The organism is Lactobacillus leichmannii (genome assembly GCF_024701915.1).
GTDB classification, from domain to species: Bacteria; Bacillota; Bacilli; order Lactobacillales; family Lactobacillaceae; genus Lactobacillus; species Lactobacillus delbrueckii.
The window spans coordinates 1-47,752 of sequence record NZ_QOCY01000020.1 but is presented as its reverse complement, the minus strand read 5'-3'; the positions used below and the strand labels follow the sequence as shown (position 1 = coordinate 47,752).

Genomic DNA, 47,752 nt, shown 5'->3' with positions numbered 1-47,752 from the left:
GTTGGTGGGAAACTGCCTGCGAGGATAGGAAGCTGCCGCGCGAAGCAAGAGTCAGACGGAAGTCTGGCTCTTTTTGTTTACTATAATAAAATAGGTAAGAGGCTAGAGAATAAGAAAGATATAAAGACATGGACAGAATCGACAGAGAAAACAATCTGATCAGAATTAACGCTTTCGATGATCCCAGACTAAAGCTGTTTACTGATTACAATGAAGCTCAGCTCTTTCATTACTATGAGCCAGAAGCCGGTATTTTCATCGCTGAAAGTCCGAAAGTAATCGAGCGGGCAATTAGGGCCGGCTATGAGCCAATCGCCATGCTGGTGGAGGAAAAGGCCTTAGAACGTGATTTAGCGGACTTTGAACGGGAGCTGGCTGCTAACCACGATCACTTGCTTGATTTTCCGATCTTTGTCGCTCAGTCTGACCTTTTGCGCAAGCTGCCAGGCTATAATCTGCTTCGGGGCGCCATTTGTGCCTTTCGAAGAAAAAAGCGGCCAAGTCTGCGTGAATTTGCGGCTGCCTTGCCCAAGCATGCCAGAGTCGGGGTCTTAGAGAGCGTCGTCAATCCAACCAATGTTGGCGCTATTTTCCGCTCAGCCGCGGCCTTAGGCATGGACGGGGTCTTGATTACAACCGACTCCAGTGATCCCTTATACCGGAGAAGCGGCCGGGTCAGCATGGGGACGGTTTTCCAGGTGCCTTGGACTTATCTGGATCAAAAACTTTGGCGGGAAAAAGGCGTAGCCAGCCTGCAGGAATTGGGCTTTAAGACCGCGGCCATGGCTTTAAGGGACAACACGGTTGACATCGACGACCCGGTCTTAAAAGAAGCAGACCGTCTGGCTGTCATTTTAGGTTCTGAAGGACCAGGCCTGTTGCCGCAAACGATCGCGGAGAGCGACTATACGATCAAGATACCGATGGCTGAAAGAGTGGACTCCTTGAATGTTGCCGCCGCTAGCTCTTTAGCCTTTTGGGAAGTCAAAAAAGGACTGGATTAAGTTCCGGTCCTTTTAATTTTGTATTTTCTTTTTTACTTATTCACCGCTAGCCCCGTAGTTGCTCAATACCCGGGCACTTGGGTCGGTGACGCTTCCCAGGCTCTTCCAGCTTCTGTTTGGCATCCAGTAGTCCTTGATCCAGTCAGCCTTGCCAGGGTAGAATTCTTCAAAAATATCCCGGTAAAGAAGTGATTCCTTGGTAAATGGCGTCCGGTATGGGTACTTTTCGCCTGCTTTAGCCAGGTCTTCATCGCTGTACTTGCTTTCAGCGTATTCCTTAAGGTCATCAACCATGGAGTGGCCCACGGCGTCGCTGAAGGCTGCTTTTTCCCGCATAAGGATGTCGCGGGGCAGCCAGTCGCCTTCTTCAAAGGCCTTCCGGAGCAAGTACTTGCCCTTGTGGTAGTGGTTCATCTTCAAGTCCGGATCCACGCTCATGACGTAGTCGACGAATTCCCGGTCAGCGAAAGGCACTCTGCCTTCCAAAGAGTTGGCGGAAATGCAGCGGTCTGCCCGCAAGACGTCGTACATGTAGAGCTCTCTGAGCCGCTTGGCTGCTTCTTTTTGGAATTCTTCCGGGCTTGGAGCGAAGTCGGTGTATTTGTAGCCAAATAGCTCATCAGAGCATTCACCAGTCAAGATGACCTTCAAGTCAGTTGTTTCATGGATCTTCTTGCAGAGAATGTACATCCCGATTGAAGCCCGGATAGTCGTGATGTCCCAGGTTTCCAAAGTATAGATGACTTCTCTTAAAACGCCCAGCACGTCTTCTCTGGTCATGATGAACTCGGTGTGGTCAGTTCCCAGGTAGTCAGCCACTTCCCGGGCATATTTAAGGTCGATCGGGTTTTGGTCCATCCCAATGGCAAAAGTTCTGATCTTCGTATCTGGCTGCAGGCGGGCGGCGATCGAGCAGACCAGGGAAGAGTCAAGGCCGCCTGAAAGGAGGTAGCCGACCGGGGCGTCTGAGGCCAGGCGCTGGTCAACTGATTCAACCAGAAGGTCATGAATCTTGTGAGTCGCAGTCTCAAAATCGTCAGTACTCATCTTGGGGGTGAGGTCTGGTTCATGGTAGGCCACGATCTTTTCCCCGTCATAGTAGTGGCCAGGCAGGAAGGGGTGGATTTCGCGGCAGAGGTCAAGCAGGTTCTTGCCAGTTGAGGCAAAAGCAATCTTGCCGTCTTTTTTAGTAAAGCCGTAGAACATTGGCCGGATACCGATGATGTCTCTAGCCGCGTAAATCGTCTTTGAGAGGTGATCATAGAGGACAAAGGAAAATTCCCCATCCAGCATCTTAACCATCGTCTCAATCCCGTATTTGCGGTAAAGGGGGATCAGAACTTCACAGTCACTGCTGGAAGTAAATTCGTAGTCGGTTTCCAGGTTCTTTTTCAGTTCCGGGTAGTTGTAGATTTCCCCGTTGCAGACCAGGGTGCAGTCCAGGGTTTCAAAGGGCTGCATCCCGCTGTCCGTCAAGTCCATGATGGCCAAGCGGTTGAAGCCAAAAGTAACTCCCCGCTCGTCAAAGACCCTGGTCATGTCCGGTCCCCGATCCTGGCATTTGGCCAGGGCTTCGTCAAAGGTCTTCAAGTCAAATTCGTTGGAGTCGATCGCTAAAAATCCGCACATATACGCTGCCTCTTTCTTTTTTAAGCAAAAAATAATTTAAGTGAGTAAAAATCGCTATTTAATGAAAAAAGGGTCGCCAAGCAAAGAAAAAGCCCTTCGCTCCCCGGTAAGGGACGAAAGGCTTTGTTCCGCGGTACCACCCAAATTGCTCTGATAATAGAGCCTGCTTCTTGAGCACAAATATGCTCATCCGGTGGTAACGGACCAGAACCGGCCAAGCCTACTGGAGCTAAGTCTTTCGGTTGGCAGCTGAAAAAGTGTTTTTCAAGGGGGGCAGAGCCTGCTGAATTTCCACTCTCATCAGCTCACTGGAGGTTGCCCGCCTTTACTCGTCTTTTTATGGCTTACTTTTTTAATTAAGAACTATTGTAATCCAAATGAGAAATAAATCAAGGCTAAATTAAAATGAATTTAAAAAAGCAGAGAAGGCTTGCCAATAAAGTTTTTGATTTTTTCGCTGAAAAGTGTTGACATTTTCCCTAAACCCTGTAGAATACTAGTTGTTGCGTCGCCGAGGCGCGGCAGAAAACAGTAGTTAAGCTTCTTAACGCCGAAAGTAGTTGGTGGGAAACTGCCTGCGAGGATAGGAAGCTGCCGCGCTCAATCAGCCAGACTGTCTAGCCTGGCTTTTATCATGCGGAAGTAGTTCAGTGGTAGAACATCACCTTGCCATGGTGGGGGTCGCGGGTTCGAATCCCGTCTTCCGCTTAGCATCAAGCGATGCTTAATTGAACAGATGCACCCATAGCGCAACTGGATAGAGTGTCTGACTACGAATCAGAAGGTTGTAGGTTCAAGTCCTACTGGGTGCATTGGAGGATTAGCTCAGCTGGGAGAGCATCTGCCTTACAAGCAGAGGGTCACAGGTTCGAGCCCTGTATCCTCCATCTGGCCCGTTGGTCAAGTGGTTAAGACACCGCCCTTTCACGGCGGTAACATGGGTTCAAATCCCGTACGGGTCATTGCCGGAAGGCAAAACAGAATATTTGGTCCATTGGAGCAGTGGTCTATCTCGCCTCCCTGTCACGGAGGAGATCGCGGGTTCAAATCCCGCATGGACCGTCACTGAGAAGCAGGTATCCACCTGCTTCTTTTTTTGTCTTTGCATTTATTTTCTCTTTCTGTCTTATTCTTTTCTTTCTAAATTTTCTTGACTGCTTATTTTACTTTAGAAACAATCTGTTTTCTTTTTGCTAATTACTTGCCAATTTGTCTTTGGTGTACTAGAATAAATAGTACAGTAGAGACAGCTAGAAAGGAGCGAGCTAGTGGACTTTATTGACTATTTGGACAGCCGGCCGATTTACCAGCAGATCGCGGACAGGTACAAGCAGCTGATTCTGACCGGAGTCATGCTGCCAGATGAGCAGCTGCCGTCTGTGCGGAAGTTGGCCATGGAATTGTCGACTAACCCTAATACAGTGCAGAAGGCATACGCCGCGCTGGAACGGGAGGGATACGTTTACAGCGTCAAGGGCCGGGGGAATTTCGTCCGGGCCAATGAAACGCTGAAGAGCAAGCAAAAAGAAGAGCTGAAAGGGAAAATGATTGATTTAATTAAGGAGATTCAAGCAGTAGGCCTGGATCCACAGGAATTATTTGCTGAGGTCATGGAGGAGGCGGTAGAAGATGATCGAGATTGATGCACTAAGCAAGGATTATGGGCAGACAGAGGCCATTAAGAACCTTAACCTGACCATTGAAGAAGACCGGGTCTTTGGCTTGATCGGGACCAACGGGGCCGGCAAGAGCACCCTCTTGCGGATGATCGCTGGCATCCTGCGGCCGACTTCTGGGCATATCACTATTGATGGCTTGCCAGTTTATGACAATCCAGCCGCAAAGAAAAAGTTTTGCTTCATTCCAGATGACCCCTACTTCTTCCCAAATGCCACAGCGGAGTCTATGGCCAGGGATTACGCGGCGGTTTACCAGGACTTTGACCAAGAACGTTTTGCCAGACTGCTGGCGGACTTTCGCTTAGAGCCAAAGCGCCGCATACACGACTATTCTAAGGGCATGAAGCGGCAATTGGCGATCCTGCTAGGATTATGTACTAACACCAAGTACCTGCTCTTAGACGAAGTTTTTGACGGCTTAGACCCGGTTATGCGGCAGAGCATGAAGAGCCTTTTTGCCGAAGACATGGACCGGCGGCAATTGACTCCAATCATTGCCTCTCACAACTTGCGGGAATTGGAAGATATTTGTGACCACATCGGTTTCCTGCACAGCGGCGGTCTGCTTTTATCAGAAGACTTGGTCGACATGAAACTGGAAATCCAGAAGCTGCAGTGCGTCTTTAAGGACGACCGGGACATGGAGGAAGTCCTGGGCAAGCTGAAGCTGGTTGACCACAGCAGACGGGGCCGCCTGCACACTTTGGTCGTGCGGGGGAACCGGAGCGAAGTCGAGGCGGTCTTTGACCATGTGCCGATGACCTTCTTCGAAATCCTGCCGTTGACCTTGGAAGAAATCTTTATTGCAGAAGCGGAGGCAGTTGGCTATGACACGCGCAAACTTATCCTTAAATAAACACGGTCTGCCGCAAAAAGAAATCCTGCGGCACCGGAAAGTACCTGTAGTCTTGGCGATCTTGGTCATGGCCATGTTCTATATCGTTGGGCCGATTCTGGTTTTGATCAGCAACAAAGATGTTGAGACGGCTTCCTTGCTGCATGACGCCCGGACATATTATATTTTTCAAAATACGAGCATGTCGGCTGCGATGGCCGGGATCTTCGGCATCTACCTGGCCTTTGAAGGCTTCCGCTTCTTGCACGTGCCGCGGCAAGTGGACTATTACGAGAGCCAGCCGGTCAGCCGCAAGACCCGCTTCATCGGAATTACGGTCAACAGCTTGCTTATTTATAGCTTGCTTTACTTGCTCTTTTTCCTGGCCGGAATGCTGATCTTGGCTGCAGGTGGGGCTAACTTCCTGGCTGACGGTGAGATCTGGCGGGGCTTTCTGGCCGACCTCTTTGCCTTTTCAGCCTGGTACGCTATCGCCTCTTTGAGCATGATGATCACAGGTAATACCTTTGTGGCTGGCTTAGCCACGATCTTTTTCTCCTGCTTTGAATTTGGCTTGATTTTTCTGAATTCAATCTTCTATTCCACCTTGGCAACTACGGCTGGCTATGACAATCATGATTGGCTGGCATACACCAATCCTTCGACTCAGGTATATAACTCAAATCACTGGCTGGGGATCGGGATTAACCTGCTTTGGACCGTCCTTTACCTCGCCTTAGCCTACTGGGCTTACCAGAAGCGGGCTAATGAAAAGGCGGGCGGAGCTGTGGCTTTTGCCTGGCTTGAACAGGTGGTTAAGATCATCTTGGTTGTCTATTTCGCGGCAATTGGCGGGATTTTTGGCTACATGATGGTCAACTTAAACTTTGCTTGCGGCATTATTGGTGCCCTGATCATTGGTTTAATAACTGCCAGCTTGATGGAAATCATCTACAAGTTTGACCTGGCTGCCTGGAAGCATAATTTTGTCCAGAGCTTGCTGTTAACCGTGGCGGGTTTAGCAATTTTGGCCGGCATGGTTTGGGGAGCCAAGCGCTATGATGATTGGCTACCTGCAAGCAAGCAAGTAGCCAGTGTGGCAATTTCGCGGGATGACGGCATCTATACCAACTATTACATGGGTAAAAAATCAGCTAAAGGTGACGCCAGCGATTATGCCGCGAAATACATGTATTTGCCGGTAAACAGTGACCTCACAAATCTGGGTAAAGCCGGCAGCAAATTTACTCAGAACCGGTCCCATGAACGGGAAGATTCAGTCCAGATGCGCTTTGTCTTCAGAATGAAGAATGGCCGCGTCAAGACCAGGGTCTATGATGTGGATAGAAAGACGCTGAAGAAATACTTTGAACCAATCAGCAAGACCAAGGCTTACAAGCAGGCTTACTTCCAGATCTACCACGACCAGATGATTATGGACAATCTGGATAGCGTGTCCTTTACCTACACAAATGGCAAGGAAACGATCAAGCGCCAGGACAGCCAGCTTTACAAGGACTTCCGGGCAGCCTACAAGCAAGACTTAGCCAAGTGGGACTACCAGCAGGCCAGCCTGCAGAAGCCGATTGGCCAAGTCGCGGTTTCCTGGACGCGGGCAAATGGCAAGCGGGCTAAGATCTACTATCCGGTTTACAGCAACTACAGTCAGACAATTGCTTTCTTAAAGAAAAACAAATTGTATTCCGCAAAGAAAGCTAAATTGGAGTATCAACAGCCCTTAGATTTTTATCTTGAAGATCAATTCGGTTAAAGGGTGAAAATCAGCCTAATTTGCTTAATAACTTTACTTTTCCGGCTATTTTCTCTATTATTAAAATAATTATAGATCAATGTTGCTTTAATTATTTAGGAGGACAGATGGCGAAAAGACACGAAAACGCGGACGGAACGCTCCGGTCCTTATCGAACCGGCATGTCCAGATGATTGCCATCGGGGGCACGATCGGGACTGGTCTCTTCTTAGGGGCCGGCAGCACGATCTCGGCCACCGGACCGTCAGTCATTTTGATTTATGCATTCATGGGGGTCTTTTTCTTCTTCATGCTGCGGGCATTGGGAGAAATGTTTTACTCAGACCCCAACCACCATACCTTCGTCTCATTTATTACTAAATACCTGGGGCCAGCAGCTGGCAACTTCGCCGGCTGGTCCTACTGGATCGGCCTGCTCTTTGCCTGTATGGCTGAACTTACAGCGGTCGGGACCTACTTCCAGTACTGGTTCCCGCACGCGCCTCTTTGGCTGGTTGAGCTGATCTTCCTAGGAGCCTTGACCCTGCTGAACTTGACGGCAGCCCGCCTCTTTGGGGAAACGGAATTCTGGTTTGCCATGATCAAGATCATCGCTATTATCTCCATGATCTTGACCGGGGTCTTCCTGGTGGCAACCCATGCTAAAACCCCGGTTGGCTATGCTTCTTTAGCCAGCCTGACCAAGAACTTCAAGCTGGCGCCAAATGGCACTTACGCCTTCTTTACCGCCTTCCCGATGGTCTTCTTCTCCTTTGCCGGGATTGAATTCGTGACTATCACGATCGGGGAAGCTGAAGATCCCCACCAGGTGATCAAAAAGGCGGTCAACGAGACCTTGTTGAGAATCTTGATCTTCTACATCGGGACTTTGACCGTGATCATGTGCGTGGTTCCCTGGCGGTCAGTGTCTGCCTCAAGCAGTCCTTTCGTCCAGGTCTTCCAGTTAGCCGGCTTCACTACCGCGGCTTCAGTTCTGAACTTCGTGGTTTTGACCAGCGCGGCTTCAGCCTTGAACTCAACCATCTTCTCAGCTGGCCGGCACTTCTTCCAATTAGCGCAAGAAGCTAAAAAGGGCAGCTGGCTGAAAGAAAAATTTGCCAAGATTGCGCCAAACGGGGTACCGGCAAGAGGGATCGCGATCTCAGTTTTATTCGCCCTGATCGCGCCAATTCTCAGCTTCTCTAACACGGCAATTGAGGCTTTCAGCATGGTCGCCGGGGCCACCAGTGACATCTTCATCCTGGTTTACGTCCTGGCCCTGCTGGCTCACCGGAAGTACCGCAAGTCCAGTGACTTTATGGAAGATGGCTTCAAGATGCCTTTTTACCAGGTAACCAGTCCATTGACGATTGCCTTCTTCCTGGTCATCTTCTTCAGCCTCTTCTTCGTCAAGGCGGATATCTTTGGGGCCAGCCTGGCCACGGCCTGGGCCGTCTTCTTTGGGAGTTTCTGTTACTTCCACCAGCGTAAAAGTAAATAAATCATACAGTCATGACCGAGTCATGGCTGTTTTTTATGCGTAATGTTAGGATTTTTTCAAAAATACTGGGAAAAATAAGGGAGAAAAGCTATACGTTTTTGTAAAAGTCGAACATTTTCCTTGGCTTTGCCTAGTAAAGAGAGTATCTTATCTCTGTTTTTTCTCTTCTTTTTGCCAAAAAACAGCTAAAAAACAGAGAGTAAGTGAAAAGGTTACTGAACTGCTAAAAGGCCTTTTACCGTGTCTTTTTTAGTGAAAAACGGAGAATACAGGCAAGCAAATCTGTTTTTTATCGGCGAAAAAGCTGGAAAAATCACCTTTTAACTTTTGTGACAGAAATCGCTATCTTTTGTAAAAGTGGAAAAGATATATAAAATAATTTATTCACAATAACAAAAGGCGGTTATCGCTTACATCGCTAATAAGGCAAAACATAAGGGAAAAGCAGCTTCTTGTGTCATTAAGAAAGGGGGATTTTACCCTCTTTTCTTTTTTCTAAATGTTGTTATAGTAGTAATTGAGAAATTTATCACAAGAAATAAGCAAGAAGCAGGAGACGAGAGAATGCCTAAGCAAAGCACCACAGAAGTGGAAAAGTCAGTTCGAACTGAAGACGAAATCTACCACAATATCGATATTTTGGTTAATAAATCACATGAAGCCTTAGCCCAGATGGACGACTTCAGCCAGGAAGACGTGGACAAGCTTTGTCAAGTCATTGAAAAAGTCGGTGAAGACAATGCTCGCTACTTGGCCCAAATGGCAGTTGACGAAACTGGCCGGGGCAAGGTCGAAGACAAGGTGACCAAGAACACCTATGCTGCCCAGACTATCTGGGAAAGCATGAAGGATATGAAGACGGTCGGGGTGATCGAAGAAGACAAGCAGGAAGGCTTGATGAAGATTGCTGAACCGATCGGGGTCATCGCCGGGGTAACGCCAGTCACCAACCCGACTTCCACGGTTATCTTCAAGGCTATGATCGCCATGAAGAGTAAGAACACCATCATCTTCGGCTTCCACCCGCAAGCCCAAAAATGCTGCGTGGAAACAGCCAAGCTGATCAAGGAAGCCACGGCTGCCGCCGGGGCACCGGAAAACTGGATCCAATGGATCGAACACCCAAGCCTCACGGCCACGACGGCTTTGATGAACAACCCAAAGGTGCAGATGGTCCTGGCCACTGGCGGCCCAGGCATGGTCAAGGCCGCCTACTCAACTGGCAAGCCGGCTCTGGGCGTGGGCCCAGGCAACGGCCCGTCCTACATCGAAAAGACAGCGGACATTGAACAGTCAGTTAACGACATCGTCTTGTCCAAGACTTTTGACAACGGGATGATCTGTGCCTCAGAAAACTCCGTCGTCGTTGACAAGGAGGTCTATGACCAAGTCAAGGAAGCCTTCTTAAAGCGCCACTGCTACTTCTTAAAGGCTGACGAAATCAAGCTCTTTGAAGAACACTTCATCGACCCCCGCCGGGGGACAGTCGCTGGCCCGATGGCCGGCAAGAGCGCGGTCAAGATCGCTGAAATGTGCGGGGTGACCGTGCCTGCCGACACACAAGTCATCGTGGCTGAATACAGCGGGGTTGGCCCGAAGTACCCATTGTCAGCTGAAAAGCTGTCCCCGGTCTTCACCCTCTACAAAGCAGAAAACAGTGCCCAGGCCTTCAAGATCTGCACCGACCTCTTGAACTACGGCGGCCGGGGCCACACTGCCGGCATCCACACCCAAAACAGCAAGGTTATCCGCAAGTTTGCCTTCGCCATGTCTGCCTGCCGTATCCTGGTCAACAGCCCGGCTGCCCTTGGCGGGATCGGCGGGGTCTACAACAACATGATGCCATCCTTGACCCTGGGAACCGGCTCATACGGGGCTAACTCAGTTTCTCACAACATCACCGCCAAGGACCTCTTGAACATCAAGACCGTGGCCATGAGAAGAAAGCCAATCTTATAAAAAATACCGTCATTAAAAATCAAGAATCCATGTCTTAAATTATCTAAGCTGAGGCCATCGCCTTGGCTTTTTATTTCTTCTTTTTTGTAAGAAAAAAACCTAAAAAAATACTGAAAAAGTGCTAAAATAGAAAGCAAAGTTACAAGCTGGAGGGAAATCACATGCAAAAATCATGGTCAGTCAAAAGAGCCGCCGTCGTCGCCGTTTTGATGGCGATGAACGTTGCCTTGTCTTCATTCAGTATCCCTGTCCCAGGCGGCCACCTCTACTTCAACGACGTGGTCATCGTCGCCGCGGCCTTGTTGCTGTACCCATCAGAGGCCTTCGTGGTCGGCGGGGTAGGGGCCTTCTTGGGCGACTTCCTTTTCTACCCGGCGCCCATGTTCGTCAGCCTCTTCTCCCACGGCTTTGAAGCCTTGATCATCTCTTACTTTGCCCACAAGTTTGCCGGCGAGCAAAAGAAGGTCATCTTGGGCATCTTTATCGGCGCCGCCGTGATGGTAACTGGCTACACTTTAGGCCGGGCCTTCATTTACGCGACCCCGGCTATCTCCCTGGTCAAGTTTCCTTTTGAATGCCTGCAGGCAGCCGTTGGGGCGTGCTTAGGCTACAACCTGGTCTACCACGCCGGCATCGAAAAGCAGTTCCAACACCGCTTGCGGTAAACAGGGAGAAAAAAGAAATACAGAAAGCACTACAAGCAAAAATCCACCCAGATGGGTGGATTTTTTAATGCTCATTCAGTTAAATAGAATGCTAATTATAGCGCGAAGGCCCGCCGCTGATCTGGTTGCGGCCATTGTCCTTGCTCTGGTAGAGCATGCGGTCGGCTTCCCGGATCATTTCGTAGACCTCGTCTGGGGTCTGGGCCTGGCCATAGACATAGCCGGCAGAAATATGGATGTCAAACTTCAAGTCCAGAATCTTGACCTGTTTCAAGTATTCCCGGACCTTTTGGTCATTCCTGCGCAGCCGGTCCAGGAGCGGAAGGCTCTGTTGCAGTAGACCAGCTTGGCCTGCTGGCTTTGGACGATGAAGATGGAATTAGGCCGGGGATTCTCAAAGTTGTTGTCCAGCCGGTCCCGGGTTTCCAAGTAGGGATCCAGGACGTTGATGTGGTTGAAGCCAGAGAAAAGGGCTCTTTCTTCAACGCTTTCAAAGTTATCTCTTTCCTGGCTCAGTTCTTCTTCCGGCATTTCTTTAGCCAAAAGCCGCCCCTGAGTCAGCATGATTCCTAAGGACCGGATGAAGTTTAGCATGGCCTGGTCCTCAACCCCCTTGACGACCGGGACGATCTTGAGCAGGCGGGACATGTTGATGACGGAAGCCAGGATGATCTTGGCCCTTTGCCGGTTGGTATTGAAGCTGCGGACGTCGACTTTAAGATAGTCGAAATTGTATTCCAGCAGGGTTTCCGTTGACAAGTCGTTGTTTTCCCCGCCATAGCGGTCCAGGCAGATCCTGAATCCTTGTTTCCGCAAGTTGGCCGCCGCGTCCTTCAGCCGCTGCTGGTCAACCGCGACTGGTTGGGCCAGCAGGTCAAACTGGATCATGTTGTGGGGGATCTGGTATTTCTGGGTGATCCCGAGAACTTGGTCGATGAAACCGTCGATGTTGAAGTCGCTAGGCGAGAGGTTGATGGAGACCGGAACGGTTGGCAGGTTGTCGGCCCGCCTTTGGTCCATCTGGTAGACCAGGCCGCTTCTTTCCAGAACAGGGATAAAGCGGCTGGCCTTTAAAGCCGGCTTACCTGGTTCCTGCCAGCGGGAGACGGCTTCAAAGTTGCAGATTTTCTTAGAATAGAGGTTGAAAATCGGCTGGTAGTAGACCTTGAGCCAGTTCTGGCTGAGGGCTTCTTCAAAGTGGCCCATCAAGTAGTCCTGCATCTCAAAGCGCTTCTTGACAGATGTATTGTAGACCTGGTAAGCCTTGTCGACGGCGCTGGTGGCTGGTCCCATTTCCTTGACCTGGTAGACGCCGGCTCTGACGGTCGTGACCTTGTCAGCGGAAAAATCCGCGACTTTCTTCTGGATCTCCGGCAGCAGCTTCTTGGAAGCTGGCCCGGATGATTTCCCCGCACTTCTTGATAAGCTGGTTCCCCTGCAAGAAGCCAAAGTGGTCGTTGTAAGAGTGCAGGGAGGAAATGTCGAAGTAGATAACGTCAACTTGCCCGGCCTGCTTTAAGAGCTTTCTTAAAAAGTCATCCCCGAACTTGCTAAAGTAGCTGACATTGGGCATGCCCGTCAGCAGGTCCATGTTGGGGGATTCACTTTGCTCCTTGGTCTGCTGGCTCTGGTCATTACCCAGGTCAAAGTAGGTAACCAGCAAAAGGATTGTGCCGTCCTCAGTCTTGATCCGCTTTGAGTGGGCAAAAATGGTGTGGTATTCGCCCTTGATGGACAGGCAGTAGGTCAAGTGGCATTGGGGATACTTGATAGCTGAAGCTGAAAAAGTTGCCAGGTGGACAACGTCAGCCGGGTAGACCCGGCCAAAGCTGTGGTGGTTGAGGTATTCCAGCATGGACTCCCGGTCAGAGCCAACCATCTTGCAGTATTCGTCAGAAGCCAGCAAGGCATGGTACTTCCCCGTCGATGACCTGCATAACTAAAAGCGGCAGGGGTGTTTTCTCATATCGGGCGCGTTCTTGATCGGTAAATTGGTAAAGGGCTTCTGCCATAGTTATTCCTTAATTGATTGAAGGATAATCAAGTGGGTGATTATCAGCTTAAGTTAATAGTTCTTTTCTAATAAGCCAGTGCTTATGATGCAAAATTTTGTTTCCCCAAAATCCAAAAGCAGATCAATAGAATGATTTTTGGATTTGATAGAAATTATAATATGATCGAGTAGCTTTGCCTAGCTAATTCACTAAAAAAGCCTAGAAAAAGGAAATAAATATGAAAATAGAACAAGAACACTTTCTTGGGAGTGAAAAAGCATGAAAGAAGAAAGAAAATTAACCTGGGAAGAGCATTTGGCAGCCTTAACGTCCTACTTGGATGAAAAAGGCATTGACCTGGCCTATGTGGCAGAGCCAGTGGACATTGCCTACCTGACGGGCTACAGCAGCTGGACGGAGGAGCGGGTCTTTGCCCTGCTGGTATCCAGAACAGGCCAGGCCCTCTTGCTGGTTCCGGCGATCAATGAAGGAGAAGTCAAGCAGACTTCTTGGGCGGACCGGGCCTGCTTTTACCAAGATGGGGAGAATCCATGGGAGAAGGCAAAAGAGAGGATGGCCGCCTGGCCAAAAGGATTTTGGGCCCTGGAAGCGCGGGCGGTGACCCTCAGCCACTACCGGGCGATTAAGGAAGTTTTCCCGGAAGCAAATTTGGCAGCAGACATCTCTTCCTGGCTGGCCAGACAGCGGATGATCAAGTCGCCGGCGGAAATAAAAAAGCTGCAGGCGGCTGGCAGGCTGGCTGACCAGGCCCTGGACTTGGCTTTTGCCGAATTCAAAAACATATCCATTAATATTCAAGTGAACACTAATGAACAAATTCTTGTCCTCTAGCTGAAGCTAGAAGATTTTTTAGGCTTTTTCGCGGGGAAATGCCTTGTGCGCTCAGTTGTATGTACCTCCACTAAAGTTTCCCTTAGCTTCTGATACTTTTATCATACGCACAGTCAAAGAGTTCGCCATATTTTGCTTAACAAAGCCCGAAGACTCAGTCTCACAAAACGGGCAGGAATATGTCCTAAGTTTCCCTAGTGCCGAAGCTCTAGGGCAGCGCCCAGTCCACGACTTGAAGCAGGGACGAACCCACGCTTGTGACGCTTTGATTGATAGACTATGCCATCACCAACTGTTTGTTTGCGTAACGGTCTTCAAGAATCAACTTAACATTCTTGTATGGCATATATTTCGTTATTTCTTTGTCATCCGCTCTTTGCAAAATATTTACCGCTGCTGCTGTATTTGCGTTCATTTCTCCACAATTTGGACAGACAGCCGTTTCATGATGTGCGCCTTTTCTTTCACTGAAATGCGCACCACAGCTTGGACAGAACTGAGACGTATATGCTGGATTAACGTCAATAGTTTGAACTCCCAGACTGCCGCATAAATACTCGATACGTTTATCCAGTCTTCCTTTAGTCCATGACGATAACTTTCGTCTCACTTTTGCTTCATAGCGGTTTGATGCTTTAGGCAATTTCTCTTTAGTAAAAGTCAGATCTTCCTTAACAAGAACATCTGGATCTTCTGCCACAAGCATCTGTCTAATGCTTGTGTTTATCACCCGCTCCATATTGCGTTGCTTTCTTTCGTGTTGGCGGTGGTAAAGTTTGCTACCAAGATGGTGTTCTTCAAGACGGGCAATTTGGCGCTCAAGACTTCCAATGCGGTGTCTGATACGTTCCTTTGTCTTAGCTAAATAATCCTTGGCTAACTTTTCCTGCAAAGCAGACTTTTCTTCTCTCAATTCCTTGGCTGACTGGATGTACTCATTACGATTTGTATTGCGGTCATTGATCCGCTCAACTTCAGCACCTACCAATCTGCCGAAGCCTGCTCCATATTCTTGACCACTGCTGCAGGAAATGAGAGTTGCCAATCCCTTGTCCATACCCAGTTGCTTTTGTGGCTTGCGGAGATTATGGGCAACAGCTTTAATAGCACGATGAACTTCCAGCCGCTTCTTGTCTCGATCAAGAATGAGCTGGATGTCGCCGCGTTTCTTCTTGTTGGCATAGCAGTATGGCCCTGTCAGCTTAAACTGCCTTTTCTTTCTGCATTTTGCCGTCATGATTTCTAGGTAGTTTGAGCCGCCTTTTTCAACAACTTTCCACATCACTTCGTCATAGAGCATGCATCGTGCAGCCGTTGAATGAGGGTAGGGCTTATGTTTTCTGGTGAGGCGTCTGATATATGCAAAGCAGTGCCGAAGCTGTTTCTCGGATAAAGCGGCTCTTAGTGCAGGATATTGGCTCATTTCTGCATTTGGCTGTGCTTCATTCTCACGTCTCTGCAGAATAAGTTGCCAGTAATATGGAGAAGTGAAGACGTAATCGAGGTACTGGCGCTCAGCATTAGCCAATGTATCGTTAGCTTGAACCATCCTTTTCAGTTTCAAGCCAAGATTTGACCACATGGAATTGAGATTCATACACACGTCTTTAACCGCTTCTGTTACATGCCGGCCTTGAATTCCAAACTGCTCGCTCAGAAGCTTTTGCTTTGAGAGTCTGACCGTTCTTGAATCGGGAGACTTCAATCCTTGAGCTTTATTCTTCTTATAGATCTTTTTCCAGTCTTTGACCGCTTTGCGAGCTTTCTTGATTTCACCGTCATGCTCGCGGATTTTATCTCTAGGGCCATACCAGTTAGCAACATCAGTCATGTGATTGATGCCACACAACTGTGAATAAAGGAAGTCTCTGCATTTGCCGTAAGCAGTGAACAGCTCATCCAATTCTTTTAGTTTGTTACTATTTAACTTTACGGTGTAGGCTTTAACTGTCTTAGTTTGAGTTCTTCTCTTTTTTCTGGTCATTTTGGGAAACAACTTTCTTCTTACGATCTTATGTTCGCGTTTAGCTGTATTATATCACAGAAGCTCGTCCAAATACATTGATAACATGACCTAGAATAGAAAAGACTACAAATAAGTATTAGTAGTCTTAAATTGCTATTTTTGACTATATATTATTACAGCTGCTGACTTGCCCTTTTAAAAGCGGGGCAGGGGATGAGTGAAAGCGAGCTGGCCCTTGAACTGGACTACCAGCTGAAGAAAAAGGGGATGGGGGACTTGAGCTTTCCATTGATTGTCCAGGCCGGGGAAAGCGCGGCCAGTATCAGCGGCCTGCCCAGCCAAAAGGGAGTTCAAGCTGGGGACATGGTGATTTTTGACTTGGGTATCATGAAGGATGGCTATGCTTCAGATGTCAGCCGGACGGTGGCCCTGGGCGAAATCAGCACGGCAAAGCGGGAAATCTATGAGACGGTCCGGTTAGCTCAGGAAACGGCTGCTAAGGCGGCAAGACCAGGGATGACGGCAGGTGAGCTGGACCAGGTGGCCCGTGGGGTTATCGAAGAAGCGGGCTACGGGCAGTACTTTACCCACCGCTTGGGTCACGGGATTGGGATGCAGGTCCATGAGCCGGTGAATCTGGAGCCGGGAAGCAAGCAGAAGCTGGAAGCAGGGATGTGCTTTTCCATTGAACCGGGGATCTATTTGCCGGGTGTTGGCGGCGTCAGAATCGAGGACTGCGGCTGGGTGAAGACGGCTTCCACCCCTTTACCAAGACCAGGAAAGATTTGTTGCTTTTGTAAGGAAACAGTTAAAAAGTGAGCTATTTGGTCATACCCAAACACTTTTTGTGTTTGAGCATGGCCTTTTTTCTTTCAAAAAGAAAGAGCAAGCAAACAAATCTCTAATTTATACGGACTGTATATTGCAATGAAAAGCTCTGAAAAAATTTGGCGATAAGTAGGCGATCACCTTGAATGACAGAAGCTTAAAAAAACGAAATTTAATTGACAATACAATGAGAAATGCTACTATTTTAAATATGTTTTTAATCTAAAAGGTAAGGGGTGTGCTAGTGAGGTGAAAAATGAAATTAAATGAAAGAGAGCTAGCTAATACCGTCAAGCTTGTAACAAGCAATAGTATTTCCAAGCTTGGAGACATCTTGTTCGATTATGTTAATTCTGTCTGGCTATCGAAGCTGGGGAACGGCAGTTTTTGGATGGCAGTGTATCAGAGCAGTGAAACGATCGTCAGTGTTTTCGTCAACTTTATAGGCGGAATCTTGTCTGATACGAAGCAGCGGAAGAGCATTATCTGGATTTGCGATATTATTGCCGGTCTCTTGTGTATTGCGCTAGCAGTGTTTGTTCCTTCTATTTGGTTGTTATACGCAATTATTGCGGTCAATATTGCTTTATCGGTTCTGTCTTCGATCAGAGATCCAGCCTATAAGGCGGTCTTTGGTGAAATTGTCCGCAAAGAACAGATTGGCCGGGTCAATTCTTTGCTTGAAAGCTGCAAGCAAACTATCAAGGTTGCTGGCCCAGTGCTTGCCATGGTGATCGCTAAATTTGTTGGCAGTAAGATGGCTTTGCTGCTGGACGGACTTACTTTTATTATTTCTGGTTTGTTGATCAGACAGCTGGATATTTTGTTTGAAACAGAGCCGCCGGTAGCTAAGCAAAGCAATTTTAGCAAGATCAAGGATGCATTTAAGTATCTGCTGGCCGAAAAAATATTTTGATCGTAATTGTTTTTGCCAGCGTAATCAACTTTATTTTGGCAGGTTACGAATTGATTCTTCCTTTTGCCAGTTTTGCTTTTAGCAAGAATGCTTATGCTTTCTTTTTAACGGCTGAATCAGTTGGTGGCTTGCTGGGAGCAGTGGCTTCAAATTTGATTCGGAAGGAATTATCCAGCAAGTATCTGTTCTGGATTATTGCTGTGGCTGGACTGCCGCTGGCGGTGATGAGTTCGCTGTATCAAGTTAGTCATTGGCTTTTTGGGCCGATAATCTGTATTACCCTGTTTAATTTCTGCGTTTCGGTTTTTAACATTCAGTTTATGACTTACATTCAGACCAACGCGGATATGACTTACATTGGCCGGGTATTCAGTATTGTCTTTACGGCGGCAATCATTTTCGTGCCGCTCGGTTCCTTTTTCTTCCAATTTGTCATGGACGTAAAGGACAGCGTGGATTATTTGTGGCTGGGGGGATTGCTGATGTTTGTAGCAGGCCTTGCCAGTGTAATTTATTCGCTGAATCAGCGGCGGGCAGAATAGAGTTAGGGTGTTACTGCAGATGAGTACCTATAAGAAATTTGTTCGGATGTTGCGGGAAAAATGGCAGGTTGAAGAATTACCTGAAAGTCCGCTTTTACGGCCTGATGATGGATACTTCACTTTCTCACCTTTCCAAGATACAGAAGGAAATTTCGACAGTTTAAAAAGTATGTCTAGCATCTTTGTAAAATATCAGCCAACAATCAGAAAACTGAACGCGCTAGATTTGACGAACCCTTTAAATCTGAATTATCAGACGACGTATGCTGTACAAAAATATCAACGATCCAATCAAATCGATTTGATTAAGCAGCTAATTGAAGTCAGCCGTGAAAAGCTATTCCCACAAATTGCTGCTTCTGAAGTAGAAATTACCTACCCAGACATCTTGCATGATTACTTTGCACAACGAAAATTTGAATTTAAGCTCAATGAAGTTGAAACAACTGATAGATATCTCTGCAAGTTGGATATACCAGGAAAGCACTATTACATTAAAGTACGAATGAAGTTTAAGACTGGGTCAATCAATGTTGTTGATTTTGTATTGGTCGATTATGACTCAAGTGACTTTTCTTCACAACTTGATTCTATTTGGGTAGAAAACTTGATAGATTTGTTGACCGAAAATAAACGTTTCATCTTTGATGAGGCTAAATATCAAGCAGAGAAAGCTGCAGTTGCTAAGTATACGAATGAACCTAGAGACCAACATGTGATTATTAATGATGTTCGCACCGTGCTAAAAGTCATGTCTCTAGGGATCCTTCCAGCTGCCAAAGGAATTAATAGTGAAGTAAAGCGGAAGATACGCCATCTCTATTTTTACTACGTCTATTATGTCAACAATGACGTTGATGAGCTAGTGTCAGTAGTTGAGCAGATCGGAAAAGCTGAAAAATATTCTGCTGATATTTTGGCGATTTTTACTGAAAATCTGCGGGAAACGCAAAAAAATTACTGGGCAGCAGTTAAAACTGTTAAGAAAAAGAATTTAACTAGAGAAGTAGCACAGAGCTCTTTAGGGTTGCCGGATGAGTATTATGGTGACTTTTTACAAAACTGGCACAGCGAATACGATTTTTAGGAGGTGAGCCAGCAATGAAATACTTTATTTGGGCCTACAATCCCAAAGTGGTCGGCATTCGTCCTAGTCAGGGAATTTCCTTCGTTGTTCCAGAAACTAAAACAGAAGCCTATTTAGAATTGGAAATCAATCAGATTATTCCTGTCAAAAGGATCGATTTTCAGACCGTCTATCCAATTTTTAAACAAAAGCAGGCTGAAGGAGAAAAAATTGAGGATATCTTTACCCTTCAAGAAGAAATCATGGACTGGGTGGGAGTGCTAAAGGCAATCTTTGTTCCTGGAAAAACAGGCGTGAGCGATGTCTTGTTCAAGGATAAGTACTATATGCGGTCGGTTTTAAAGCAGGAAGTAACCGAGCCGGATTTTTATGAATTAACGGAAAATTCTGCAGTTGAAAGCATTAATGAAGGGATGGTCAAACCAAGACGCGCGGACTCAACCAAAGGTATCAGTTATTTTAAAGCGCCTCTGCCGTTGTCTTCTTTAAAGAATCAAAGTGGTTATCTGAGCGATAAAGATTTATTGGTAGAAAGTTTTGTTCATTATGACCGGATGTTTACCGTTGACGGCTACACTGATTTTCAGGGTCATTCCCGTTTCTTTAGCCATGAGTACAATAATAAACTGAGCGATTTTAAAAAGACTGGTTATTTTACCCTCCATACCAGTTCACTTTACTATCAAGATCAGCAGCTGCTACAAAAGTTGTTTGCCTTAAGCCAGAAGGCACTTCAAGCATTGAATGTTGAAAGGGACATTACTCCTTTTCACTTTGAATGGTTTTATTCTGATAAAGACCAGAGCTTTGTCTTTACCGAGGTTGGCAAGCGTTTTGGCGGAGCGAAGATTCCAAAATTGGTTAAGCAGTCCTTTGGCGTCGATCTTCTGGAAGAATATTGGAAAATGCAAGAAGGGCGTGCAGAAGAGATCGATTGGGAGCAGCCTCTTTCACCGCGGGTCTGCTCAAGCTCTTATGTTCAGCTGACTAATGGAAAGACGATGATGGAAAGTTTAGAGGAAAAAATCCCAGACCTTTTCACTTACGAGCAAAACCATCCTGTAGGAGTGCAGTCGCAAGCAGCTGAATCTATCGGGGATGCCTTCTTTCTGGCCCAGTATACCAGCAAGGATGCAGCAGCTTCAGATATGGTCAGCGCCAAAATCAACAAGGCTTTTAATGAGGTTTGCCGATGAAAAAGATTGTAATTTTAGCCCCTATCAGCAACAACTATATTAACTATTTCGATGCTATTAGCGGGGATAAGGATAACCGCTATCTGATTTTTGCCATGGAACGGCACCGTGACAATTATCCAGAAACTTTGCCAGAAAACATCAAATTCGTTTTCTTGAAGATCTGGAATGAAGAATATATTGACTACGTGATCAGTCAAACTTTTGGCCAGCAGATCGACTACGTTTATGCTTATTCTGAAGAAGAGATCATCTTTGCGGCAAAATTACGGAAAAAATACCAAGTTACCTTGGGGCAAAGCTTGACGAGCGCGGAAGAATTCCGGAATAAATTAACTATGGTCAAGGCAGCTGAGCAAGCTCACGTAGCCGTTCCCCGTTACTGGCCGGTCGATAACGTGTTTGATCTGATCGAGGCAGAAAAGAAGCTGGGCTTCCCCTTCGTGTTAAAGCCAATTGCCGGCATGGGGTCGATGGATACCTTTGTAGTTCATGATCATGTTGAGTTAGAAAGGCTGGCCGCTGATAAAATTCTTCGTGGCTATTTGGCAGAAGAATTTATCCCCTGGCCCCTGTATCACGTGGATGGTTTTGTAAAGCAAGGCCATTTTGTCTACTTGATCAGTTCTAAGTATTTTGCCAATACACTAGAAGTGAAAGACGGTAAATCAGTTGGAAGCGTGCAGATAAACCCGGCCGCGGCAGAACAGAAGTTGATCCGCTCTTACGCGACGGACCTACTCAAAGGAATGGATACGCCGGAAAACTATCTCTTTCATCTTGAAGTCTTTTGCGACGGCCGCGAGGTAACATTGTGCGAGATCGGGTCAAGATTGGGGGGAGGACGGATTCTGCAAGAGCTTGAGCAAGGGCTGGGCTTTAGTCCTATTCAAGAATTGCTGAGGCTGGATCTGGGCCTGCCGAATAAGGTGGACCTTGACAAGGAGTATAAGTCAGCTGAGATTCGCGGTTTTGTGATGGTTGAACCTGGCCGGGGAATTTTGCAAAAATTGCCGGCCGCAGATGCCGTGCTAGCAGCCAATCCGGAAGTCTATGACTACTATCAATATGCTAAGCTTGGCCGGACCTATAATGGCGCGGCCAGCAGCGTAGAGGCCCTTGCGGCAATTTCCGTTTGCGGAAAAGACAGCAGGACCGTTGAAGAAAAACTAAAGGATCTGGATGCCTGGCTGAAAAAAGCAGCAGTATACAGCTAAAAAGCAGGGAAGGCTATTTTATAGCCTTCCCTGCTTTTTCTTATCTTCTCTCATTAAGCAGCCGCCACTTGAGCCAGGCTGCTTGGCCAGCCCCGTGGGCGAATTCACCCTTAACGATCAAATCTTCCAGCTGGTCGACAGAGACGATCTCCATCTTGATTTCTTCCAGAATCTCTCTTTTTGGCTGAGCCATTTTTGTGGCCCGGCAGGCAAAAAGGGTGATCTTCTCATTGGTTGAACCAAAAGAAGGGTAGGTGAAACCGAGTTCTGTCAAATGGCTGGCCTCATAGCCCGTTTCTTCCAGCAGCTCTCTTCTGGCTGCCTGACTGGGCTCTTCTCCCTCATCAATGCCGCCGCTGGGGAATTCATATTGCCAGCTGCCAACGGGATGCCGGTATTCCTTCAAGAGCAAGACGTGGTCATCATCAACGAAGGGGATGATGGAAATCCCGAAGCCGATCGTAACGTAGGAATATGGGGCGATTTGCCCGTCCTTGGCCACCTTCTCTTGAATGACCGTGAAGCGGTCCACCTTGATAGTTTCTTTCTTGACTACTTTGTACATTTTTTGCCTGCCACCAATCTCTTTAAAAATCAGTTCAATTGTAGCAAAAAAAACAGTTAAAGTACAAAAATAGCAGACCAGGTGGTCTGCTATTTTCAGTGATTCAGTTTGTTAGTCTCTAGGGACAGACGCTAGTTAACGTGAGCGTACTTGAAGTCCCAGTGGTCGCGCAGGTTTACCAAGCCCTTGATTTCTGGACGGACAATCCAGGCACTGGTGCTTGAGTAAAGTGGTGAAATACCAACGTCCTTCAACAGAATGCCTTCAGCCTTGGACAGGTCGCTCCAGCGTTCAGAGTCTGAGCCAGTAGTCTTTGAAGCCGCGATCAGCTTGTCGTATTCCTTGTTGGACCACTTGCCGCCGTTTTGGGCGTTGGTGGAAGTCAGCAAGTCCAGGAAGGAGATCGGGTCGTTGAAGTCGGCACCCCAGGCAGAAACAACCATGTCGAAGTTAAGCGCGTTAGTTCTAGCCAGACGGGTCTTGAATGGCAGGTTCTGGGTGGTGATGGAGACTTGCGGCAGAGTTTCCTGGATGTTTGATTGCATTGCTTCAGTAGACTTCTTGGCACCATCGGTGTCGTCTGACAAAAGCTTGAAGCTCAGCTTGGAAACGCCAAGTTCCTTCATACCTTGCTTAAGGTACTTTTGGGCTTCCTTCTTGTTGTAGTAAGTGTAAGCTTCGTCACTCTTGGAAATCAGGCTGGTGTAGTCCTTGCCGTTAACCGTGGTCAGCTTGGCTGGAGTGAAGGTGTGAGCAACAGTGTTGCTGCCGCCCAGGACCTTGGTCAGGCTTTCCCGGTTAATAGCCATGGAAAGAGCCTTACGGATGTTGGCGTTTTGCAGGTACTTGTTCTTAGCCTGGTTGAATTGGATGTAGAAGGTAGTCCCACGTGGGTAGAGAGCATAACCCTTTACGCTCTTAAGCTGCTTGCTTTGTTCAGCGTCCAGGGCTACAGCATCAAGCTTGTTTGACTGGTAGAGGTTGTAAGCAGTTGACGGGGTCTTTTGCACGCTGTAGTTGACCGCGTCCAGCTTGACATTCTTCTTGTCCCAGTAGTATGGGTTCTTCTTGAGCTTCCAGGACAAGCTTGACCCGCTCCAGCCGCTCATAATGTATGGCCCGTTGTAAACCATGTACTTGGAGGCAGTACCGTACTTGGAGCCGTACTTCTTGACTGCCTTTTCGTTTTGTGGGAAGAAGCTCCCGAAGGCCATCAGGTTGTTGAAGTAAGGAATCCGCCGGTCCAGGGTTACGACCAGCTTGTACTTGCCAACGGCCTTAATCCCCAAAGTTTCCGGCTTCTTCTTGCCGTTTTGGATGTCGGTGGCGTTCTTGATGCCTTCAAACAGGTAAGCGTATTGAGAAGCAGTCTTTGGGTCAACCGTTCTGCGCCATGAGTAGACGAAGTCTTGCGCGGTTACCGGGTCACCGTTTGACCACTTGTTGTCCTTACGGAGAGTGAAGGTGTAGGTCTTCCCGTCCTTGGATACCTTTTCGCCAGTTGCCATGGCCTTTTCCTGGCTGCCGTCAGACTTTGCCCGGTACAAACCTTCCATGGTGTTGATCAATTGGGTAAAGCTGGCAGAGTCAGTGGCCTTGGACAGGTCCATAGTCGGAATTTCAGCTGATTCTTCCCAGTTCAGTTCCTTTTTGTTAGATGAAGAAGATGAAGAGTTGCCGCCGCAGGCCGTCAAGGCTAATGCAGCCGTCAAGATGCTGCCGGCAGCCAAAAAAGTCTTAGTCTTTTTCATGTTGTCCTCCTTGAAAAGTTTACATTATCAAACACTAATTGTAGTCTAACAGAAAATACACAAAAAGAAACGCTCTCTTGCGACTATGAGCTGAAGATGAGACGGGACTGAAATTGTTGTTAAAGCAACCGTGAAGTAATTAAAGATAACTTTAAGTATTAGTTCATTTGCTAGAAAACAGTCTAGTCTAACTTAAAAGCAGAATTGGCTGATTGTTTATAAGGAAGAAAGGTAAGTAAAAAGCATAGGAAAGAACTAGGCCAAAGATAAAGGGACAAAATTTTGCTTTTTCTCTGTTTTTGCCTTGACGAAAGGCCCGATCCGTTATACACTAACAGCGTATTAGATAGCTAGTACGGCAAAGGGGTGTGCAAATGAAATTCAAAGACAACCTGCCGATCTACTTGCAGATTGAAGACTATATCTACTTGCAGATCGCCCAGGGCAAGCTGCAGGCCGGCAAGAAGCTGCCTTCAGTCAGAGCCCTGGCACTTGAATTGACGGTCAACGCCAATACAGTCCAGCGGGCACTTAGAGAAATGACGGCCAAGGGCTATATTTTTACCAAACGCGGCGAAGGTAACTTCGTTACGACCGATGAAGGCCGCCTGGAGGAAATGAAGAGCAAATTGCTGAAGCAGGAGCTGGCGGCTTTCGTCAGCCGGATGGAGAAACTCGGAGTCGAAAGGGAAAACCTGACTGGACTATTGGCCAGCTACTTAGATGACACAAGGGAGGAATAGCATGAAGACTTTGGAGATTAAGGATTTAAGCTACCACAAGAATTCAAAGACGATTTTGGAGAGAGTTAACTTGACTTTGGAGGCCGGCAAGATCGTGGCCTTAGTCGGGGCCAACGGGGCCGGCAAGACCAGCTTGATGCGGGTGATCGCGGGCCTGGCCAAGCAGTACAAGGGCAGCGTGGAGGTATGCGGGGAAGCAGATGAAGACCGCCGCAAGCAGTACATCGCCATGACCGACAGCTTGTCCGCCTTCCGCGACTCCAGAAAGATCAAGGATGTCGCTGACTTTTACCGCCTGGTCTACCCGGACTTTGACGACAAGCAGTTTGCTGATATTCTGGAATTCATGAACTTGAATGAAGATGAAAGACTGGGCAGCCTGTCCAAGGGGATGAAGGAGAAATTAATCATCGCCCTGGTCTTCTCCCGCAAGGCCAAGCTCTACCTGCTGGATGAACCTTTCAGCGGGGTTGATGCCATGAGCCGGAAGAAGATTATCAAGTCCATGCTGCTTTGGAAGCCGGAAGAGGCGACCCTGGTCATCAGCGACCACGTCTTAGATGAAATCGCTCCGGTGATCGATGAGGTCGTTTTGATCAAGAAGCACTCAGTTTTAGAGCAGCGCAGTGCTGAAGAAATCCGGGCTGAACAAGAAAGCATCGAAGAGTGGTATGAAGGATTTTACGAGGGGGAAGAGTAATGATCGCTTTTAAGCAGACTTTCGCGGCCATGTTCAAGGAAAAGAGCCGGACGACCTGGCTCAGCCTGGGCATCGAGGCAATTTTTATCCTCTTGATCAGCTTGTACTTTGGTATCAGATACGGCTTTGGCAGCGACTCAGCTGGTATTGGCATCGGGATTGCCGCGACGGTGATCTTCTGCGTGGGCATCTGGTACCAAATTGACGTGATTATGACGGCCTACCGGATCAACCGGTCCCAGACCTGGCGGCAAGTGCCGGTAACAGCGGGCAACTTCCTGACGGCTAATGTGCTGACCGGGCTTGTGACCGCGGTTATCTTTGCCTTAGCTAACCTCTTGATATTCGTAATTACCTTGCTGCCATTTATTTTTGGCGGGGAGATGCGGATCGATTCGCAAGCAGTGGCGACTTTCCAGCCTTACGTCTCCAGCATCAGCAACTGGCTGCTCTACATGACCTTGTTTGCCCTGGTCAGCTTTGCCGGCGGCATCTGCTTCTGGCTGCTCATCACTGAATCAGCCAGCGTTTTGGGGGACTTCCTGCCTTTGAAGGGGAAAACGAGCAAGTTTGCCAAGGCAGTTATCCTGCTGGCCCTTCTGGCTCTTTTGTCCTGGGGCAGCAGCAGCATCTTGGGCGCGGTCATCCGCATGGTTTCAAATTCCGGCTTTGACTTCAACTTTGTCATTGACAATACTGGCCTGCACACGTCCCAGACCGACCTGGGCTTGCCGGTCATCAGCTGGCTCTACATGCTGGCTGAGCTGGTCTACGTGGCCATCTTGTGGGCAGCGGAATACTTCGTCTTCAAGAAGGGCGTTGAAGCCAAGAAATAAGCAAATCAGATTAAGTGACAAATGCCTGCCTTTGGTGGGCATTTTTGCTTGTCGTCAGGGCCCGATTTGCCGGTAAAGATTGAATTTTTTCCTTATTGCTAGTAAACTTAATAAGTTGAAGAATAGTAAGAAAGAGGCATAATTTTGGCTAATAAGAAAATCCGCGTGAGATACGCTCCGTCACCAACTGGCCACTTGCACATTGGTAACGCGCGTACTGCTCTGTTTAACTATCTGTTTGCACGTCACAACAAGGGGACTTTGGTTCTGAGAATCGAAGACACTGACACCGCCAGAAACGTTGAAGGCGGGGCTGAATCTCAAATCGAAAACCTGCACTGGCTGGGGATCGACTGGGATGAAGGTCCGGACATCGGCGGGGACTACGGCCCTTACAAGCAGTCCGAAAGAAAGGACATCTACCAAAAGTACATCGACCAGCTGCTTGAAGAAGGCAAGGCTTACTACTCCTTTAAAACTGAAGAAGAACTGGAAGCCCAGCGTGAAGAACAGCGGGCCATGGGGATTGCTCCTCACTATGTCTACGAATACGAAGGCATGACTACTGACGAAATCAAGCAGGCACAAGACGAAGCCCGGGCCAAGGGCTTGAAGCCAGTTGTCCGCATTCACATTCCAGAAGGCGTGACTTACGAATGGGACGACATCGTTAAGGGCCACTTGAGCTTTGAATCCGACACTATCGGCGGTGACTTCGTCATCCAAAAGCGCGACGGGATGCCAACTTACAACTTTGCCGTCGTTGTCGACGACCACTTGATGGAAATCAGCCACGTGCTCCGGGGCGATGACCACATCTCTAACACGCCAAAGCAGCTTTGCGTTTACGAAGCTTTGGGCTGGGAAGCTCCAGTCTTCGGCCACATGACTTTGATCATCAACTCCGCTACTGGCAAGAAGCTGTCCAAGCGTGACGAATCAGTCCTGCAGTTCATCGAACAATACAGAGAACTTGGTTTCCTGCCAGAAGCCATGTTCAACTTCATCACTTTGCTGGGCTGGTCACCAGTTGGCGAAAGCGAAATCTTCTCCAAGCGCGAATTCATCAAGCAATTTGACCCGGCCCGTCTGTCCAAGTCCCCAGCTGCCTTTGACCAAAAGAAGCTGGACTGGGTCAACAACCAGTACATGAAGACGGCTGACAGAGATGAACTTTTGGACCTGGCCCTGCACAACCTGCAAGAAGCTGGCTTGGTTGAAGCTAACCCGGCTCCAGGCAAGATAGAATGGGTAAGACAATTGGTGAACATGTATGCCAACCAAATGTCCTACACCAAGCAAATCGTTGACTTGAGCAAGATTTTCTTCACTGAAGCAGAATACCTGACTGACGAAGAAGTGGAAGAAATCAAGAAGGACGAAGCTCGTCCGGCGATTGAAGAATTCAAGAAGCAACTGGACAAGCTGGACAACTTCACGGCCAAGAAGATCATGGACGCTATCATGGCTACCCGGAGGGAAACTGGCATCAAGGGCCGCAAGCTCTTCATGCCAATCCGGATCGCTACTACCCGGTCAATGGTCGGCCCTGGCATCGGCGAAGCTATGGAATTGATGGGCAAGGACACGGTCATGAAGCACCTGGACTTGACCTTGAAGCAGCTTAGCGAAGCTGGCATCGAATAAGCTAAAGAACAAAGGAAAAGGCTTTTACCGAGCGGTAAAAGCCTTTTTTGATGCAATCGATTAAATTGTTTGTTTTATTTTTTACCAGAGCCCCATTAGCCGCTGTAAAAGCAGGCTGACGGCTGTGATCCCGGCCCAGCAGGAAGCCCCGAGCAAGAGGGGCTTGGCCCCGGACTTGACCAGCTTGACGATGTTGGAGTTAAGACCAATCGCGGCCATGGCCATGATGATCATGAACTTGCTCAGCTCCTTTAAAGGCAGGAAGACATTGGCATTTACTCCATTAGCCAGGGCAAAGGTTGTGATTAAGGAAGCCAAGACAAAGTAGAGGATGAAGGCAGGAAAGGTCCGCTTCAAGCTGAAGCTGTTGTCCCTTTGCTCCTTTTTGGCGGTGAAATAGCCTAAGGCCAGGGTGATAGGGATGATGGCCAGGGTTCTGGTTAATTTGACGGTCACGGCCTTGTCCAGGGTCTGGCTGCCCAAATGGAACATGCTGTCCCAGGTTGCCGCCGCGGCAGTGACGGAAGAAGTGTCGTTGATGGCTGTCCCGGCAAAGATGCCGAAAGAAGTCCCCGAAGTCTGGTCAAAGCCCAGGAGCTTGCCAAAGATTGGGAAGAGGATGGCGGCCAGGACGTTGAAAAAGAAGATAACAGAGATGGCCTGGGCTACTTCGTCGTCGTCAGCGTCGATAACCGGGGCGGTAGCGGCGATGGCGCTGCCCCCGCAGATGGATGAGCCGACCCCGATCAAGGTTGAGATCTTGCCGGGGATGTTTAAAGACTTGTGCAAAAGCCAGGCGAGCAAGAGCGAGGTCGAGATGGTGCAGATGATAATCGGCAGGGACTGGCGGCCGGTCTTGACGACCACCTGCAGGTCCATCCCAAAGCCCAGGAGAACGACGGCCATTTGCAGGATATACTTGGACGTCCACTTGATCCCGCTGGCCGCGCCTTTCTTCTCTTCCCAAAAGAGGGTGATGACCATGCCAAACAAGATGGAGAAGACGGCGCCCCCGATGACTGGCAGGGTCTTGCCTAAGAGCCAGGCGGGGGTAGCGATGGCCAGGCAGACCAGGATGCCGGGCAGATTCTTTTTAATCCAATTCATTTCTTTTTTGCCTCCAGATATTTTTTGAACATGTTTTAGTATAGTAGTAAAATGGTAGAAAATAAAATTATAGATTATTGTCTGTCGATAAATCAGAATTATTGTAAGGAGGCAGGGGATGCTGGATTTTCGCGTCAAAACATTTTTAACGGTCTGTGAGACCATGAACTTCACCCGGGCGGCTGACCGCCTGCATGTGACCCAGCCGGCGGTGTCCCAGCACATCCGCTATTTGGAGAAGGAGTACCAGGTCAAGCTTTTCAGCTACCAGGGCAAGAAACTGACCTTGACCGCGGCGGGAGAGAAACTCCGCCAGGCCATGCGGCAGATGCAGAGCGATGAGCGCCTGCTTAAAGCGGAAATCAAGCAGGCTGACCTGCCGCCGGTCCGCTTTGGGGTAACCATGACCATTGGGGAATACGCCTTAGCCAGGCCCCTCAGCCGCTTTTTAAAAGACCATCCCCAAACCAATGTGGAAGTAGTCTACGGCAACACCCAGTTTTTGACCAAGAAATTGGATGAGGGGGACCTGGACTTTGCCCTGATAGAAGGGGACCCGGCCAGGGGTTATGCCAGCCTGCGCTACCAAAGCGAGGACTTCATCGCCGTCTGCTCGCCAGATTTGTCTTTTGCCAAGGAGCCGGACCAGATCGCTGACCTTTTTGACCAGCGCCTTTTGGTCAGGGAACCTGGCTCAGGGACTAGGAAGATCCTGGAGGACAGCTTAGGCGCCCAGGGGCAGGAACTGAGCGACTTCAAGCAGTATGTCCAGGTCGGCAACATGCAGATGATCACCCAGCTGCTCTTGGCCAATTGCGGGGTCTCTTTCTTGTACCAGACTGCCGTTAGTGACCTTTTAAAGGCAGGAAAGCTGCGGAAGTTGAGTTTGCGGGACTTCCAGATCCGCCATGACTTCACCTTTATCTGGGAGAAGAACAGCCTCTACGCGAACCGCCACCAGCAGATCTGCGCGGAACTGAAGGCAAGCAGATAAGAAAAGACTTTTACTTGTTTTGGGTAAAAGTCTTTTTTGCATATTCTACTTGGTTAATTCGTAAATCGCTTCAGCATAGATGGCCAGGCTTTTTTCCAGTTCAGCCAGGCTGACGGATTCGCCGATGGCGTGGGCGGTGTCCAGGCTGTCCGGGAAGGCAGGCCCGTAGCCGACCCCGTTTTTAAAGAAGCGGCCGTAGTTGGCCCCAGCGGAGATAACGGTCGCACCGGCTTGGCCAGTCTGCTTTTCGTAGACGGAAAGGAGGGTCTTGACGAAGGGGTCGTCGCTAGCAACGAAGTGGGGCTTTTCAAAGTCCTGGTAGGGCTGGAAGGTCGTCTGACAGAAAGCGCCGAACTTGTCATTTAGCTGCTGGCACATTTTTTCCGGGCTGGTCCCCCGGCTATAGCGGATGTCGCTCTTGATATAGGCTTCGGCTTGGCCCTTTTGGTAGCGGAAGACGGCCGGGCAGTTGATGGACTTGCCCATCTCGGAGTCAGTATTGGCGATCCCGATTTTTTCCCCGTAGTAGTCCTCCAGCTCAAATTCACCGGCAAAGTCCAGGAAATTTTTAGCCCGGCCGGTGAAAGGGAAGGTCCGTAAGAAGCTGGCCAGGAGGCAGGCCCCATTTTTCCCTTCCCAAGGAACTGAGGCGTGGGTGCTGACGCCTTCTAAACTTATCTTTAAGCTAGTACCATTGTCGCCAGCTGATTCGTTGATTTCCCCAGTCAAGCCATTTTTTGCCAAAAAGTCCGGGAAAGCTGCCTCAATTTTCGCAAGATTCTCGCCAGAGACAACGGCGGTCGCGGCGGCTGGAATCATGTTGGTGGCCTGGCCGGCAGTGAAGGACTCAAGGATTAAGCCAGTAGCTTCTTTGCCAATAAAATCTGTCTTCAAAACAGCCAGACCAGCCTGACCGGTTACGATAGGAAAAGAGGAGTCGGGGGAGAAGACCCAGTCAGGAGCCGGGCGTTTTTGGAGGTAGTACTTCATCCCCACCCAGTCGGTTTCCTCGTCAGTACCGATAATCAAGGAAATCTTCTTTTTCGGCTGAAAACCGGCTTCCTTTAAAGCCAGGAGGGCGTAGTAGGCGGCTAAGGCCGGACCCTTGTTGTCGCTTGCTCCCCGGCCGAAGACTCTGCCGTCTTTGACCCATGGGGTAAAAGGATCCTGGCTCCAGCCTTCATCTGGCGGGACAACGTCGACGTGGACGGCCACGCCCAGTTCCTGGGTGCCTTGGCCAAAAGTAACGACCCCGGCATAGTTGTCGATGTTTTCAGTTTGAAAGCCGTCCCGGTCAGCGTAGGCCAGGAATTTTTTTAAGGCCTTGACCGGACCCGGGCCTACGGGAAATTCAGGAGTGGCCAGGTCCATGTCGCGGACGGAGTCAATCTTGATCAAGTCTTTTAAGTCGGCTAGCAGGGCCGGCATTTTTGCTTTGGCAAATTCTTGGTAGGGGAAAGTCATCGTTTGCTCCTTATGTTATATGTTACTAATCGCATTATTTGCTGATATAAGCACCCTTGAAGTTGTAGGCCAAGCCAGCGCCTTTAAGGGTGATGTTTTTAACCTTCGGGTTGATCAAGGTCGCGGTGTTGCTGTAGTAAAGCGGAGTCACGCCCTGCTGGGTGAGGAGGATGTGTTCAGCCTTGACCAAGGCACTCCAGCGCTTCTTGCTTGAAGTCGTGGTCTTGGAAGTTTCCATGGCCTTGTTGTATGCCGCGTTTTCCCATGACCCGTAGTTGTTGACGTTGGTCTTTTGGAACATTTCCAGGAAGGTGTTCGGGTCAGTGTAATCCCCGCTCCAGCCGTCCAAGATGACGTCAAAGTCACCGGCTTCTTCTCTGGCAAAGCGGTTCTTGAATGGCATGTTGGTGACTTCGACCTTCATGCCCAGGGTGCTTTCCAGGGCGCTTTGGATAAATTCTGTGGCCTTCTTGGCGTCATCAGTGTCATCGCCTAAAAGCTTGATGGTGATCTGCTTTTTGCCCAGCTCCTTCAAAGCCTTCTTGTAGTAAGCCTTAGCCTGGGCCTTAGTCCCGGACTGGATAGCCTTGGTCTGCTTGGTTACGACTTCCTTGCTGAATTCCTTGCCGGTAACCGGGTCAGTGATCCCGCTTGGGGTTAAAGAAGTAGCGGCGATGTCAGCCAGGTTCAGGGTCTTGGCCAGGGATTCCTTGTTGATCGCGGCGGCGATAGCCCCGCGGAGGTTGACATTTCGCAAGTTCTTGTCAGTCTTGAAGTTGTACATGAGGTACTGGGTCCGGTTGCTCTTCTTGATCTGCCAGCCCTTTTGGTTTTTGAGACTCTTGCTTTGGGAAGCGGACAGGGTGGTCATGTCCAGTTTGCCGACCTGGTAGAGGTTGTAGGAGGTGCTTTGGGACTTTTGCACGCTGAAGTTGATCTTGGTCAGCTTGACATTCTTCTTGTCCCAGTAGTACTTGTTCTTGACCAGCTTCCAGGTCAGGTTGGACCCGGTCCAGCCCTTCATGACAAATGGACCGTCTGAGAGGGTGTATTTAGCGGCCGTGCCGTATTTTTTGCCAGCTTTTTCAATGAACTTCTGGTTTTGCGGGGCAAAGGCTGAGCCGGCTAAAAGGAGCTGGAAGTAAGGGATCTTTCTTTCCAGGGTCACGACCAGCTTGTACTTGCCCACGGCCTTGATGCCTAAGCTGGGGACAGGCTTTTTGGAAGCGACGATGGCGTCAGCGTTTTTGATGCCAGAGTACTTGTTGGACTGGGTTGAGGCGGTCTTAGGGTTGACCTGCCGGCGCCAGGCGTAGACGAAGTCCTTGGCCGTCAAGGCTTCCCCGTTGGACCACTTGGCATTTTTTCTAAGGTTAAAGGTCCAGGTCATTCCGTCCTTGCTTTCCTTCCAGGACTTGGCGATGCCGGGCAGGATCTTGGAGTTGTTGCCCAGGCGGACCAGGCCCTCCATGGTGGCGTCCAGCTGCTCGCCGCCGTAGACGTCATTGCTCAAAGCTGGGTCCATGGTGGAGATTTCTCCGGCGGAGAACCAGTTTAAGACTTGCTTGGTCTTTGAGCTGCTGGCAGAGGTGTTGGAGCAGGCAGAAAGCAGGCTGGCGGACAGGGCTAAAGTGATGATGGCTGATTTTTTCATGATCTTTTCCTCGGTGTTTTCTAAAAATTGAATTGATCTAGAACTAACTTGTTTTCTTTTTTAAAAAGCAGCGAGGGGATGTCGGCCACTTAAGGCAGACGGGGTGTTTTTGAACATGTTTGACTCTTTCATGGCGGACTCCTTTACAAAATCATTTTTAAAGCTGGCAGAAAAAGAAAGATTAAAAAAGAAAGAGCAAGAAAAAATCGCCCCCAAGGAATTGCTTCCTTGAAGACGATTGTTAGTCGTGGTCCCACTTCATTTCATCAGCTGTCTCACGGCAACTGACCTTACACTGCCGCTGACTAGTCGCCGGAAAGGGCAAAGAAGGCCAGTTTCCAGGAACAGCCAGGGCAGCCGTGGTAACGCTCGCTAGCGGGAAGGCCTACTTTATTTCGGCCAACCAGTTCTTAGATGTGTTTCGCCAGGCGGCTTTTGCTCAATCGCACCAACTTGAGCTCTCTGGAAAAAGCCGGACCTGGTTACTCTTCTAATCGATACTTTTCTTAAATTACTTTAATTTTTAATTAATGTAATCTTAAAGCGTAAATAAGCTTCTGTCAAGCGGCTTTTTGAAAAAAACTTTTTTCTTTTTCGCCCTATTCTATTTACTTTGCCGGATAGTCCTTGAGCTTGGCGTTCAGCTTGGAGTAGATCCGGTCGACAAACCAGGGCTCAGTTGACTTTTCCAGGGCTTCATCCAAGCCAAACCAGGCAACAGCCTTGTTTTCGTCGGCTTTCGGCCGGATAGGCAAGCTGTCGTCAGCCTCTAAGAGGTAGGTCACGTTTAAGTGCAAGTGTGACGGAACGTATTTGCCTTTTTTCTCATGCCCGTCCACGGTCAAAATCTCAACAGAGTAAATTTGCTCCGTGACAGCTTTAGCTTTAACTCCACTTTCTTCTTTGACTTCTTTTAAGGCCACATGCAAAAGGTCCTGGTCGCCGTCCGCGTGCCCGCCCAGCCAGGCCCAGGAGTCGTAGATCCGGTGGTAGGCCATCAGCGCTTTGTCCCGGGCCGGATTGACGACCCAGGCTGAAGCGGTAAAGTGCTCGGCCAAATTGGACTGCAAGAACAGTTCTTCCCCGGTCTCCAGCCGGTAGATCATTTCTTTGACGTCGGCTGCTTCTTGCTCGTTAAAAGGGTGGTAATTTTGTAAATCAGTCAGTAAAGTCATTCTTCTCTTCTCTCTATTTTTTCTGTTTCTCTCCGTTTCCTCAGATTTTACCACGGGCGGTGATTGTCTGTTAAAATGTAGAGTGTTAAGTACTGAATTATTGCAGGTAAGGAAAACTTCTTAAAGAAAGCAGGAAAATATCGTGAAGCTTTTCAACACTTTAACTAGGCAGAAAGAAGAATTCAAACCCCTGGTTCCCGGCCAGGTCAGCATGTACGTCTGCGGGCCGACGGTCTACAACTACATCCACATCGGCAACGCCAGAAGCGCCATCGCTTTTGACACCATCCGCCGCTACTTTGAATACAAGGGCTACAAGGTCAACTACGTTTCCAACTTTACTGACGTCGATGATAAGATGATCAACGAAGCTAGAGCCGAAGGCACGACCGTGCCGGAATTAGCCGAACGCTATATCCAGGCCTTCTTGGAAGACACCCGGGCCTTAAACATCGAAGAAGCGACTCTGCACCCGCGGGCAACCCACGAAATCCCGGCCATCATCGACTTCATCCAAACCTTGATCGACAAGGGCTACGCTTATGAAGCCGACGGGGACGTCTACTACCGGGCTAAAAAGTTCGCTGACTACGGGCACTTGAGCGACCAAAACATCGACCAGCTGGAAGAAGGGGCCTCCCAGCACGTAAACGATGAAGAACAAGGCCGCAAGGAAGACCCAATCGACTTTGCCCTCTGGAAGGGGCAGAAGGCTGCAGACGAAATCGCCTGGGACTCCCCATGGGGCAAGGGCCGGCCGGGCTGGCACATTGAATGCTCAGTCATGTCCACCAAGTACTTAGGTGACACCCTGGACATCCATGGGGGCGGGCAGGACCTGGAATTCCCCCACCACGAAAACGAAATCGCCCAAAGTGAAGCCAAGACGGGCAAGAAGTTCGTCAACTACTGGCTGCACAACGGCTTCGTGACCGTGGGCAAGGATGAGGAAAAAATGTCCAAGTCCCTGCACAATTTCGTGACCGTCCACGATATCTTAAAGAACGTTGATCCCCAGGTTCTCCGCTTCTTCATGGCCAGCGTCCAGTACAGAAGCCAGATCAACTACTCAAAAGAAAACCTGGAGCAGGCCGCTAACATTCTGGGCCGCTTCAAGAACACCCTGGAAGGGATCAACTACCGCCTGGCTGACGCAACTGAAGGCTTGCCGGACCCGGACCTGGCCAAGCTGGTCACTGAAACCACGGCCAAGTTTGAAGCCGCCATGGACGATGACTTCAACGTGCAAAATGCCTTGACCGCCATCTACGAAGCCCTGCCAGCCGTCAACTCCAACGCCAACGCTGAAAAAGCCGACAAGGAAAGTCTGCGGCTTTTTGCTAAAAAATTAGCTGCCTGGCTCAGCGTCTTTGGTCTGGATGTTGACAAGCTCCTGGCTAAGGAAGCCGGCAATGATGACGCTGTAATCGAAGAATTGGTTGCCCAGCGGACGGAAGCCAGAAAGAACAAGGACTGGGCCAAGAGTGACGAACTCCGCGACCAGCTTAAGGAAATGGGGGTAGTCCTCAAGGATACCCCGCAAGGAACCAGGTGGAGCCGTGAATAAAGCACAGAAGTTAACTGAAAAAAGGATTGATCCCAACACCTTGAGCGGGCAGACTCTGGCCTACTTGGGCGATGGGATCTATGAAGCCGCCATCCGCCGGCACTTGATCAAGGGCGGGATGCTGAAGCCGCAGAACTTGCAAAGAGCAGCAACCCACTATGTCTCAGCCAAGGCCCAGGCGGGCCTGATTGCTAAAATGCTGGACACCGGCTTTTTGACTAAAGAAGAAGAAACAGCCTACCGGCGGGGCAGAAATGCCAAGACCCATACCAAGGCCAAGAACACCAGCCTGGCCACGTATGAAATGTCAACTGGCTTTGAAGCAGTCTTTGGCTACCTAGACCTGGCCGGTGAAGAAGGCAGGGTCAAGGAATTGATTGCCTGGTGCATTGATGAGGTGGAAAGTGAAGGGACAAGGGAATATGTCTTCAACTAACAATGATTTTGTCTTCGGCCGTCATGCCGGAATCGACTTTTTGAAAAACCAGGACAGCGAAAAGATCAACAAGGTCTTCCTGGCTGAAGGGGTTCAGGAGGACTTTGCCAGAGAAGTCTACCGCTATGCCAAAAAGAAGCATTTGATCATCCAGCAGGTGCCGAAAAACAAGCTGGACAAGCTGACTGGCGGGGAAAACCACCAGGGCCTGGTTTTGGCTGTCGCTTCTTTTGAATACGCCGACTTTGACCAGCTCTTGGACAAACTGGACCAAGAAGAGGCCCCCCTTTTGCTCATGCTGGACAATATTGAAGACCCCCACAACCTGGGCTCCATCCTCCGCAGCGCCGACGCGACCGGGGTCAGCGGGGTGATCATCCCTAAGCGCCGGGCCAGCGGCCTGACCAGCGTGGTGGCGAAGACCTCAACCGGGGCCATCGACCACGTGCCAGTTGCCCGGGTGAACAACCTGGTTCAAACCTGCCAGGCCTTGAAGGACCGGGGTTACTGGATCTTCGGGACGGCCATGGAAGGCGATGACTACCGGAAGTGGAATGCCAATGGCAAGACCGTTTTAGTTATCGGTAATGAAGGCAAGGGGATCTCCCCGCTTCTTCTTAAGCAAATGGACCAGACTTTGACCATCCCGATGATTGGCCACGTCCAATCCCTAAATGCTTCAGTAGCAACCGGGGTCTTGCTCTACCAGGCCTTTAACAGCCGCTACCCTTTGTAAAGCAAATCGTTTACAGTTCAAGAAAAGTGATTGAATCAAACAATGGTTCGATTCTGTCAAGGTAAAAAGTCCTTTATTCTGTGGGCAAACAGAATGAAAGGGCTTTTTACTATGGGATTGACAAAGGAAAGAGAGCGCCTGCTGATCAGCCGGATTCAAAAAGATGATGATGAGCAGGCCCTTAAAGAACTGTATTACAGCTGCCTGCCTGTGATCGGCGGCACCATCAAGCAGTATTTTGTGGAGCTATATGACAGCCAGGACTGGGAGCAGGAGGCCTTGATCCTCTGCTATAAGACGGCCAAGCGCTTTGACTTAAAGCAGGGAAAGCCCTTTGTCGGCTTCTATAAGGTCAGTCTGCACAACCGGGCCATCAACTTGATCAGACGGGGCAAGCGGAAAAAGCGCCTGGCCGCTAGTGACCAGGTCTATTGGGAAGATGTGACTCCCGAACTTGAGCAAGCTTCCTGCTTGATCGCGAGTCCGCCGGTGCCTGTTTTGGACTGGCAGGATTTGGTTGAGTCCTTGAGCATGCTGGAATTGGAAGAATTGCTTTTGGAATTGGGCTACAAGCAGGCCGGGGAGATCATGCGCCAGTACCAGGTCAATGAGATGGGGCTCAGACGGGCCAAATACCGGGTGAAGGAAAAAATCAAGCTAAAATTACGGATAGGTGCGTAAACATTTTAGCCAAATGGGACTATAATATAGTTGTAGGATGAAAAAATTATTTAGGAGGTAATCAAAAATGTCAGAAATTGTTAAGACAGCTTTGCTGGATCGGTCAATGAAAGAAGTTTTTGAGTGGAGTGACTCAGACACCCCTGTAAGAGATGCCCTTTGGGACTACTTCATGGAGTCAAACGGCCACAACACCGACAAGACTGAGGAAGCCATGCTTCCATTCATGAGCTACTCTGACGACAAGATCATCGCATTTGTCAACGAAAACCTTAAGAAATAATCTTTTCCCTACATTCCTGACCTCTTGTCTCCCATAAGGGAGGGGAAGGGGCGAAAAACGACGGCTCGCTTGAGCCGCCGTTTTTTTGTTAAAATAAGAATCCAGCTATAAATCTGACAAGGAGAAGTTTGGAAGTTTGGAAAAGAAACAAGAAAAAACAGAGAAACAGAAAAAAGCAAAAGAAACAAAAGAATAAGATCTCCAAGAAGCAAAAAGGGCTGCTGGCTCTGGCGGTGATTTTAGCCGCCTTGCTGCTTGCTTTTGGTCTGTATTTTGGCAATTACTATCATGCTGACAAGACGGCCCAGCAGGCGATGAAGAGCAGTCGGACAGTCAAGGTCAAGCAGACAGCTGAGGGCTACCTGTTTGATGGGCCTGCAAAGAAAAATGCCATTATTTTTTACCCGGGAGCGAAAGTTGAAACTACCGCCTACGCACCTCTCTTAAAGCAGATCGCCAGCCAGGAGGCAGATGTTTTCTTAGTTGACATGCCCCTGCACATGGCCTTCTTCGGCCTCAACAAGGCAGACAAGATTCGGGCCAGCTACCACTACCAAAACTGGTACATGTCGGGCTACTCGCTGGGGGCGGCCATGGCGGCTATGTATAGCGCGGACCACTTGAAAGACTACCGGGGCTTGATCATGCTGGCCGGCTACCCAACCAAGGACCTGCACGCGGCTAATTTTTCCGTGCTCAGCATCTATGGGTCAAAAGACGGGAACGCAAAGATGCTGCAAAAGAATCCCCAGTACCTGCCAAATGACTACACTATGCAAGTCATCAAGGGTGGCAACCATGCCCAGTTTGGCAATTACGGCATGCAAAAAGGGGACGGGCAGGCCACTATTTCCAGAAAGGCCCAGCAGCAGGCAACCGCCCAGGCGGTTCGGCAATATTTACTTGCTCATGACAAGTAATGAGTTAAATAGTAAAAAGAAAAAAGAGAATAAAAAGAAATATGATAGTACAGAAAAAGCTGGTCATCTTGCGTGATCAGCTTTTTGCTTATATCTGCTTCTTAGTTAAATAATTGCTTGACGCTGGCAACGATTTGCTCAGCCGTCAATTGGTTGCGGACCAGGATCTGGTCATAGCTTTGGTCAACGTCGGTGTATTCCCGCTTTTCGCCAAAAGTCTTGACCAAAACCGGCCGGTCAGCCAGGTAGCCGGCCACCTTTTGCCCGAAGCCCCCGTCCAGAATATTGTTTTCCAAAGTAATTACAGCCTGGTAGTGCCGGGCTAAGTGGTCCAGGCAGTCAGTATCCAGGATGTTAGCTGACAAAGGATTGTAAAGGGCAGCATTAAGTTCTTCTGCCACTTGGCTGCTTAATTCCTGCATGTCTCCTAAAGCCAGGATGGCGATCTTCTTGCCGGCCCGCCGCTTTTGGTAGTGGATGTGCCGGTAGCCTTCAAGCACAGCCCCGCCGGCTGGAACTGGCCGGACTGGCAGCTTGATAGCTACAGGGCCGTCTTTTTGCTTCAAGGCCCAGTTGATCATGGCCGCTTCTTCAGTCAAGCTGGTCGGGGCCAGGTACTTCCAGTTAGGCAGATTGCTGACCATGACCTGGTCAAAGACGCCCACGTGGGTCTTGGAGTTGGCCTGGATCCCGCCGCCAGCCACGATCATGACGACTGGCAAATTGTTAGCCGCCACGTCATGGCTGAGCTGGTCGAAGGCCCGCTGCAGGAAGGTGGAGTTTTCAAAAAGGACTGGCTGGCCGCCCGCCTTGGCAAAGCCCGCCGCGAAGGCCACGGAATCCTGCTCGGCGATCCCGACGTCGACGTAGTGGTCCGGGTAAGACTCTTTAAAGGAGTCAAGGCCAAAGACGCCAGGGATAGCGGCAGTGATCGCCATGATGTTTTCCTGGCCCCCGTCAATGGCGCTGGCCACGGTCTTAACGGCAATTTCCGCTGGGGTTGGGCCAGCAGTAATGTTCTTTGGCGAATCATCGCTTAAGTTGAAGGGGCGGACCCAGTGGTGCTTTTCTTCATCCTCAATAGCTGGCTGATAACCCTTGCCCTTTAAGGTGTTGACGTGTAAAACCAGGGGGTGGTCGACATCGCGGATTTCGCTGAAGGCATTAATCATGCTTTCCAGGTCATTGCCATCAGCGACATAGCGGTAATCAAAGCCAAAGGCCTTAAAAGGATTTTCCGGATCCTGCCCCTGGCTGTCTCTCAGCTTCTTCAGGGCCGTGGTCAAGCCGCCGACATTTTGGTCAATGGACCACTGGTTGTCATTGATGACGATGACCAGGTTGCCCTTTTCCAGCGCGGCGTTATTTAAGCCTTCATAGGCCATTCCGCCGGTTAAGGAGCCGTCGCCGATGACGGCCATGATCCGCTCGCTGCCGCCTAAGAGGTCCCGGGCCTTGGCCATGCCGGTGGCTAAAGAGATAGAGGTAGAAGTGTGGCCAACCGCGTAGTAGTCATAGGGACTTTCATCGGGATTAGTGTAAGGAGTCACCTTGCCGTAGGCTTCCGGGTCCAGCCAGGCATAAGCCCGGCCCGTCAGCATCTTGTGGGGGTAGGTCTGGTGGGAGACGTCCCAGATGATTTTGTCGCCGGGGGCGTCAAAGACGTAGTGGTAGGCGATGGTCAGTTCCACGATCCCCAGGTCAGGACCCAGGTGGCCGCCAACCGCCGCGTCTTTCTCGATGATCAAGTGGCGGATTTCTGAAGCCAACTGCTTCATTTCTTCCAGATCCAGAACCTTAAGGTCGGCTGGTGACTTGATCTTGTTGAGCAGGTATTCAGGGTGTTGATTCATTTCTTTTCCTCATGGCCGGCTAACCGGCAATCTTGTAAACTGTGTTTTTGCTAGTTCCATTATGACACAGGGGCCGCTTAAGATGTGAAAATAAAGCCCGGCAAAGTCAGTCATATAATAGTTGCTTTTAGGGCGGATTTTTGCTAAAATCAAATGAAGTTTGAAGGTGAATATTATGGCAGTAAAGAAAGCAGCTTTGGCCTGCAGCGTTTGCGGGTCACGGAACTACTCAATCACTGCAAACAGCAACCGCACCAAGCGCTTGGAACTGAACAAGTTCTGCAAGCACTGCGGCAAGAAGACTTTGCACAAGGAGACGAGGTAGACAGGGATGATTAAGTTTTTTAAGAGCGTTGGTCAGGAAATGAAACTGGTTCATTGGCCAAGTGCTAAGGAAAACCGGCGCGACACGGCAAACGTGGTCGTAACTTCTCTGCTTTACGCGATTTTCTTGGGTGCTTTGGATTGGGCCTTTGCAAAATTGATTCAATTAGTTCTGTAAGAGCGACAAAGTATGTTATAATCATGCTAGTTTCAAGGAAAACCTCTTTAGCGAGGTTTTTTTGTTTGCCAAAAAGGAGATTAAAGAAATTATGGTAGAATCCGCCAAGAAGCAATGGTACGTCCTGCACACTTACTCTGGTTTTGAGGACAAGGTTAGATCCGACTTGCTGTCCCGGGCCCAGTCACTGGGGATGCAGGACTACATCTTCCGGGTTGTCGTTCCGCAAGAACCAAAGATCGAAGACGTGCGCGGCAAGAAGGAAGAAGTTAATGAAAAGGTCTTCCCTGGTTACGTTTTGGTTGAAATGGTCATGACTGACGAAAGCTGGTTTGTTGTCCGGAACACTCCTAACGTTACTGGTTTCGTTGGCAGCCACGGCGGTGGTTCCAAGCCTTCCCCGCTTTACGAGGAAGAAGTCAGAGCCATCCTGCAGATGCAAGAAGGCGAAGCAACTGAAAAGGTTGACTACGACTACGAAGTTGGCGAAAGCGTCATGATCACTGCAGGTGCCTTCAACGGCATGGTTGGCAAGATCGCTGAAATCCAGGACGACAAGCAAAAGCTCTTCTTGACCATCGACATGTTTGGCCACGCTATCACGGCTGAACTGGGCTTTGACCAAGTCAAGAAAATGGAAGACTAAACATAAAAAAGTCTTGCATTCTGCCGGTTTTCAGAGTACTATATTAAACGTACTTTATTATTGTGGGAGGAGAGTCCGGAAACTCTCCATTTTAACCGCATCACGGAATCAAGGAGGTTTTGACCGTGGCAAAGAAAGTTATTAACGTTGTTAAGTTACAAATTCCAGCTGGCGCTGCAACCCCTGCACCTCCAGTAGGTCCTGCTTTGGGTCAAGCAGGTATCAACATTGTTGGCTTTACTAAGGACTTCAATGCTCGTACTGCTGACCAAAAGGGCATGATCATCCCTGTAGTCATCACTGTTTACGAAGACCGTTCATTCGACTTCGTAACTAAGACTCCTCCAGCACCAGTCTTGTTGAAGCAAGCTGCTGGCATTCAAAAGGCTTCAGGCGAACCTAACAAGAACAAGGTTGGTTCAGTAACCACTGCTCAAGTTAAGGAAATCGCTGAAACTAAGATGAAGGACCTTAACGCTGCCTCAATCGAAGCTGCTATGCGCATGGTTGAAGGTACCGCTAGAAGTATGGGTATCGAAGTGAAGGACTAATTTGTTAATTTTTACCAATTAACAAGTCAGGTGGGAGAGCAAAGGGAAAGCTCGTTTGACCACACATACAAGGAGGATTTTTCATGCCAAAGCATGGTAAGAAATACGTAGAAGCTGCCAAGAAGGTTGACAGCAACAAGTTGTACTCAGTAGAAGACGCTATCAAGCTGGTTAAGGAAACTTCATACGCTAACTTTGACGCTTCCGTAGAAGTATCTTACAACTTGAGCGTTGACCCTAAGCAAGCTGACCAACAAATCCGTGGCTCAATCGTTTTGCCAAACGGTACTGGTAAGTCTGTTAAGGTTATCGTATTTGCTGAAGGCCCACAAGCTGAAGCAGCCAAGGCTGCCGGTGCTGACGAAGTCGGCGCAGACGACCTGGTAGAAAAGGTTCAAAACGGTTACCTGGACTTCGACGTTGTCATCGCTACTCCAATGATGATGGCTAAGGTTGGTCGTTTGGGTCGTGTGCTTGGGCCTAAGGGCTTGATGCCAAACCCTAAGACTGGTACTGTTACTATGGACACTGCCAAGGCTGTTCAAAATGTTAAGGCTGGTCAAGTAGAATACCGTGTCGACCGTCAAGCTTCAATCCACGCTGCTATCGGCAAGGTTTCATTCACTGAAGAACAATTGATTGAAAACTTCCGCGCTTTGCAAAACGCTATCCTGCGTGCAAAGCCAGCTTCAGCTAAGGGTCAATACATCAAGAGCTGCGCAGTTGCCGCAACCTTTGGCCCTGGGATCAAGTTGGACCCAATCGCTTTGATGGCCTAATTTTCCCTAAGTTAAGCAAATTAAGCTCCTCGCCTTTTGGCGGGGAGTTTTTCTTTGCCCTAATTTTACCTTAAGAGATTTTTAGTCTTGGAAAAGGCTTTCTTTTAAAAAATCTTGTTATACTAGTAGAGACAAATAGCGAACTGAAAGAAGTGTATCAAGGTGGAAAAAATACTAACTCTCATCGTTCCCTGCTATAACTCAGCTGAATACTTGAACCGCTGCGTCGACTCCCTTTTGCCCGGCGGTGACCGGGTGCAAATCATCTTGGTTGACGACGGGTCAACTGATGAAACCGTCCGGATGCTGGATGACTACCAAGCTAAGAATTTAAACTTGGACCTGGAAGTTGTCCACCAGGAAAATGCCGGCCACGGCGGGGCCATCAACAATGGCCTGAGACTGGCCAAGGGCAAGTACGTCAAGATCGTCGACAGCGACGACTGGCTGGACCAGGAGGCCTACAAAGAGGTGCTGGATTACCTGGAAAGTAATCCAGAGGTCGACCTCTTTTTGGCCAACTATGTTTATGACAAGCCAGCTGCCGGCCGCCAGCGGGTGATCAAGTTCCCGCATCTGCCGGTCGGGCGGACCTTCTCCTGGGATGAGGTCAAGCTGCGGATGGGCCAGTACTTCATGCTCCACTCCGTCATCTATAACCGGAAAGTCCTGGACCGGGCCAAGGTAACCCTGCCAACCAAGGTGTCTTATGACGACAATATCCTTGTCTTTGAGCCGATGGTGCAGGTGCAGACCATGCGCTACCTGCCGATCAACCTCTACCACTACTTTATCGGCAGAGATGACCAGTCAGTCAACGAAAAGGTGATGCTGAAAAAGATCGACCAGCAAATCTTGATCAATAAGCAGCTGATCGTCTTCTACGCCTCCCAGGTCAACAAGCGGGCGCCTTACGCCAAATACATGAAATACTTCTTAGAGGCCGTCACAGGCGTGACTAGCGTCATCTTGATTCGGGGCAAGAAGAAGGAGTATATTGCCAAAAAGGACGAACTCTGGCAGTTCCTGAAGACTTATGACCTGGAGACCTACAAGTCCTTTAAACGCCGCCTGGTGGGCCATTTTGTCTCCCGGGACGTCCTGCCTATGCGGCAGATGGTCAGCGGGGCCTACTTGATCCTGCAGCGGTTGTATTCGTTTAATTAGGGCAGGGGAAAAAGATACAATATTCGACAAAAAAGCTTTGGCAAGAAGGCCAAAGCTTTTTGATTTGATGAATAGGATGTTGAGAAAAAATGCTGCTACTTGCCGAAGATGGCCTGGCTTGCGCTGATCTGGCAGTCGGCGAATTCGCCGTGCTCGCTGAGGTCCAGGCCGACTTCTTCATCACGGGCGGAAACCCGCATGTTGACGAAGCGCTTCAAGACGGCTGTAATTAAGCTGACCATCAAGAGAGTAAAGACGATGGTGAAGAGGGTGCCGGCTGCCTGCTTGCCTAAGAGTTCCCAGCTGCCTCCGTAGAAAAGGCCGCTAGTGGAAATCCCCGGGTCAACTTTTTGACTGGCAAAGAGGCCGACGGTTAAAGAGCCAACGATACCGGAAATGCCATGGCAGCCAAAGGCATCTAGGGGGTCGTCAAAGCTAAGCCGTCCTTTAACCTGGCTGATAAAGAAGTAGCTGGCCAGACTGCAGAGGATACCGGTGAAGAGGGCTCCAGCGCAGGTTTCATAGCCAGCCCCTGGCGTGATGCCAACTAAGCCGCAGAGGGTACCGGTGCAGATCCCGTCTAGGCTGGCTTTGCCGCTAAAGGTTTCTTCCAGCAAAAGCCAGGTCATCATAGAGGCCGCTGCCGCAACCGTACTGGTCAAGCAGGCCGTCAAGGCCGTTTGGTTCATGCCGAAGGCACTGCCGGCGTTAAAGCCGTACCAGCCTAGCCAGAGGATGGCTGTCCCCAAGAGGACCCAGGGCAGGCTGTAGGGCCGGGTCTGCTTTTGGTAGCGGGGCCCTAAGAAGATGGATAAGACCAGGGCGGTGATCCCGGCGTTGATGTGAACGACCGTGCCGCCGGCAAAGTCCAGGATCCCCCAGCCGGCTAAAAGTCCGCCAGTCCCCCAGACCATGTGGACCAGGGGGTAGTAGACCAGGACTGACCAGAAGAAGACGAAGACCAAAAGAAAGTTGAACCGCATCCGACCCACCGTGGCCCCAACGAAGAGGGCCGGGGTGATGATGGAAAACATCATTTCAAAAAGCAGGTAGCTAGCGGCGGTAATTCCCTGCTCCTTTAAAACGACCTTAGTCAAGTCACTGCCGGAGAGGAAGATGTGCTGGACTCTGCCAAAAATCCCAGCTACATTGCCGTTGAAGCAAAGTTCATAGCCAAAGGCCACGAATAAGACGATGGCTAAAGCGCAGATGATAAAAACCGAGATCATGGTGTTGACCACGTTTTTCTTCGAGACCAAACCCCCGTAGAAAAAGGCCAGGCCCGGGGTCATCATCAAGACCAGGACGGCGGCGATAATTAAGAAGACGGTGTTGGCTGTGTTCATCCTTATTTCCCTTCTGCTTCTATCTCTATACCAATTATTTGCTCAGATTTATGTTCTTAGTTATACCATGCCGGTGAATTTTGTAAAACTCTAGACCAATTTAGAAAGAGAAGAAATTGCCTGGAAAAGTTGGGAAAAAAGGGCAAAAAAGGGCCTGCTTTTTCAAAAGGCAGGCTGCAAGCGTTTGCTGAATTATTTTGTTAAAAAATACTAAAAAACAGACTTAATTTTTGTCATCAAAACCGGTCTCGTCCCGGCGGTTGACGTGGAAGTTCTTGTCGTTTGCTTGTTCAGGCACGATGAAAGAGCAGAGCAGGAAGAGGACGAAGCCGCCCCAGCCCAGACCGTTGATGCCCAGCTTGTAGCCGGTCAAGGTCAAGATGACGCCCAAGAGGAGCAGGCACCAGGCGATCCAGGAGAGGATCTGCCAGTTCTTGCTCAGCTTCTTGTTTTCAGATTCGATGTCCAGGAAGCCGCGGACAATGAAGTAGGCGCTGATGATGAGGAATAAGACGTCCATGGCGATGCTAGCGGCGGAATGGTCCTTGAACATGCTGAAGACGGCCAGGGTGCCGGAAATGCCGGCTAAGAAGAAGTAGAAAATGTCGATCAGTTTACTCTTCAAAATTGCACCTCCTAAAAGTCATTACAGTAAATTTTAGCAGATTTTTGCAAAAAGTGGCGAAAAAGGTTTGACAGATCTTGTTTCAGATGGTAATCTAGATAAAGTAAATTTCTAACCTAAGACGTGGGTGGCGTAAAGCCTCAATACAATCCCACCGAGGCCAGAAGATAATGAAGATTATTAAACTCTCCATGTCTTTCTTGGCATGGAGTTTTTTAGGCCTTGTAGAATTTTACAAAATTTTATGGAGGTGAATAATTTTGAGTCAAGCTACTATCGCTGCTAAGGCTAAATTCGTTGAGGAATTTGCAGAAGAACTTAAGTCAGCTAAGTCCATCGTAGTTATCAACTACCTTGGTTTGACTGTTGACCAAGTTACTGCGTTCCGTGCAGAATTGCGTGAAAGCAACGCCAAGATGAAGGTTGTCAAGAACACTTACCTTCGCCGCGCTGCTGCTCAAGCCGGCTTGGAAGATTTGGCACCAGTATTCGTTGGCCCATCAGCTGTGATCTACACTGATGATGAAGACAATGTTACTGCACCTGCCCGGATCGCTGCTGACTACGCTAAGAAGTTCGACGTTGTTGAAATTAAGGGTGGTGCACTTGAAGGTCAAGTTGCTACCAAGGAACAAGTCGAAGAACTGGCTGCAATTCCAGGTCGCGAAGGTCTGCTTTCAATGCTTCTTTCTGTATTGCAAGCACCTGTACGCAACTTTGCATACGTTGTTAAGGCTGTCGCTGAATCAAAGGAAGAATCAGCTGAATAGTCTGGTCATTTTAAACTAGATATTAAATTCCATATTTTCGGAGGATATTACAATGGCTTTGGATACTGCTAACATCATTGAACAATTGAAGGGTGCTTCAATTCTTGAATTGAACGACCTTGTACACGCTATCGAAGAAGAATTCGGCGTTACTGCTGCTGCTCCTGTAGCTGCTGCTGGTGCCGCTGGTGGTGCTGAAGAAGCTAAGTCAAGCTTCGACGTTGAATTGACTTCAGCAGGTACTGAAAAGGTTAAGGTTATCAAGATCGTTAAGGAAGTTACTGGCGCAAGCTTGCTGGACGCTAAGAAGACTGTTGACGGTGCTCCAGTTGTTCTTAAGGAAGGCTTGTCAGAAGACGAAGCTAACGAACTTAAGGCTAAGCTTGAAGAAGTTGGCGCAACTGTTACCCTTAAATAATTACGGCCTTCGGGCATTAATTATTAACGAAGAACGCGTTTGTGGATATCCACAGGCGCGTTTTTGTTTGGCTTTTTTAACTTTTTGCCCAAAAAAAGGCCTTTAGGCCTCTAACGCAAAATTTTTCTACGAAAAAACTGCCGCCAATTGCAAGAATAAATTGAACACTTACCATAACATCTGGCAGATTTTGACTATCTACGCCGGTAAATGCG

45 protein-coding genes, 5 tRNA genes, 2 pseudogenes and 2 other annotated features are annotated in these 47,752 nt (G+C 49.0%); of the genes and pseudogenes, 38 read left to right on the top strand and 14 right to left on the bottom strand.

The features are described 5' to 3' along the window. Positions 1–128: 128 nt before the first annotated feature. Entirely contained in the window at positions 129–1,004 is an 876-nt protein-coding gene (locus tag DS743_RS02150; protein WP_035184257.1) for a TrmH family RNA methyltransferase, read from the top strand. Between the two features lie 36 nt (positions 1,005–1,040). Here DS743_RS02150 and asnB read toward each other — a convergent pair whose 3' ends face one another. Next, positions 1,041–2,633, bottom strand: a complete 1,593-nt coding sequence (asnB, locus tag DS743_RS02145; protein ID WP_035184260.1) for an asparagine synthase B — start codon at positions 2,631–2,633, stop codon at positions 1,041–1,043. Between the two features lie 636 nt (positions 2,634–3,269). Between asnB and DS743_RS02140 the strand changes: the two genes are divergently transcribed. The 11 genes and pseudogenes from DS743_RS02140 to DS743_RS02090 all read left to right on the top strand — a co-directional run bounded on the left by DS743_RS02140 (position 3,270) and on the right by DS743_RS02090 (position 11,023). Beyond that, positions 3,270–3,341 (top strand) — tRNA-Gly (locus tag DS743_RS02140). 30 nt (positions 3,342–3,371) lie between these two features. Continuing rightward, positions 3,372–3,445 (top strand) — tRNA-Arg (locus DS743_RS02135). 2 nt (positions 3,446–3,447) lie between these two features. Then, positions 3,448–3,520 (top strand) — tRNA-Val (locus DS743_RS02130). A gap of 3 nt (positions 3,521–3,523) precedes the next feature. Beyond that, positions 3,524–3,595 (top strand) — tRNA-Glu (locus tag DS743_RS02125). A gap of 26 nt (positions 3,596–3,621) precedes the next feature. Continuing rightward, positions 3,622–3,695, top strand: a tRNA-Asp gene (locus DS743_RS02120). A gap of 206 nt (positions 3,696–3,901) precedes the next feature. Continuing rightward, positions 3,902–4,276, top strand: a complete 375-nt coding sequence (locus tag DS743_RS02115) for a GntR family transcriptional regulator (RefSeq protein WP_013440030.1) — start codon at positions 3,902–3,904, stop codon at positions 4,274–4,276. Continuing rightward, positions 4,263–5,168 (top strand): ABC transporter ATP-binding protein, encoded by a 906-nt coding sequence (locus DS743_RS02110; protein WP_035185249.1) that lies wholly within the window; start codon positions 4,263–4,265, stop codon positions 5,166–5,168. Before DS743_RS02115 ends, DS743_RS02110 begins: the two co-directional genes overlap by 14 nt. Beyond that, a complete protein-coding gene (locus DS743_RS02105; RefSeq protein ID WP_035185251.1) occupies positions 5,140–6,918 on the top strand; it encodes a DUF6449 domain-containing protein in 1,779 nt (592 codons plus the stop codon). The genes DS743_RS02110 and DS743_RS02105 overlap by 29 nt, the downstream gene beginning before the upstream one ends. 107 nt (positions 6,919–7,025) lie before the next feature. After that, complete coding sequence (locus DS743_RS02100; RefSeq protein WP_035185254.1) at positions 7,026–8,399, top strand: amino acid permease; 1,374 nt, start codon at positions 7,026–7,028, stop codon at positions 8,397–8,399. A gap of 564 nt (positions 8,400–8,963) precedes the next feature. Further along, positions 8,964–10,343: pseudogene (locus DS743_RS02095) on the top strand (aldehyde dehydrogenase family protein); the annotation flags it as partial. Positions 10,344–10,519: 176 nt separating this feature from the next. Beyond that, positions 10,520–11,023 carry an ECF transporter S component gene (locus DS743_RS02090; protein ID WP_035185256.1) on the top strand — a complete coding sequence of 168 codons (504 nt, stop codon included), beginning with the start codon at positions 10,520–10,522 and terminating at the stop codon, positions 11,021–11,023. A gap of 91 nt (positions 11,024–11,114) precedes the next feature. Here DS743_RS02090 and DS743_RS02085 read toward each other — a convergent pair whose 3' ends face one another. From DS743_RS02085 to DS743_RS02075, 3 genes are read right to left on the bottom strand one after another with little or no spacing between them, the layout of a single operon-like run. Then, positions 11,115–11,297 carry a diguanylate cyclase domain-containing protein gene (locus DS743_RS02085; protein WP_035185258.1) on the bottom strand — a complete coding sequence of 61 codons (183 nt, stop codon included), beginning with the start codon at positions 11,295–11,297 and terminating at the stop codon, positions 11,115–11,117. After that, positions 11,294–12,472, bottom strand: coding sequence for an EAL domain-containing protein (locus tag DS743_RS02080; RefSeq protein ID WP_231128270.1), 1,179 nt, complete (start codon positions 12,470–12,472; stop codon positions 11,294–11,296). Before DS743_RS02080 ends, DS743_RS02085 begins: the two co-directional genes overlap by 4 nt. Next, entirely contained in the window at positions 12,360–12,929 is a 570-nt protein-coding gene (locus tag DS743_RS02075) for a GGDEF domain-containing protein (protein WP_231128271.1), read from the bottom strand. The genes DS743_RS02080 and DS743_RS02075 overlap by 113 nt, the downstream gene beginning before the upstream one ends. Positions 12,930–13,296: 367 nt before the next feature. Between DS743_RS02075 and DS743_RS02070 the strand changes: the two genes are divergently transcribed. Continuing rightward, positions 13,297–13,869 (top strand): aminopeptidase P family N-terminal domain-containing protein, encoded by a 573-nt coding sequence (locus DS743_RS02070; protein ID WP_035185383.1) that lies wholly within the window; start codon positions 13,297–13,299, stop codon positions 13,867–13,869. Positions 13,870–14,146: 277 nt separating this feature from the next. Here DS743_RS02070 and DS743_RS02065 read toward each other — a convergent pair whose 3' ends face one another. Continuing rightward, positions 14,147–15,853, bottom strand: a complete 1,707-nt coding sequence (locus DS743_RS02065) for an RNA-guided endonuclease TnpB family protein (protein ID WP_035185260.1) — start codon at positions 15,851–15,853, stop codon at positions 14,147–14,149. A 195-nt stretch (positions 15,854–16,048) separates the two neighbouring features. Between DS743_RS02065 and DS743_RS02060 the strand changes: the two genes are divergently transcribed. The 5 genes and pseudogenes from DS743_RS02060 to DS743_RS02035 all read left to right on the top strand — a co-directional run bounded on the left by DS743_RS02060 (position 16,049) and on the right by DS743_RS02035 (position 21,621). Beyond that, positions 16,049–16,654 (top strand): M24 family metallopeptidase, encoded by a 606-nt coding sequence (locus tag DS743_RS02060; protein WP_231128272.1) that lies wholly within the window; start codon positions 16,049–16,051, stop codon positions 16,652–16,654. Between the two features lie 265 nt (positions 16,655–16,919). Continuing rightward, a pseudogene (locus tag DS743_RS09235) lies at positions 16,920–18,121 on the top strand (MFS transporter). A gap of 19 nt (positions 18,122–18,140) precedes the next feature. Beyond that, positions 18,141–19,208, top strand: a complete 1,068-nt coding sequence (locus tag DS743_RS02045; protein ID WP_035185262.1) for a hypothetical protein — start codon at positions 18,141–18,143, stop codon at positions 19,206–19,208. Positions 19,209–19,222: 14 nt separating this feature from the next. Then, a complete protein-coding gene (locus DS743_RS02040) occupies positions 19,223–20,404 on the top strand; it encodes an ATP-grasp domain-containing protein (protein ID WP_035185265.1) in 1,182 nt (393 codons plus the stop codon). Next, the gene (locus DS743_RS02035; RefSeq protein WP_035185268.1) at positions 20,401–21,621 is read left to right on the top strand and encodes an ATP-grasp domain-containing protein; all 1,221 of its coding nucleotides are present in this window, start codon (positions 20,401–20,403) and stop codon (positions 21,619–21,621) included. The genes DS743_RS02040 and DS743_RS02035 overlap by 4 nt, the downstream gene beginning before the upstream one ends. Positions 21,622–21,661: 40 nt before the next feature. Here DS743_RS02035 and DS743_RS02030 read toward each other — a convergent pair whose 3' ends face one another. Together DS743_RS02030 and DS743_RS02025 are read right to left on the bottom strand one after the other, a co-directional pair. After that, positions 21,662–22,186: an NUDIX domain-containing protein gene (locus tag DS743_RS02030; protein WP_035185270.1), complete on the bottom strand. Its 525-nt coding sequence runs from the start codon at positions 22,184–22,186 to the stop codon at positions 21,662–21,664. Between the two features lie 131 nt (positions 22,187–22,317). Continuing rightward, positions 22,318–23,937: a peptide ABC transporter substrate-binding protein gene (locus DS743_RS02025; protein WP_035185273.1), complete on the bottom strand. Its 1,620-nt coding sequence runs from the start codon at positions 23,935–23,937 to the stop codon at positions 22,318–22,320. A 374-nt stretch (positions 23,938–24,311) separates the two neighbouring features. Between DS743_RS02025 and DS743_RS02020 the strand changes: the two genes are divergently transcribed. From DS743_RS02020 to gltX, 4 genes are all read left to right on the top strand, one after another. Continuing rightward, on the top strand, positions 24,312–24,680 hold the full coding sequence (locus DS743_RS02020; RefSeq protein WP_035185276.1) for a GntR family transcriptional regulator: 369 nt from the start codon (positions 24,312–24,314) through the stop codon (positions 24,678–24,680). 1 nt (position 24,681) lies between these two features. Next, entirely contained in the window at positions 24,682–25,380 is a 699-nt protein-coding gene (locus DS743_RS02015; RefSeq protein ID WP_025896191.1) for an ABC transporter ATP-binding protein, read from the top strand. After that, positions 25,380–26,216 carry an ABC transporter permease gene (locus tag DS743_RS02010; RefSeq protein WP_072544154.1) on the top strand — a complete coding sequence of 279 codons (837 nt, stop codon included), beginning with the start codon at positions 25,380–25,382 and terminating at the stop codon, positions 26,214–26,216. The genes DS743_RS02015 and DS743_RS02010 overlap by 1 nt, the downstream gene beginning before the upstream one ends. 144 nt (positions 26,217–26,360) lie before the next feature. After that, a complete protein-coding gene (gene gltX / locus DS743_RS02005) occupies positions 26,361–27,863 on the top strand; it encodes a glutamate--tRNA ligase (RefSeq protein ID WP_002876356.1) in 1,503 nt (500 codons plus the stop codon). Positions 27,864–27,944: 81 nt separating this feature from the next. Here the strand turns inward: gltX and DS743_RS02000 are convergent, their stop codons facing one another. Then, a complete protein-coding gene (locus tag DS743_RS02000; protein ID WP_035162587.1) occupies positions 27,945–28,970 on the bottom strand; it encodes a YeiH family protein in 1,026 nt (341 codons plus the stop codon). 118 nt (positions 28,971–29,088) lie between these two features. Between DS743_RS02000 and DS743_RS01995 the strand changes: the two genes are divergently transcribed. Next, positions 29,089–29,964 carry a LysR family transcriptional regulator gene (locus tag DS743_RS01995; RefSeq protein WP_035185278.1) on the top strand — a complete coding sequence of 292 codons (876 nt, stop codon included), beginning with the start codon at positions 29,089–29,091 and terminating at the stop codon, positions 29,962–29,964. A gap of 45 nt (positions 29,965–30,009) precedes the next feature. Here DS743_RS01995 and pepV read toward each other — a convergent pair whose 3' ends face one another. Both pepV and DS743_RS01985 read right to left on the bottom strand, forming a co-directional pair. Continuing rightward, a complete protein-coding gene (gene pepV, locus DS743_RS01990; protein ID WP_035185280.1) occupies positions 30,010–31,428 on the bottom strand; it encodes a dipeptidase PepV in 1,419 nt (472 codons plus the stop codon). A 34-nt stretch (positions 31,429–31,462) separates the two neighbouring features. Next, positions 31,463–33,082: a peptide ABC transporter substrate-binding protein gene (locus tag DS743_RS01985; RefSeq protein WP_035185283.1), complete on the bottom strand. Its 1,620-nt coding sequence runs from the start codon at positions 33,080–33,082 to the stop codon at positions 31,463–31,465. Between the two features lie 109 nt (positions 33,083–33,191). Here DS743_RS01985 and DS743_RS01980 point away from each other — a divergent pair, with 109 nt between their 5' ends. Beyond that, a complete protein-coding gene (locus DS743_RS01980; protein ID WP_257786125.1) occupies positions 33,192–33,314 on the top strand; it encodes a hypothetical protein in 123 nt (40 codons plus the stop codon). Then, positions 33,310–33,589: a binding site (T-box leader), on the bottom strand. (Overlaps the previous gene by 5 nt.) A 101-nt stretch (positions 33,590–33,690) precedes the next feature. On the opposite strand, the gene DS743_RS01975 is transcribed toward DS743_RS01980, so the two are convergent. After that, positions 33,691–34,257, bottom strand: a complete 567-nt coding sequence (locus DS743_RS01975; RefSeq protein ID WP_035185284.1) for an NUDIX hydrolase — start codon at positions 34,255–34,257, stop codon at positions 33,691–33,693. Between the two features lie 142 nt (positions 34,258–34,399). Here DS743_RS01975 and cysS point away from each other — a divergent pair, with 142 nt between their 5' ends. The 6 genes from cysS (at position 34,400) to DS743_RS01945 (ending at position 38,880) form a co-directional block, all read left to right on the top strand. After that, positions 34,400–35,824, top strand: a complete 1,425-nt coding sequence (cysS, locus tag DS743_RS01970) for a cysteine--tRNA ligase (protein WP_013440002.1) — start codon at positions 34,400–34,402, stop codon at positions 35,822–35,824. Further along, positions 35,817–36,260, top strand: a complete 444-nt coding sequence (locus tag DS743_RS01965; RefSeq protein WP_035185287.1) for a Mini-ribonuclease 3 — start codon at positions 35,817–35,819, stop codon at positions 36,258–36,260. Before cysS ends, DS743_RS01965 begins: the two co-directional genes overlap by 8 nt. Next, positions 36,247–36,996 (top strand): 23S rRNA (guanosine(2251)-2'-O)-methyltransferase RlmB, encoded by a 750-nt coding sequence (rlmB, locus tag DS743_RS01960; protein WP_035185289.1) that lies wholly within the window; start codon positions 36,247–36,249, stop codon positions 36,994–36,996. Before DS743_RS01965 ends, rlmB begins: the two co-directional genes overlap by 14 nt. Positions 36,997–37,107: 111 nt before the next feature. Continuing rightward, positions 37,108–37,677, top strand: a complete 570-nt coding sequence (locus tag DS743_RS01955; RefSeq protein WP_016396767.1) for a sigma-70 RNA polymerase sigma factor region 4 domain-containing protein — start codon at positions 37,108–37,110, stop codon at positions 37,675–37,677. Between the two features lie 67 nt (positions 37,678–37,744). After that, positions 37,745–37,960 (top strand): P8 family protein, encoded by a 216-nt coding sequence (locus tag DS743_RS01950; protein WP_002876482.1) that lies wholly within the window; start codon positions 37,745–37,747, stop codon positions 37,958–37,960. Positions 37,961–38,088: 128 nt separating this feature from the next. Next, positions 38,089–38,880: an alpha/beta hydrolase gene (locus tag DS743_RS01945; protein ID WP_035185291.1), complete on the top strand. Its 792-nt coding sequence runs from the start codon at positions 38,089–38,091 to the stop codon at positions 38,878–38,880. 101 nt (positions 38,881–38,981) lie between these two features. Here DS743_RS01945 and DS743_RS01940 read toward each other — a convergent pair whose 3' ends face one another. Further along, entirely contained in the window at positions 38,982–40,733 is a 1,752-nt protein-coding gene (locus DS743_RS01940; RefSeq protein ID WP_035185295.1) for a 1-deoxy-D-xylulose-5-phosphate synthase, read from the bottom strand. 175 nt (positions 40,734–40,908) lie between these two features. Between DS743_RS01940 and rpmG the strand changes: the two genes are divergently transcribed. The 6 genes from rpmG to DS743_RS01910 all read left to right on the top strand — a co-directional run bounded on the left by rpmG (position 40,909) and on the right by DS743_RS01910 (position 44,378). Further along, complete coding sequence (gene rpmG, locus DS743_RS01935; RefSeq protein ID WP_002876495.1) at positions 40,909–41,058, top strand: 50S ribosomal protein L33; 150 nt, start codon at positions 40,909–40,911, stop codon at positions 41,056–41,058. 6 nt (positions 41,059–41,064) lie between these two features. Then, on the top strand, positions 41,065–41,235 hold the full coding sequence (gene secE / locus DS743_RS01930; protein WP_003615789.1) for a preprotein translocase subunit SecE: 171 nt from the start codon (positions 41,065–41,067) through the stop codon (positions 41,233–41,235). A 91-nt stretch (positions 41,236–41,326) separates the two neighbouring features. Then, entirely contained in the window at positions 41,327–41,881 is a 555-nt protein-coding gene (gene nusG, locus DS743_RS01925) for a transcription termination/antitermination protein NusG (RefSeq protein WP_002876498.1), read from the top strand. Between the two features lie 125 nt (positions 41,882–42,006). Continuing rightward, positions 42,007–42,432, top strand: a complete 426-nt coding sequence (gene rplK / locus DS743_RS01920; protein WP_002876501.1) for a 50S ribosomal protein L11 — start codon at positions 42,007–42,009, stop codon at positions 42,430–42,432. Between the two features lie 83 nt (positions 42,433–42,515). After that, positions 42,516–43,211: a 50S ribosomal protein L1 gene (gene rplA, locus DS743_RS01915; RefSeq protein WP_003615785.1), complete on the top strand. Its 696-nt coding sequence runs from the start codon at positions 42,516–42,518 to the stop codon at positions 43,209–43,211. 162 nt (positions 43,212–43,373) lie between these two features. Continuing rightward, on the top strand, positions 43,374–44,378 hold the full coding sequence (locus DS743_RS01910) for a glycosyltransferase family 2 protein (RefSeq protein ID WP_035185297.1): 1,005 nt from the start codon (positions 43,374–43,376) through the stop codon (positions 44,376–44,378). A 95-nt stretch (positions 44,379–44,473) separates the two neighbouring features. Here DS743_RS01910 and DS743_RS01905 read toward each other — a convergent pair whose 3' ends face one another. Both DS743_RS01905 and DS743_RS01900 read right to left on the bottom strand, forming a co-directional pair. Beyond that, positions 44,474–45,724 carry an ammonium transporter gene (locus DS743_RS01905; protein WP_035185300.1) on the bottom strand — a complete coding sequence of 417 codons (1,251 nt, stop codon included), beginning with the start codon at positions 45,722–45,724 and terminating at the stop codon, positions 44,474–44,476. Between the two features lie 223 nt (positions 45,725–45,947). Continuing rightward, the gene (locus tag DS743_RS01900) at positions 45,948–46,349 is read right to left on the bottom strand and encodes a hypothetical protein (RefSeq protein WP_025896019.1); all 402 of its coding nucleotides are present in this window, start codon (positions 46,347–46,349) and stop codon (positions 45,948–45,950) included. A gap of 97 nt (positions 46,350–46,446) precedes the next feature. Then, positions 46,447–46,576, top strand: a sequence feature (ribosomal protein L10 leader region). A 33-nt stretch (positions 46,577–46,609) separates the two neighbouring features. Between DS743_RS01900 and rplJ the strand changes: the two genes are divergently transcribed. Together rplJ and rplL are read left to right on the top strand one after the other, a co-directional pair. After that, on the top strand, positions 46,610–47,119 hold the full coding sequence (rplJ, locus tag DS743_RS01895) for a 50S ribosomal protein L10 (protein ID WP_002876508.1): 510 nt from the start codon (positions 46,610–46,612) through the stop codon (positions 47,117–47,119). 52 nt (positions 47,120–47,171) lie between these two features. Beyond that, positions 47,172–47,537 carry a 50S ribosomal protein L7/L12 gene (rplL, locus tag DS743_RS01890; protein WP_002876509.1) on the top strand — a complete coding sequence of 122 codons (366 nt, stop codon included), beginning with the start codon at positions 47,172–47,174 and terminating at the stop codon, positions 47,535–47,537. Positions 47,538–47,752: the final 215 nt, after the last annotated feature.

Coding starts and splice junctions, on each gene's coding strand:
- DS743_RS02150 (WP_035184257.1), top strand. CDS start 129: ATGGACAGAATCGACAGAGAAAACAATCTGATCAGAATTAACGCTTTC.
- asnB (WP_035184260.1), bottom strand. CDS start 2,633: ATGTGCGGATTTTTAGCGATCGACTCCAACGAATTTGACTTGAAGACC.
- DS743_RS02110 (WP_035185249.1), top strand. CDS start 4,263: ATGATCGAGATTGATGCACTAAGCAAGGATTATGGGCAGACAGAGGCC.
- DS743_RS02105 (WP_035185251.1), top strand. CDS start 5,140: ATGACACGCGCAAACTTATCCTTAAATAAACACGGTCTGCCGCAAAAA.
- DS743_RS02100 (WP_035185254.1), top strand. CDS start 7,026: ATGGCGAAAAGACACGAAAACGCGGACGGAACGCTCCGGTCCTTATCG.
- DS743_RS02090 (WP_035185256.1), top strand. CDS start 10,520: ATGCAAAAATCATGGTCAGTCAAAAGAGCCGCCGTCGTCGCCGTTTTG.
- DS743_RS02070 (WP_035185383.1), top strand. CDS start 13,297: ATGAAAGAAGAAAGAAAATTAACCTGGGAAGAGCATTTGGCAGCCTTA.
- DS743_RS02065 (WP_035185260.1), bottom strand. CDS start 15,853: ATGACCAGAAAAAAGAGAAGAACTCAAACTAAGACAGTTAAAGCCTAC.
- DS743_RS02060 (WP_231128272.1), top strand. CDS start 16,049: ATGAGTGAAAGCGAGCTGGCCCTTGAACTGGACTACCAGCTGAAGAAA.
- DS743_RS02045 (WP_035185262.1), top strand. CDS start 18,141: ATGAGTACCTATAAGAAATTTGTTCGGATGTTGCGGGAAAAATGGCAG.
- DS743_RS02040 (WP_035185265.1), top strand. CDS start 19,223: ATGAAATACTTTATTTGGGCCTACAATCCCAAAGTGGTCGGCATTCGT.
- DS743_RS02035 (WP_035185268.1), top strand. CDS start 20,401: ATGAAAAAGATTGTAATTTTAGCCCCTATCAGCAACAACTATATTAAC.
- DS743_RS02030 (WP_035185270.1), bottom strand. CDS start 22,186: ATGTACAAAGTAGTCAAGAAAGAAACTATCAAGGTGGACCGCTTCACG.
- DS743_RS02025 (WP_035185273.1), bottom strand. CDS start 23,937: ATGAAAAAGACTAAGACTTTTTTGGCTGCCGGCAGCATCTTGACGGCT.
- DS743_RS02020 (WP_035185276.1), top strand. CDS start 24,312: ATGAAATTCAAAGACAACCTGCCGATCTACTTGCAGATTGAAGACTAT.
- DS743_RS02015 (WP_025896191.1), top strand. CDS start 24,682: ATGAAGACTTTGGAGATTAAGGATTTAAGCTACCACAAGAATTCAAAG.
- DS743_RS02010 (WP_072544154.1), top strand. CDS start 25,380: ATGATCGCTTTTAAGCAGACTTTCGCGGCCATGTTCAAGGAAAAGAGC.
- DS743_RS02000 (WP_035162587.1), bottom strand. CDS start 28,970: ATGAATTGGATTAAAAAGAATCTGCCCGGCATCCTGGTCTGCCTGGCC.
- DS743_RS01995 (WP_035185278.1), top strand. CDS start 29,089: ATGCTGGATTTTCGCGTCAAAACATTTTTAACGGTCTGTGAGACCATG.
- pepV (WP_035185280.1), bottom strand. CDS start 31,428: ATGACTTTCCCCTACCAAGAATTTGCCAAAGCAAAAATGCCGGCCCTG.
- DS743_RS01985 (WP_035185283.1), bottom strand. CDS start 33,082: ATGAAAAAATCAGCCATCATCACTTTAGCCCTGTCCGCCAGCCTGCTT.
- DS743_RS01975 (WP_035185284.1), bottom strand. CDS start 34,257: ATGACTTTACTGACTGATTTACAAAATTACCACCCTTTTAACGAGCAA.
- rlmB (WP_035185289.1), top strand. CDS start 36,247: ATGTCTTCAACTAACAATGATTTTGTCTTCGGCCGTCATGCCGGAATC.
- DS743_RS01955 (WP_016396767.1), top strand. CDS start 37,108: ATGGGATTGACAAAGGAAAGAGAGCGCCTGCTGATCAGCCGGATTCAA.
- DS743_RS01950 (WP_002876482.1), top strand. CDS start 37,745: ATGTCAGAAATTGTTAAGACAGCTTTGCTGGATCGGTCAATGAAAGAA.
- DS743_RS01940 (WP_035185295.1), bottom strand. CDS start 40,733: ATGAATCAACACCCTGAATACCTGCTCAACAAGATCAAGTCACCAGCC.
- rpmG (WP_002876495.1), top strand. CDS start 40,909: ATGGCAGTAAAGAAAGCAGCTTTGGCCTGCAGCGTTTGCGGGTCACGG.
- secE (WP_003615789.1), top strand. CDS start 41,065: ATGATTAAGTTTTTTAAGAGCGTTGGTCAGGAAATGAAACTGGTTCAT.
- nusG (WP_002876498.1), top strand. CDS start 41,327: ATGGTAGAATCCGCCAAGAAGCAATGGTACGTCCTGCACACTTACTCT.
- rplA (WP_003615785.1), top strand. CDS start 42,516: ATGCCAAAGCATGGTAAGAAATACGTAGAAGCTGCCAAGAAGGTTGAC.
- DS743_RS01905 (WP_035185300.1), bottom strand. CDS start 45,724: ATGAACACAGCCAACACCGTCTTCTTAATTATCGCCGCCGTCCTGGTC.
- rplL (WP_002876509.1), top strand. CDS start 47,172: ATGGCTTTGGATACTGCTAACATCATTGAACAATTGAAGGGTGCTTCA.